General features: G+C 37.6%; 50 protein-coding genes (2 of these 50 running past the window's edge). 42 read left to right on the top strand and 8 right to left on the bottom strand.

Annotation, left to right across the window (positions count from 1 at the left end; genetic code table 11):
* Together pelG and AC4G3L_RS02095 are read left to right on the top strand one after the other, a co-directional pair.
* A protein-coding gene (gene pelG, locus AC4G3L_RS02100) for an exopolysaccharide Pel transporter PelG (RefSeq protein WP_491075320.1) crosses the window boundary here: on the top strand, positions 1-1,241 show its 3' portion. The gene continues 205 nt to the left of window position 1, outside the view; the window shows 1,241 of its 1,446 coding nt (coding positions 206-1,446); its start codon lies beyond the left edge, outside the window; it ends in the stop codon at positions 1,239-1,241.
* An 80-nt stretch (positions 1,242-1,321) separates the two neighbouring features.
* Entirely contained in the window at positions 1,322-2,698 is a 1,377-nt protein-coding gene (locus AC4G3L_RS02095; protein ID WP_491075319.1) for a DUF4832 domain-containing protein, read from the top strand.
* A 504-nt stretch (positions 2,699-3,202) separates the two neighbouring features.
* Here the strand turns inward: AC4G3L_RS02095 and AC4G3L_RS02090 are convergent.
* Complete coding sequence (locus tag AC4G3L_RS02090) at positions 3,203-4,354, bottom strand: YhgE/Pip domain-containing protein (protein ID WP_491075318.1); 1,152 nt, start codon at positions 4,352-4,354, stop codon at positions 3,203-3,205.
* A 128-nt stretch (positions 4,355-4,482) separates the two neighbouring features.
* Here AC4G3L_RS02090 and AC4G3L_RS02085 point away from each other — a divergent pair, with 128 nt between their 5' ends.
* Complete coding sequence (locus AC4G3L_RS02085) at positions 4,483-5,067, top strand: TetR/AcrR family transcriptional regulator (protein ID WP_491075317.1); 585 nt, start codon at positions 4,483-4,485, stop codon at positions 5,065-5,067.
* A gap of 224 nt (positions 5,068-5,291) precedes the next feature.
* Positions 5,292-5,771 (top strand): metal-binding protein, encoded by a 480-nt coding sequence (locus AC4G3L_RS02080; protein ID WP_491075316.1) that lies wholly within the window; start codon positions 5,292-5,294, stop codon positions 5,769-5,771.
* 232 nt (positions 5,772-6,003) lie between these two features.
* Here AC4G3L_RS02080 and AC4G3L_RS02075 read toward each other — a convergent pair whose 3' ends face one another.
* The 3 genes from AC4G3L_RS02075 to AC4G3L_RS02065 form a co-directional block, all read right to left on the bottom strand.
* Positions 6,004-6,453 carry a NanQ anomerase/TabA/YiaL family protein gene (locus AC4G3L_RS02075; protein ID WP_491075315.1) on the bottom strand — a complete coding sequence of 150 codons (450 nt, stop codon included), beginning with the start codon at positions 6,451-6,453 and terminating at the stop codon, positions 6,004-6,006.
* Positions 6,454-7,191: 738 nt separating this feature from the next.
* Positions 7,192-8,850, bottom strand: a complete 1,659-nt coding sequence (locus AC4G3L_RS02070; RefSeq protein WP_491075314.1) for an FAD-dependent oxidoreductase — start codon at positions 8,848-8,850, stop codon at positions 7,192-7,194.
* Positions 8,851-9,455: 605 nt separating this feature from the next.
* Positions 9,456-9,980: an STM3941 family protein gene (locus tag AC4G3L_RS02065; protein ID WP_491075313.1), complete on the bottom strand. Its 525-nt coding sequence runs from the start codon at positions 9,978-9,980 to the stop codon at positions 9,456-9,458.
* A gap of 409 nt (positions 9,981-10,389) precedes the next feature.
* Between AC4G3L_RS02065 and AC4G3L_RS02060 the strand changes: the two genes are divergently transcribed.
* Positions 10,390-10,911 carry an NUDIX hydrolase gene (locus AC4G3L_RS02060; protein WP_491075312.1) on the top strand — a complete coding sequence of 174 codons (522 nt, stop codon included), beginning with the start codon at positions 10,390-10,392 and terminating at the stop codon, positions 10,909-10,911.
* A 162-nt stretch (positions 10,912-11,073) separates the two neighbouring features.
* Here AC4G3L_RS02060 and AC4G3L_RS02055 read toward each other — a convergent pair whose 3' ends face one another.
* Both AC4G3L_RS02055 and AC4G3L_RS02050 read right to left on the bottom strand, forming a co-directional pair.
* On the bottom strand, positions 11,074-11,382 hold the full coding sequence (locus AC4G3L_RS02055; RefSeq protein ID WP_491075311.1) for a hypothetical protein: 309 nt from the start codon (positions 11,380-11,382) through the stop codon (positions 11,074-11,076).
* A 61-nt stretch (positions 11,383-11,443) separates the two neighbouring features.
* Positions 11,444-12,013, bottom strand: a complete 570-nt coding sequence (locus AC4G3L_RS02050; RefSeq protein ID WP_491075310.1) for a biotin transporter BioY — start codon at positions 12,011-12,013, stop codon at positions 11,444-11,446.
* Between the two features lie 197 nt (positions 12,014-12,210).
* Here AC4G3L_RS02050 and AC4G3L_RS02045 point away from each other — a divergent pair, with 197 nt between their 5' ends.
* Positions 12,211-13,743, top strand: a complete 1,533-nt coding sequence (locus AC4G3L_RS02045) for a hypothetical protein (RefSeq protein WP_491075309.1) — start codon at positions 12,211-12,213, stop codon at positions 13,741-13,743.
* A gap of 97 nt (positions 13,744-13,840) precedes the next feature.
* On the opposite strand, the gene AC4G3L_RS02040 is transcribed toward AC4G3L_RS02045, so the two are convergent.
* On the bottom strand, positions 13,841-14,125 hold the full coding sequence (locus AC4G3L_RS02040; protein ID WP_491075308.1) for a hypothetical protein: 285 nt from the start codon (positions 14,123-14,125) through the stop codon (positions 13,841-13,843).
* Here AC4G3L_RS02040 and helD point away from each other — a divergent pair.
* From helD to AC4G3L_RS02000, 8 genes are all read left to right on the top strand, one after another.
* Positions 14,111-16,453 (top strand): RNA polymerase recycling motor HelD, encoded by a 2,343-nt coding sequence (helD, locus tag AC4G3L_RS02035; protein WP_491075307.1) that lies wholly within the window; start codon positions 14,111-14,113, stop codon positions 16,451-16,453. The genes AC4G3L_RS02040 and helD overlap by 15 nt on opposite strands.
* A 130-nt stretch (positions 16,454-16,583) precedes the next feature.
* Entirely contained in the window at positions 16,584-17,492 is a 909-nt protein-coding gene (locus tag AC4G3L_RS02030) for an ABC transporter ATP-binding protein (RefSeq protein ID WP_491075306.1), read from the top strand.
* Entirely contained in the window at positions 17,489-18,244 is a 756-nt protein-coding gene (locus AC4G3L_RS02025) for an ABC transporter permease (protein WP_491075305.1), read from the top strand. The genes AC4G3L_RS02030 and AC4G3L_RS02025 overlap by 4 nt, the downstream gene beginning before the upstream one ends.
* A gap of 26 nt (positions 18,245-18,270) precedes the next feature.
* Positions 18,271-19,173 carry a DUF1848 domain-containing protein gene (locus AC4G3L_RS02020; protein ID WP_491075304.1) on the top strand — a complete coding sequence of 301 codons (903 nt, stop codon included), beginning with the start codon at positions 18,271-18,273 and terminating at the stop codon, positions 19,171-19,173.
* Between the two features lie 47 nt (positions 19,174-19,220).
* A complete protein-coding gene (locus AC4G3L_RS02015; protein ID WP_491075303.1) occupies positions 19,221-20,081 on the top strand; it encodes a CvfB family protein in 861 nt (286 codons plus the stop codon).
* Between the two features lie 10 nt (positions 20,082-20,091).
* The gene (locus AC4G3L_RS02010) at positions 20,092-20,652 is read left to right on the top strand and encodes an HAD-IA family hydrolase (RefSeq protein ID WP_491075302.1); all 561 of its coding nucleotides are present in this window, start codon (positions 20,092-20,094) and stop codon (positions 20,650-20,652) included.
* Positions 20,653-20,875: 223 nt separating this feature from the next.
* Positions 20,876-21,076 carry a hypothetical protein gene (locus AC4G3L_RS02005; protein ID WP_491075301.1) on the top strand — a complete coding sequence of 67 codons (201 nt, stop codon included), beginning with the start codon at positions 20,876-20,878 and terminating at the stop codon, positions 21,074-21,076.
* A gap of 40 nt (positions 21,077-21,116) precedes the next feature.
* A complete protein-coding gene (locus AC4G3L_RS02000; RefSeq protein WP_491075300.1) occupies positions 21,117-21,740 on the top strand; it encodes an ECF transporter S component in 624 nt (207 codons plus the stop codon).
* A gap of 626 nt (positions 21,741-22,366) precedes the next feature.
* Here the strand turns inward: AC4G3L_RS02000 and AC4G3L_RS01995 are convergent.
* Positions 22,367-23,959 carry an ABC-F family ATP-binding cassette domain-containing protein gene (locus tag AC4G3L_RS01995; RefSeq protein WP_491075299.1) on the bottom strand — a complete coding sequence of 531 codons (1,593 nt, stop codon included), beginning with the start codon at positions 23,957-23,959 and terminating at the stop codon, positions 22,367-22,369.
* Positions 23,960-24,315: 356 nt separating this feature from the next.
* On the opposite strand from AC4G3L_RS01995, the gene AC4G3L_RS01990 reads away from it, so the two are divergent.
* The 28 genes from AC4G3L_RS01990 to chvE form a co-directional block, all read left to right on the top strand.
* Positions 24,316-25,203, top strand: coding sequence for a 3D domain-containing protein (locus AC4G3L_RS01990; protein ID WP_491075298.1), 888 nt, complete (start codon positions 24,316-24,318; stop codon positions 25,201-25,203).
* Between the two features lie 246 nt (positions 25,204-25,449).
* Positions 25,450-26,544, top strand: coding sequence for an SEC-C metal-binding domain-containing protein (locus AC4G3L_RS01985; RefSeq protein WP_491075297.1), 1,095 nt, complete (start codon positions 25,450-25,452; stop codon positions 26,542-26,544).
* 168 nt (positions 26,545-26,712) lie between these two features.
* A complete protein-coding gene (locus AC4G3L_RS01980; protein WP_491075296.1) occupies positions 26,713-27,270 on the top strand; it encodes a mismatch-specific DNA-glycosylase in 558 nt (185 codons plus the stop codon).
* A gap of 237 nt (positions 27,271-27,507) precedes the next feature.
* Positions 27,508-27,708, top strand: coding sequence for a cold-shock protein (locus AC4G3L_RS01975; protein ID WP_066103471.1), 201 nt, complete (start codon positions 27,508-27,510; stop codon positions 27,706-27,708).
* A gap of 81 nt (positions 27,709-27,789) precedes the next feature.
* On the top strand, positions 27,790-27,987 hold the full coding sequence (locus AC4G3L_RS01970) for a cold-shock protein (protein WP_491075295.1): 198 nt from the start codon (positions 27,790-27,792) through the stop codon (positions 27,985-27,987).
* Between the two features lie 154 nt (positions 27,988-28,141).
* Complete coding sequence (locus AC4G3L_RS01965) at positions 28,142-28,780, top strand: GTP pyrophosphokinase (RefSeq protein ID WP_491076220.1); 639 nt, start codon at positions 28,142-28,144, stop codon at positions 28,778-28,780.
* Between the two features lie 93 nt (positions 28,781-28,873).
* Entirely contained in the window at positions 28,874-29,290 is a 417-nt protein-coding gene (locus AC4G3L_RS01960) for a CBS domain-containing protein (RefSeq protein ID WP_491075294.1), read from the top strand.
* A 266-nt stretch (positions 29,291-29,556) separates the two neighbouring features.
* Positions 29,557-31,875, top strand: coding sequence for a helicase C-terminal domain-containing protein (locus AC4G3L_RS01955; protein ID WP_491075293.1), 2,319 nt, complete (start codon positions 29,557-29,559; stop codon positions 31,873-31,875).
* 12 nt (positions 31,876-31,887) lie between these two features.
* Positions 31,888-32,364: a dCTP deaminase/dUTPase family protein gene (locus tag AC4G3L_RS01950; protein WP_491075292.1), complete on the top strand. Its 477-nt coding sequence runs from the start codon at positions 31,888-31,890 to the stop codon at positions 32,362-32,364.
* A 93-nt stretch (positions 32,365-32,457) separates the two neighbouring features.
* On the top strand, positions 32,458-32,610 hold the full coding sequence (locus tag AC4G3L_RS01945; protein ID WP_491075291.1) for a lmo0937 family membrane protein: 153 nt from the start codon (positions 32,458-32,460) through the stop codon (positions 32,608-32,610).
* Between the two features lie 262 nt (positions 32,611-32,872).
* On the top strand, positions 32,873-33,844 hold the full coding sequence (locus tag AC4G3L_RS01940) for an alpha/beta fold hydrolase (RefSeq protein WP_491075290.1): 972 nt from the start codon (positions 32,873-32,875) through the stop codon (positions 33,842-33,844).
* A gap of 234 nt (positions 33,845-34,078) precedes the next feature.
* Positions 34,079-35,224 (top strand): histidine kinase N-terminal domain-containing protein, encoded by a 1,146-nt coding sequence (locus AC4G3L_RS01935; RefSeq protein WP_491075289.1) that lies wholly within the window; start codon positions 34,079-34,081, stop codon positions 35,222-35,224.
* A gap of 481 nt (positions 35,225-35,705) precedes the next feature.
* Positions 35,706-37,259, top strand: a complete 1,554-nt coding sequence (locus tag AC4G3L_RS01930) for an acyl-CoA synthetase (RefSeq protein WP_491075288.1) — start codon at positions 35,706-35,708, stop codon at positions 37,257-37,259.
* A 598-nt stretch (positions 37,260-37,857) separates the two neighbouring features.
* Complete coding sequence (locus AC4G3L_RS01925; RefSeq protein WP_491076219.1) at positions 37,858-38,763, top strand: R2-like ligand-binding oxidase; 906 nt, start codon at positions 37,858-37,860, stop codon at positions 38,761-38,763.
* Between the two features lie 33 nt (positions 38,764-38,796).
* A complete protein-coding gene (locus AC4G3L_RS01920) occupies positions 38,797-40,314 on the top strand; it encodes an aldehyde dehydrogenase family protein (RefSeq protein WP_491075287.1) in 1,518 nt (505 codons plus the stop codon).
* Positions 40,315-40,349: 35 nt separating this feature from the next.
* Positions 40,350-41,552, top strand: coding sequence for an iron-containing alcohol dehydrogenase (locus tag AC4G3L_RS01915; protein WP_491075286.1), 1,203 nt, complete (start codon positions 40,350-40,352; stop codon positions 41,550-41,552).
* Positions 41,553-41,596: 44 nt separating this feature from the next.
* Positions 41,597-43,114 carry a class I adenylate-forming enzyme family protein gene (locus AC4G3L_RS01910; protein ID WP_491075285.1) on the top strand — a complete coding sequence of 506 codons (1,518 nt, stop codon included), beginning with the start codon at positions 41,597-41,599 and terminating at the stop codon, positions 43,112-43,114.
* 113 nt (positions 43,115-43,227) lie between these two features.
* The gene (locus tag AC4G3L_RS01905) at positions 43,228-45,375 is read left to right on the top strand and encodes a sigma 54-interacting transcriptional regulator (RefSeq protein WP_491075284.1); all 2,148 of its coding nucleotides are present in this window, start codon (positions 43,228-43,230) and stop codon (positions 45,373-45,375) included.
* 91 nt (positions 45,376-45,466) lie between these two features.
* On the top strand, positions 45,467-46,555 hold the full coding sequence (locus tag AC4G3L_RS01900; protein ID WP_491075283.1) for a CaiB/BaiF CoA transferase family protein: 1,089 nt from the start codon (positions 45,467-45,469) through the stop codon (positions 46,553-46,555).
* Between the two features lie 238 nt (positions 46,556-46,793).
* Positions 46,794-47,930, top strand: coding sequence for an acyl-CoA dehydrogenase family protein (locus tag AC4G3L_RS01895; protein ID WP_491075282.1), 1,137 nt, complete (start codon positions 46,794-46,796; stop codon positions 47,928-47,930).
* A 12-nt stretch (positions 47,931-47,942) separates the two neighbouring features.
* Positions 47,943-49,094, top strand: coding sequence for a thiolase family protein (locus tag AC4G3L_RS01890; protein WP_491075281.1), 1,152 nt, complete (start codon positions 47,943-47,945; stop codon positions 49,092-49,094).
* 50 nt (positions 49,095-49,144) lie between these two features.
* Complete coding sequence (locus AC4G3L_RS01885) at positions 49,145-49,915, top strand: 3-hydroxyacyl-CoA dehydrogenase (RefSeq protein WP_491075280.1); 771 nt, start codon at positions 49,145-49,147, stop codon at positions 49,913-49,915.
* A 22-nt stretch (positions 49,916-49,937) separates the two neighbouring features.
* The gene (locus AC4G3L_RS01880; RefSeq protein ID WP_491075279.1) at positions 49,938-50,720 is read left to right on the top strand and encodes an enoyl-CoA hydratase/isomerase family protein; all 783 of its coding nucleotides are present in this window, start codon (positions 49,938-49,940) and stop codon (positions 50,718-50,720) included.
* A 78-nt stretch (positions 50,721-50,798) separates the two neighbouring features.
* Positions 50,799-51,992 (top strand): thiolase family protein, encoded by a 1,194-nt coding sequence (locus AC4G3L_RS01875; protein ID WP_491075278.1) that lies wholly within the window; start codon positions 50,799-50,801, stop codon positions 51,990-51,992.
* 750 nt (positions 51,993-52,742) lie between these two features.
* Complete coding sequence (locus tag AC4G3L_RS01870) at positions 52,743-54,482, top strand: ABC transporter ATP-binding protein (protein ID WP_491075277.1); 1,740 nt, start codon at positions 52,743-52,745, stop codon at positions 54,480-54,482.
* On the top strand, positions 54,479-56,257 hold the full coding sequence (locus tag AC4G3L_RS01865) for an ABC transporter ATP-binding protein (RefSeq protein ID WP_491075276.1): 1,779 nt from the start codon (positions 54,479-54,481) through the stop codon (positions 56,255-56,257). Before AC4G3L_RS01870 ends, AC4G3L_RS01865 begins: the two co-directional genes overlap by 4 nt.
* A 120-nt stretch (positions 56,258-56,377) precedes the next feature.
* Positions 56,378-57,451 carry a GntR family transcriptional regulator gene (locus tag AC4G3L_RS01860; protein WP_491075275.1) on the top strand — a complete coding sequence of 358 codons (1,074 nt, stop codon included), beginning with the start codon at positions 56,378-56,380 and terminating at the stop codon, positions 57,449-57,451.
* Positions 57,452-57,658: 207 nt separating this feature from the next.
* Positions 57,659-57,671, top strand: the 5' end (the start) of a protein-coding gene (chvE, locus tag AC4G3L_RS01855; protein WP_491075274.1) for a multiple monosaccharide ABC transporter substrate-binding protein. The gene runs 1,067 nt beyond the window's last position; 13 of the gene's 1,080 nt are visible here — the first part of the coding sequence; the start codon lies at positions 57,659-57,661; the stop codon falls past the right edge of the window.

Below are 57,671 nucleotides of genomic sequence, written 5' to 3'. Positions count from 1 at the left end.
GCTTTGTATTTTCACAAGTAATAACCGGGGGTTTCTTAATGGTTGTTACAAGATATGTATCAGATCAAATCTATTTAGAGAAGGAAGGAAATATTCTGTCCTCCCTCTATGGTGTCATAGCGATTCTAGTTTTAATTGGAGGCTTGGCCTCGATTGCTTTTTATGCCTTATCCCCATTAAGTATGGTCTTTAAAATAGTTGCATATCTATTTTTTATGGAATTGCTGATAGTAAATATACTGGCGATTTATATATCGGCAGTTAAGAAATATATGCAAATAGTTAAGGCATATGGAATCGGTGCTCTCACGGCAGGTATTTCAATGTGGCTCTGCCTGCAGCTAATGGATTATCTTAAAGCTGAGCATTTGATGGCTTGTATGGCTGCAGGATTTATCGTAGCCATTGTTTTCCTCATAAAAAGTATTAAAGAACGCTTTCCTAAAGCCAATAATAACTCCTTTGATTTTCTGTCCTATATACAACATTACCCATCACTATTTTTTATTGGTTTGTTTTACTCCATATCATTGTTTAGCCATATTTTTATTGTCTGGGGCAGCGATATTCAAGCGGTAGTTAGTAATACGTTTGTAATGGCTCCATTCTATGATGTACCAGTCTTCTATGCTTATTTATCTATTATTCCTGCGATGGTTGTATTTGTTGTTTCAATGGAAACATCGTTTTATAAAGTTTATAAAAGGTACTATGAAAAAGTAAGCGGCGAATATTCTTTGGGCCAAATAAATGAAGCGAAAACTAAAATGTTCCAAGTGTTAACCCGTGAATTAGTCTATATCGTGGAAATCCAAATGGTCTTTACTATCCTGGCAATTGCTCTTGGTATAACCGTCATACCATTATCAACAGAACAAATTCACATTTATAATATATTGGTAATTGGAAATTACTTCTTCATCATCATGTTTATCTTAATGCAAATCTTGCTTTATTTCGATGATCGAAAAGGTGTGCTACTTGTCATAGCCAGTTATATGGTTATTAGTATGATGAGCATGATTACAGTAATTCTTATAGGAGGCAATTATGGATTGGCTGGTTTCTGCTCAGGATTAACTGGCCTGGTTATCGCCTTATGGAGAATTTTTCATTATGGTAAAAATATTGATTACTATACGTATTGTACTCAACCACTGTTTGCTAATAAAAAAATCAACTTTTTAACCAGGGTGGCAAATCGAATGAATGAGATAAATGGAGAGGGGAGGGGGAATTAATTTTCTCCCTGCCTCTTTATTCAGGGTATATATAAACTCTTTTAGGCTTTTATACATTAGAGAATGAAGGGGAACATGGAGTGAGTAAATATATGGTTTTCGTGCTTAGTGCTACAATTCTGATGCTGGTATTTATATATCATGACCAAAAGTTCAATGATGAAAAGAAAGGCGAACCCAATGAACCCATCATTAATCCGTTCATGGGGTTTGCGCCCCCTGCAGAGGGTGGACCATACAAGCAAGCCCATTCCCTCGTTTATGCTAATTTTACTTGGAAGGAGCTTGAGCCGGAAAAAGGAGTTTATGACTTCGATAAAATAGAAGAAAAATTTAATTTTGACTATTGGAAAACGAATAATAAGAGATTGATTTTCCGGGTAGTCTTAGATTATCCCGGAAAAGCGGGCCATATGGATATACCCGAATGGCTTTATGATGAATTGGATGCAGATGGTGATTGGTATGAGCATGAGTGGGGCAATGGTTTCAGCCCTAATTACAATAACTCAAAACTGATTAACTATCATGAGAAGTTAATAGAGGCATTGGCTGAACGATATAATCAGGATTCTTTCATTGCATTTATAGAATTAGGGAGTTTAGGCCATTGGGGAGAATGGCATACTTTGCAGGAGGAAGGGGTTTATATTCCTTTTCCAAAGCTGTCAATCGCTGAAACCTATGTTAGGCATTATATGGAGCGCTTTACAGACAAGATATTATTAATGAGAAGACCCCATCAGATAGCTTTGGATAATAATATGGGATTATACAATGATATGTTCGGAAGGAGGGATCACACCATTGATGAATTTAATAGCTGGGTCACCAATGGATATACGTTTTGGTTAACCGGTGAAAAAAACCCATCAATGATCGATTCCTGGAAGACTGCTCCAATAGGAGGTGAGTTTGCACCAACTAAGGAGTGGGGGGATTATTTCTCCTCCAGTTCAATTTCTGAAACCATGGAGCAGCTGAAAGCAACACATATTAGCTGGCTGGGCCCAAGTTCACCAGCTTATTATAACCCTAATGAAAGATATCAAAATGGAATCAATCGCTTCTTAAAGAAAATTGGGTACCACTTCCGGTTAACACAAGTTAGGTATAAGAAGTTTTCTGAGGTAGGGGCAGAGCTATCTCTTGAAATGGAGTGGGAAAATAGAGGAGTAGCTCCATTTTATTTTGAGTGGCCCTTGGAAATATCCTTTGCAAACACGGAAGGAGATATTATCTATAAAGAGAATGCGTCCGCAGATATTCGAGAGTGGCTTCCAGGTCGGCATTCAATTGGAGAATTCATTTCAATCCCTCATGATTTAAAGAAAGGTGTCTATCAGGTTAATGTAGCTATACTTGACCCAGAGCTAATGGAACCGGCAATTCATTTGGAAATGGAAGGAAAGAGGGATGATTTGAGGTATACGATAGGGGAGTTAACGATCAGATAGAAATATCAGGTAGAAATCATATTTTTTCCCTTGGAAGATAGAATATTTACCTGCATGAAGCATGAAATCCCTACTGATTATTTGTAAAACACACTCCTTTTGTGAAGTGCTTCCTTTTAAGAAGAAAGTGGAATATAAAAATAATTTATGCGGCTTGAGCCCTGAATTTCAGAGAGCTCAAGCCGCTCAATTTTTCTTGATAGTTATCTGAATTATAAAACGAAATATATCCTTTGCTTTTTTTATCTTCATATTTATCTATTAAGTAATTCTCAAAAAAGGTAATTAATTTTCCAATATTGGATTATTCTAGAACCCGCTTTATAGACCCTGGCTACCTCGTTAAGATTGAATTGGTTATTTTAATTGTAATTGGCTTCTTTGATCTTTATTCTTTTTAAATATTTGCTCATAAAAAACTCCCCAATTGATTGAGGAGCATATTAACTATAACCAACTAATTTTACCGTTATTACCTGTTTTATCTAAAAATGTTGTTAGCACTTATTTAGCATTTGTTTTTTGTACGCGTACAGGTTTGAATATAGACAGTACGTACATCACTAAACCTGCAATACCAATTCCTAAAATAGTGTTAAATGATTGGCCAGTGTAGAAGCCGCTACCGAAGTAGAAAATTTCACGTAAACCTTCAGAAGCAAAGCGGATCGGAACCCACGGGCGAATGAAGTTTACAAAGAAATCAGGCAGCATTTCTTTTGGTGTCATTAAAACGCCCATTCCCAATAACATGACAACCATGAATAATGTAATGGCCGGTTTACCAATCCATGCAGTTACTCCGGAGACTAATAAGAAGAAACAGAAGGCTGCAAACGATACGAATGAACCAACCAAGAAGTAGCTAGGCATATTAATACCAGCAATCGAACCAAGTGTTGCGATGGTAAAGCCTGAAAATAGGGCAATAATAATGCCGAATAATCCTTGCCCACCCATTAGGTGTAAGGCTTGTTTACGTGTTACTAATTCTTTTTTCAAAATATTTGATGATGCTAAAAATACAATGAAACCACCGATTAACGCACCTACCCAGGCAGGGACTGCCATTAAGGTTGGAGCACTACCGTTTGCAGTTGAGGCTGTAACAGCATTGAATATTTTTTCTTCAGAAACAATTGGGTTCACAAGAACTGCTGCTTTGTTCGCTTCGATTTGTTGACCGTCCATTTGTGCAACAAAATTTGAAGAGTATTGGTTGTTTAATTGGCTAATTAAAGCAGTTAAAGCAGTCTTCGCAAAGTTTGCACCTGTTATGTTATAACCTTGGTTAATATATACCTGTAAAGTTGCTGGAGAGTTGTTTGTTATTGTATTTTGCAATGTATCATTATAACCCTCAGGAATAACTAGGGCTGCGTAGTACTCTTTATCATCAAATAATTCTTCAATATCCTCTTCCTTTTCATTTGTAAAAGCTAGCGTAGGTTCCCCGCCGTTAGTGCCTTTACTCATTTGTTCCACTGCTGATTTCACGGCGTCTACATGTACGCCTTCATCATTTACAATTAGCGCTACCGGTAAATTTTTCACCTGTGGATTGCCTTGCGCAAATAAGTTTAAGGAGAAAAGAGAAATAATTAATATAACTGCAATAGGAGCAGCCCATGCTAATTTTTCTTTAAATAATCTCAATCAATGTCTTCCTTTCCTAGTAAACAACATATTGTTTAGTAATATTTTTCATTTTATAATCAGGGTGTAAACATAAGCAATGAACAAAAGTGAACAGATTGTTCATTTTATGGGATAGAGGGATTTTTGTGAGTATTTATGAAGAAAAAAACCGTAAAACTAAACAACTTATTCAAAGATCATTTTTGCGAATTTTAGAGAATAAGTCGTTTGAAGCGATTACGATCGGAGATATTGCAAAGGCAGCACATATAAATCGCGGAACATTTTATTTACACTATCTAGATAAATTCGATTTACTTGATCAAATCGAACAACAATTGTTTAGAGATTTAGGAAAGCATATTGACGAATTACATTCTAGCTACTCATCTACACTTACATTTGAAAAAGGGCAAGAGCAATTAGCTGCCACTCTATTCAGCTCCATAAAAATGCATGCTCCATTATTAAAAATATTTTTAAGCAATCATGGCAGAGCGGGTTTTCACATTCGATTTAGAGATGCCTTTTCAGAAAAGGTGCGTTCTAATTTAGAGAAAAACGAAAGGATTAACGCAAGGTTAAAAGTGCCTATAGAATATTTTTTATCGTTCATCACATCTGCTTTTTTAGGGTTAATCGAACAATGGGTTCAAAATGGTTTAGACAAAACGCCTGAAGAAATGACAGCCTTATATATTGATATTATTTCTTTTATTCAAAAGAAGTAATGAGGTTTTTAACGAATGGACGAAGAACAACTGATTCGTGCCTAGACAAAAACCCTGTGATAAAAGCCAAGATTCGTGGCTTTTTTTGGTTTTCCATCAACGAAAGAAAGAGCGAACGTTTGTTTTGAGCGAAAATGTGTTCCCTGCGCTGATTATCTCCTATAATGGAAATGAATGGCTGATTCAGGAAAGTCACCATAAGAAGAACATAACGGAGGATTAGGATGGCAAACGGGGAAGCACATAAGAAAATTAATCTGGTATTTTTAGCAATTGGAATCGGGGCCGTGTTAATCAGTTCTCAACACTATGTGCATGGAATATCCGTGATTATAGGGTATATCATCGGCACCTATTGGATGAACCCTGATTTGGATATCAAAAGCACCCCATATCGTAGATGGGGATTCTTGCGGTTCATGTGGATTCCCTACCAAGGATTTAAGCATCGCTCTATCTGGACACATGGGTATGTGATTGGGGATATCATCCGATATATATATGTGATGCTTTGGATCATGTTAGGAGCGGGTGCGATGAGTATCCTGACAGGTGTACCGTATGCAGCGTATATTGATTATTTAGGGGAAATCGTCAATCAACATAAATTGTCTTTCTTATCCTTTATTGTCGGAAATATGCTATCATCTACCGCACATATATTGACCGACCATGCTTCAACCACATTCAAAAAAATCTTTTAACCAAAATCCCTTTTCTCCCAGTAGAAAAGGGATTTTCGGCATTTTAAGATGGCCTGTCATTCGTTAAACCCCATAAGGTTCCCCCAAAGCGTTGAACATTCATTCTAGAGACGTTACCCATGGACCTTTATTATTTATCCAATTATTCCTTATGCTGAACAAAAAAGAATACGAAAACGAGCTAACTAAAAAAAAGAGAGGCAAAATCATTGAATTGATTTTGCCTCTTCCATTAATCACACAATACTTTTACTACTGCTTTTTTAACAGCTTGTGGTTGTTTCACACAAACACCTGGCATATGAGCATCTTGGGGCATAAATACAGCAAAACATCCTTCTTTCACGATAAGATGATTCCCCTCGCCATTCAAGAACATAACATCGTTTTCTTTTTGTTCCTCTACGACTTCTGTTTCTTTCTTATTTGTATAGACCATTCTTTCTTCGCCTTTAATGACATATTGGATGTCTGTATATGAATAATGAGCTTCCAAGCGGCAGTCTTCAATATGCTTTGTTTCATATTCTTGAATCATGACATAGACCTTGTCATTCTCAATTTCATACTTTCCTACTGGCAACGTTTGCAAATCATTTTCCAGTAAAAAAGCGAAGGCTTTCTTTAGTCTTGGATGCACTCCATCATATAATGGAGCATTTGATAACTGATCAATAATCATCGATGTTTCCTCCGATAAACGATTTAACTTATACAAGTATATAAAATAGTAACATATCCAGTAATAGCGATACAAGAACTTGTATACCAGTTTGATTATAGGAAACCAAATAACAGATTTATTAATAAGGTCATAAGGTTTGACACATATTAGGCTTCTTCAGTATCGGTAAAATTTTGATTAAAAAGATGAGTTTATCGTAAAAGGAAGGGTTAGTTTATGAGCGAAGATTTCTAGAAAACAGGATAAACTTCTAGATGAATATATAGTTAATATATCCGATATAGTTTAACTTTAAATGATGGGGCTGACTCAACAATAACCGTAAAATGGATTATTGTTGGCAGCCCTTTTCTCTTATATTTACTTTATTGCTGACAAGATGACTATTCTTTACGAAATTATACTTTTATTCAAAATCACGTGATTTTCTTTTCGAGAATTGTGATTGAAATTTAATTTTTATGAAGTATAAGTAAATAATTGAGCCGATGTCATCATTAATCCCGCCAAAGTTGAAGGGAATCCAGCCAAACTCCAAGATAATCCAGCCGATACAGCTAATTATTCAACCAAACTCCTATATTAATGGACTATCTAGTTCAATCTATAGAACAATTCCTGGATTCATGTAAATGATAGTCGAACATTTTACTGGAAAAATAAAAATAACAAAGCACTTAAACATATATGCGTTCAAGTGCTTTGCCGTAATGATCTTATTAATAATGCGTTTTATTATTTATCCTTACAGTGCATGGAAGCGACGTAACCGAAGGTCATACCTGGTCCGAGTGTTGCTCCTGGTCCAGGGTAAGAATGACCCATAATCGAGGATGAACAGTTACCGCAAGCGTATACATTTTCAAAGACAGTGCCGTCTTCTTTTACGACCCTTGCTAATTCGTCCGTCACAACCCCACCTTTAGTACCGATATCGCCTGGATACACTTTCATGGCGTAGTAAGGGGCCTCATTGATTTCAAGTAAATTTGGATTTGGTAAAGAAGGATCGCCGTAATATCGATCATGAGGCGTTTCACCTCTATGGAAATCTAAATCCTTACCATTTCGAGCAAATTCATTGAATCGATCCATAGTTTTGACTAAATTTCCTTTTGGGATATTTAATGTATTTTCTAGTTCTTCGACTGTGTTCCCTTTTAAAACAACACCATTATCATAATATGCTTGAGGGAAATCTTGCCCAGGGAAAAGACCAGTGAATATATATCTTTTCTTGGCTCTTGCATCTAAAATAATCCAGGAGGTGATGGCTTTACCGCCTGTTTTTTCATTATGTTCATACATTTTATCGACGAATTCATGGTAGGGAGTCGGTTCATTAATATAGCGATTTCCGTCTTGGTCAACGATAATCATATTCGGCAGGCCTCTATCTGCAACTAAGAAAAATGGCATTCCCAAATGATTAATGACAGTAGGTGCACCCCAAACTCTGTCCATTAACCCAAACTTTGCATTCAATTTTGCGAATGGTTCAATAATATCGCCAGTTTGACCTTTTGGTGAGCTTGTCCAGTTTACATCTTGTGGACTTGGAAGATATTTCTCTCGCTTTTCTTGATCTCTCGAAAATCCACCCGAACCAAAGATTATGCCTTTTTTAATTTTGATCGTTACTTGTTTACCGTTTTTGTTTACGGTAAGACCTGTAACTTTATCGTTTTCGTAAATAAAATCAACAAATGGTGAATCAAGCCAAATCTCACCGTTTAAATCTTTATAAGTTAAAGCCAATCGTGCGATTAAAGCTCTTCCTAAAGCCGCATAATCTTTTTTGAATAATTTATGCTTAATTAAGCGCCATCCCAGTGTTAAAGAAGCTCGTTTCCCTGCCCAAGATCTCGTGATCATATTCACTTTAACAAAATCTTGACCTGTCATAACAAAACCTTTTGTATCCATGGCAGGAGGAATAAGTTTGTTCTTCCAATCTTGTAATTTGTTTAAATCAATCACTTTTGGTTCGATTGACCGGCCGATTCCTTTGCCGCCTGGATGTGTAGGGTAATAGTCTGAATAATTAGTTGCATAGGAGAATCTCATATGTGGACTCAAATGGTGCATATAATCCAGCATTTCAATCCCCTTTTTCAAATACGTTTCTTTAATGGTATCGCTTACTAAATCACCAACAGTAGAATCTAAATATAATTTAGCTTCTTCAAAGCTATCGGCAACACCGGCTTCAACTAAATATCTGTTATTCGGAACCCATACACCACCGCCTGATAAAGCGGAAGCACCTCCAAAATGCTTTTCTTTTTCGATTAATAGTGTACGTAATCCCTCTTTTTTTGCAGTAATTGCTGCAGAAAACCCTGATGCGCCAGAGCCGACTACTACAACATCATACTCGTAATCCCATAACATGTATTTTCCCCCTATGATTCGTATCCATTTTCAAAATAACAAAACGGTAAAATACTAACTTCCCGAAAAAGAATATTCAGATAATTATATTTTACAATATTTAACACACATTATACAATGGAATGTACAATAATATTTGGGAATACTTATCATACTCATGAACAGAAGCAGATTTGGATTCAATCATACTTAATAAATAATGTAGAGAAAGAGAGTGAAACAATGATATATCTTAGAAAAATGTACAATTGTAATGCGAGTATTTACAAAAATATATCAGACCTTTAATAAAATCATTTTGCTGACCAGGTTTACATATGATAATAGGATTAGTAAGCAGGCGGATATCCAAAGAAAAGAAGGGGATTATCGAGTTTATTGCGTTCTGGATAGATGTAAGCTTTCTATTCGTTTTAACCTATGATTTCAGAACATCTTTATAATAAGGAATTTAAAAGTGTGGAATATTTAAAAAAGAATTTAAAAATTATATCATACCGGATGAAGGCTAAATTAAGATAGAGTCTGGTACAATACCAGACTCCTTTTGAGCAAGTTGTTTAATGAAATAACCGTGTCTTACTTTTGGAAACACTTCAACAGCGTTATGCTTCTTGTTCATAGAAACCAACTTTTTGTTTTTCTAATGCTTCCAACAAACCCTTTTTATCTTTTATTGTATTTAAACTAATGTTAATGGCCGGAAACCCCATTTTTTGATTAGCTACAAGCATTGTTTTGCTTATTCCGTTAAATTTATTTACGTACTCTTCTTCATTTGGAATAATAAATCCTATCATTGGTTGTCCTTGAACGGAATATAGTAAGCATCCCTCTATATCCTCCCAAGGAATAAATCCTATTTTCGGTGAATGGATATTGATTGAAATGCCTTTATCGTTAATAATAACTGCATCTTCTTTATTTATAGCTTTTTTAAACAAAAAATATGAGACTGGCAATAATATGATTGCTATTAAAGCAAATAAAATCCCTGTTATCCACTCTGTTTCAGTAGAACCAAAGAGCATCATCATGGGTATATACGTAAAAAAGATCCCAATCAAAAATGTTACAATTGAAAAAAACATAAATTTTGTTCTTGAAGGATAAAACACCATTTCGTTCATAATCAACACCTCTTCACAAGTTCTTGATAATATTATGTAGTTGTAAAAATCAGTTTATTATTTAAGTTTCGATTTTCTGATCATTTCCCCCTTTTTCATATATTCCATTTAATGGTAGAAGATAAGGCTGTATTTTGTCAATCGTATTTTAGTATTTTTCGTTATGTAATATAAGAAAAGGCGATGCTTAGCATGGGACGAAATAATAAATTCTATCGCTGAATGAGCTTTTCTAGTTTTTTGGCTTTGCCCTTTATTTTAAAAGAATATGACAGCTTTGAGACTATGAAATGATTGACAGTAAAGTAAGATGTGGACGTATATATAAATGGTTAATTTCTAATTAATATTTTAGGGATAAAATGGAATACATTAAAATGTTACTTATAACAGAAAAATGAGGTACTTTATGGAATTGTGGGATGTTTATGATTTAAATCGAAATAAGACAAATCGTACTTGGGTTCGCGGAGAAGAATTTCAAACTGGTGATTTTCATCTAGTTATTCATGTGTGCATTTTTAATTCCAAGGGGGACATGCTCATTCAACAAAGGCAATCATTTAAAGAGGGATGGCCAAATTTGTGGGATCTTACAGTAGGGGGAAGCGCAATAGCTGGGGATACAAGTCAAATGGCAGCACAAAGAGAATTGTATGAAGAGATTGGATTAAAATTAGATTTTCAGCACCTGCGTCCTCATTTAACAATTCACTTTGAGAAGGGCTTTGATGACATATATCTTATTGAAGAAAATGTGCAGTTACATACGCTTACTTTACAGTATGAAGAGGTACAAAATGTAAAATGGGCAAGCAAGGAAGAAATATTGACTCTGATTAGAGAGGGAAAATTTATTCCTTATTATGAAAGCCTTATTCAATTGCTATTTGATAGCCGAAAACAGCGTGGGACCAATAAAATAGGTTGACTAGAAATTGCTTATCCAATTAAAGAATCTACTTCAGCATATGTTGTAACAATCCAGTCCTAAGAGAAGAATCATGTTATCAACCTTAATAAAAAGAATAGCATTATTAAGATATTTTCATATGGAGAAGGAATCATGAGCATAAAGTAATGATTCCTTCTTTTATAGAGTTATATCAATATTTTTTAGTTGTTCTATCAGATGTTGTTTAGTCACTTTACCTTCTAGCTGAAATTGTTGGGGGTAACATTCAGGCTGAAAGATTTCTGCTCCGTTATCCATCCATTTCATTCTATAGGCTGTATGAGTATCATCTATCTGCATAAAAACTCCTTCACATATCTCTAAGTCATCATCATCTCCAAATTGAAATCGACAACATGGGCAAATTTCAAATGAAGGCAGATTATATTCATCATAAGCTGGATCATCTAGCTCATTAAACCCGCATACAGGGCACGTATAGCTCATCCGCTCACCTCATTTTTCAAATAATGATATTCAGGCAATATTAAAAGATACTCACACCCATTCAAAGGGAAGAGTATCTTTTTGTTTTGGTCGGCAATAGTTTGGCAGATTTCAGGCGCTGTCTTATAGTGATGCCAAACCATGCGGCCAGGAAAGCTTTGATGATGCCAACTGGTAAAAAAGGATAAATGCCTGTAACTAATGCTTCTTGCCATGAGAGTGATGCATATAGTTTTAGCCAGATGGATCCAATGGCTAGGGTGATAGACATCCCTATCAGGTTCGCAATAAAGGCTTGACGATATGTATAGGATGTTTTTTCTACCCATAACCCAATCAGAAAGGCGGTAGGAATGAAGCCGATTAAGTAGCCGCCTGTTGGGCCAAATAAAATGCCAAATCCGCTTGTAAATTGGGAGAATACCGGTAAGCCAATCAGACCAAGTGTTAAATAGACGAATACGGTAATCATGCTGAGTCTGGAACCTAGTATAGTTGTAACAATCCCAATGGCTAATGTCTGTCCTGTAATCGGAATCAGAGGCAAAGGGATGGTTACTTGGGCTAACAGACAGATTACAGACGCACACATTGCTACGAGAACGAGCTTTTTCGTTTTGTCTTGTGTCATTAATCCTCACCTCAACCAGTAAATAAGTAAACTAATATAGATGTAGGTTAACATATTCCATATGAAGTTTACAAGATTTGTATGATGGGGTGAATAGAGATTTAAATTGTATAAAATTTTTTGAAAATTATGGCAAATAAAACCAATATAGTGATATATTTATATGAGTATAAAGTTCTAGAATAAGGGGGATTCATTTGAATAAGAAAGCCATATTTATACCATTAATGACTGCTATTATTATGTTGCTGCTCTATTATGTGTACAATGTAAAACTCGAAATCACTTTGCCTGATGATGGTTGGGGTAGATCAACCAATTTGAAAGCTTCATCTAAATTTCCAGTGGATTATTACAGTTTTCAAAAAGAGGATCAGGTACACGTTTTTATGCCAGATGAGATGGATGTTTCTCATAAAGTATTCGATCAAAAATATAACATCATAAAAGAAGAATCCATTCAAGCCGAAGTGGTACCGGGGGATCCGATTTGGGCTTCTGAAAATCAATTTATTTATATGGATAATCATAAGTTAACCATCAACCAGGATGGAGCAGATAGGGTAATCGCTCAAGAAATCAGCTCTTTTTCACCAACCCATACTGGAGTCCTCTTTTGGAATCAGAATGAACTAAAAGAGTATAATGCAGACACAGGCGAAATTAATCATATACATACATACGAACAACCTATTTATACAGCCATCCAAGCGAAAAATAAAGATTCTATTTTTATAGGGCTACAAATTTCTGATATGGATATCCATTTTTATTCGTTGCAAAATGATAAATCTAAAAAAATCCTCGAGTATTCAGCAAGCGGGGGAGAAACGATTGAAAATATTGTTTATGATGCAAGTGGACAAAAAGCTACAGCCATTATCGAAAAATATGTCATGGCTCAGGGGCAAAGGGCTTATCAAGCATTGGAATTGAGTTTTGATTTGGCGACTTCAAAGATTGAAAAAAATGAGAAGTATACTTTTTATAATGAGCAGGATGGAACTGAGTTAGACAGCCCTCGCTATTTACAAATTTCTTATCAGGAAGAAAAACCGGGTATTTTATTTGTTGCTGAGGGTAATCGAGTGGGAAAACGATCCGGTTATAATGTTTACTACGCCACGCAGCAAAACGGTGCTTGGGTAGCCGAGAGGAGAAGTAATACGGAAGACACTCCAGCCAGGCCGCAATGGATTGATCAAAATTTTATCGCATGGCAAACGTTTGATGGTAAGGAATATGTGTTGAATGGGACAACAAATAATGAAAGCTACATCGATTCTTCGCAAAAAATAACAAGCAACGATTATATATCGGCTCTATATTATTTTATATCGGGCATATTCAGCGGCTTTTTTATGCTGGTGCTGGGGATGGTATGGCTTGTGCCTCCCCTGGTCTTTTACGGAATCCTGTCGTTTATCAAGAGTGATATTTTTGAAAGGAATGAGCGCAGTTGGGTGGAACCCGTGGGAATTCTCCTTTACGTAGTCACGATGATTTATATGCTGAATGAAGTTTTATCAGAAAGGTCATTCTTTGCGGCTCCGTCATATCTTAACTTCGATGGCAGTTTGATTATATGGCCATTACTCATCAGCATCGTTACGTATTTAATCTATCGATGGGTAATGAATCAGGATACTGGTTTATTTACTGGCTTATTTTACTATATTGGCTATAATTTATTAGTTATGACCTGTTTATTTGGGCCATACTTATTGTAAATACTGATTAGAAGAATACCAGGCAATCATGAAACGGTTGTCTGGTTATTTTTTCGTTTGAAACTCACAAAATAAAAACCCTCTAAATCAAAACAATTTAGAGGGAGAATTCATCACGCGGTTTGTATAAATCTATATAGAAAAAGGGTAAGTCCGGATTGTTTTGAAACATTCGTTTACATATGTTGTAATGACTTAAAAATTCATCGAATAAGAGAAGATCAGGAGAATGAAAATCATAGCAGGTTAGAAAGTCTTCCATCATCTTAAGAGTATCAGGATCATCCAATAGTCCATGAATATCAAGAGGCACTTCAAATTTTTCATAAAGAGAATTCAATCCGAAATCTGAAAAGAGTAAAGCTATTTGTCTTCTGTACATGATTCCACCTCCAGTAATAGTATGATGAATCGTTTTGCCTTTCAAACAGACAATCTAAAAGTTTTTAAAGAAAGGATAGGTGAGAGAGTGACAAACAGCAGGAACCAGGAGATTAAAGAGGAGAAACAACGGCTCGAATTTATAAAAAAATACATGCAGGTTGTAATTGATACAGCTGAGACCAACAAAGAACAATTTATGGAAAAGATGAAGGACATCTTTAAAGATGAAGACTGGGTAGAGAGTGCGGGATATTCACAACTTTTAACAAGTGCCAGTTTCTATCAGCTATCAAGGTCCGAACTGGAAAGTCTCATTAAAGCAATACCTAAACCATATTTTGCGCGGGTTGATTTCACTTCTCGTGAGGCTGGGGGTATGGAGAAGCTTTATTTTGGAAAGACATCCTTATTCCAGCGGGACAATCAGGAGCAATTGATTATCGATTGGCGTTCGCCTATTGCTAACTTATATTATGAAGGCCGCCTGGGAGATGTGAGTTACACGTCAGAAGGCGAAAGCTATGACGGTACTATCAGTTTGAAACGGCAATTCATGATTGAAGATGGTGAGTTGCTCGACTTACGGGATATCGATGTGACGACCGTGGACGAATTATTGCAGGAGTCTCTTGCCGGCAGTTCGGCAAATCGCTTAACAGAGATTGTCGCAACAATTCAGGAGGAACAGAATCAAATCATACGAGCGGATTTAAATAAACCTATTATAGTGCAAGGGGCAGCAGGCAGCGGGAAAACAACGATTGCTCTGCACCGGATTTCCTATTTTCTGTATCACTATAAAGATGTTTTTGAACCTGAGCAGTTATTAATTTTGGCTCCAAGTTTTTTATTTATTGATTATATATCAGAGGCCCTTCCGGAACTCGGTGTGGAGAAAGTAAGACAAAGAATTTTTCATGGATATGTGGAAGAGGTGTTGGGGAAGAAAATTAAATTAGCAGAGGATACCAAGCTGCACGATATCCTAAAGGATAAACAATTGGTGCATTTATCAAGCATGAAAGGTTCCTCTCTTTTTCAGGAGATATTGGACCATTATATAGAAGAAATCAAAACCGGCTTAATGGTGCATGAGGATTTTCGTGTTGATAAGTTTAAATTGTATACGGCCAAACAGTTTAATCATCTACTGTACAATGAATATACCTATCTGCCTCTTTATAAACGGATAGAAAAGTTAAAAAAGGTCTTACAAAACCAAGTTCGCCTGAATAAAGATGAAATGTTGAAAAAAGTGATCCAGCATTATGATGTGAGAATAGAAAGGGCCTTAAACTGGAAGGGCGATGAGAAAAAGCGGAAGCAATACATTTCGCTGGCCTTGGATAAAAAAGAGGCGAGAATGAATGAACTCAAAAAGGAAATCAAAAAAGCCGTCCAGGATTATATGCGCTATTTTGATAAGAGGGATATATGGACACTTTATAAAGCGTTGTACAGTGACCCGGATAAGCTTGTACAATACTCTGATGATAAGCTCAGTAAAAAAGAGGCGGAAGAGCTTTGCAAAAGCAGTCAGCACATCTTTTCTAAGAAAAAATTTGAGCTTGAAGACTTGGGTCCTATCCTTTATTTATACGCAAAAATTTATGGGGTCAAGCCGGAGAAAAAGGCGAAGAATATCGTTATTGATGAGGCGCAGGATTATAGTTTTATGCAGCTGCAAGGGCTTAAAACAGCTCTGGAGACAGATATGTTTACCCTGGTTGGTGATTTAGCGCAGGGCATTCATTCCTATAGAGGGATTACGGATTGGGGCGAAGTAAGACAGGCCATCTTTCCAAGAGCCATTTACCGCGAGTTGAAAAAAAGTTACCGGACAACTGTAGAAATCATGAACGAAGCCAATCGATTATTAAAACTGCTTTCTGCTTCATTTCCAGAGGTTGAGCCCATTATACGGCATGGCGAGCCACCCATATTTATGGAAATAACTTCTGATGAAGAATGGGCTGGCCAGATTTCTGAGAAATTAAAACAATTGAAGGAAGAAAAATTAAATACATTTGCCATTATTACAAAAACAGAGGAAGACGCGTCTATTGTGTATTCCATCCTTCAAAAGCACACCAACTTAGACCTTTATTTACTTGAAGAAACTACCTCAATACCAAAGGATAAACTAGTGATCGTGCCGTCGTATTTAGCGAAGGGTTTGGAGTTTGATGCCGTATTTGCGGTCACCTATAATGAAGTCTACTCTGCAAACCATGAGATCGATATTAAACTATTGTATGTAGTCATGACCAGAGCTCTTCACCGTCTGATTTTAATGGGAAAACAGAAACGGACATTTATTCTCTGACACTTGTTAGAGAGAATTGTCCGTTTTTCTGTGAATTAAGGAAAATGCCTTTTCTGCTTATAGGTAACCTCGTTATAAGTAGTGTAAAATGGATAAGTAGATTGACTAGAGAGGAGGTTACAATGGGGTTATGAACAGTACCGTACTAGAGATTAAATCAGTAAGCAAACAAATAGCTGGTTCTGATATTCTAAAAGATATCAGTTTTACTATAGAAGAAGGAGAAATTTTTGGCTTAATTGGACCAAATGGAGCTGGAAAAACAACGTTAATTCGTCTGATTTGCGGACTGATGAAGAAAAATGCCGGTGAGATTCGAATCATGAATCACGAGATCGGAACATCATTTGTGCAGGCCATTCAGCATGTAGGAGCAATCATTGAAAATCCATCCTTTTATCATGATTTGACCGGCTGGCAAAATTTGAAGTTGTTTGCCAATTTATATCCGAATGTATCTTCTGATAGAATAGGAGAGGTTGTTGAGTTAGTTCATCTTTCAGAACGAATTCATGATCAAGTACATACATACTCGTTAGGAATGAAGCAAAGGTTAGGAATTGCTCAGGCTATCCTGCATAAACCAACGATTTTGATTTTGGATGAACCGACAAACGGATTAGATCCGAAAGGCATGCATGATTTGCGCAACCACCTTCTCTATTTAGCTAAAGAAGAGAATATATCTATTCTCATTTCCACTCATCTTTTATCTGAGGTTGAAATGCTCTGTGACCGAATTGCGATCATTAAAGCCGGGGAATTGCTTGAGGTAACAAGCGTGAAGGCTGACAAGCGTCTGCTGGTGATCGAAGTCGATGATGTGCAACGTGCTTTTACAGTATTAAACACTGATTTTGATGTTATATCACATACGGAAAGCCAAATTCGGTTATCTATTGAAAAGAAGGACATTCCGTTGCTTAATGAAAGGCTTGTTATGAATAAAGTGAGTGTGTATCAACTTGCATATGATCAAAATCAACTGGAAAGCACCTTTCTAAAGACCATTTCTATGAGGGAGAAGGGAATATCATGATCTCATTGCTTTATAATGAACACTACAAACTCGCAGGCAAGAAAATAGTCAGATTCTCTTTTTTGGTTATGCCTTTGTTGATTTCCGTATTGCCGTTCTTTTTTACAAAATTAATCAAAGGAACAGACGGAAATGTAATGGACTTTATGTCTGTGCTTTCCAATTTCCTGATCATTACCGTATTTCTAGCCATCGGGTTGGCGGGCAGTATATTGGCGGATGAATTTCAATCAGGCACAGTAAAACTGTTATTAATCAGGCCAAGAACAAGGTCGATGGTTTTATTTGCTAAATGGCTTACGGTCCAATTGTATGGTATATATTTATTAATCAGTACATTTATCTTTTCCTGGATTATTGGGGGAATCGTATACGGTTTTGGAGCCGGTGATGGTCTCATGTTCCAAAAGGTATTATTGACTTATGGGATTACATTCTTGGAATTAATGCTGATTTCAACCTTTACATATGCAGCTTCTGCCGTATTTAAAAACAGCGCTTTTTCTATTGGAATTGGGATGGCTGCCTTATTTGGCGGGAAGCTTGTAACAGAGGTAGCAGAGTTGTTGGAGCTGTCCATCGGGAAAATTCTGCTCTTTGCCAATACGCAGTGGGACCAATACTTATTCGGTAATACACCGATCCTCCCTGGAATGTCGCCCGGCTTTTCTATTATCATTCTGATCATGCATTTCATTTTCTTTTATGGTGTTGCTTGGTTTTTCTTTGCAAAAAGGGATGTAACAGTATAAAGTAAAGGCCTGAAAGGGTGAGAGTGATGATTATAAGCGCCAGTAGGAGAACTGATATTCCTGCCTTTTACTCTGAGTGGTTTATGAACCGAATCAGGGAAGGTTATTATATGAAGGTAAATCCTTTTAATCGTCATCAAACAAAGAAGGTTTCTCTTTTGAAGGAGAATGTGGATGCAATTTGTTTTTGGACAAAGAATCCAAAACCGATGAATCCATATATTCCTGAACTGATGGAGATGGGACATCGTTTGATGTTTCAATATACTTTAAATGATTATCCAAAAGACATTGAACCGGGAATGCCGAGTTTATCTAACAGAATTAAAGAGTTCCAGTATATATCGGATTTAATCGGACCGGATAAAGTGATTTGGCGATACGACCCCATTGTGTTAAGCAATAAAACAAATGTTGAGTACCATATCGAACGATTTACTTATATAGCAGAACAATTGTCTGGTTTTACAAAGCGTGTAGTGATCAGTTTCCAGGATTTTTATACAAAGACAAAAGGAAGACTGGCTAATCTTGAAAAAGTGGAAGGCTATCAATTTCAAGACTGGCTAGAACCTGCCAGTCGTTCCGATTTAAATAAATTGGCCAGTATCATTGGTTCAGTTTCAAAGCAATATGGGATGATGCCGGAGACATGTTCAGAGATTATTGACTTAGAACTATACGGGATTAAACATGGAGCTTGTATTGATAAAAATTATATAGAAGATGTATTTAACCTGCAGTTATCCGGTACCAAGGATAAATACCAGCGGGCTGAATGTGGGTGTATGGTGGCAGAAGAAATGGGTTCTTATGATACTTGCCCATTCGGCTGTGTGTATTGCTATGCGGTAAGAAGCCCAAAACTGGTGCAGACAAATAGACAAAAACATGATCCGAAAAGTCCTTATTTACTCCTGAATGGGTAAAATAATGATAGACTAAAGGATCGAGTAAAGGAAGCGGTGAAGAGTTAATGAGTTATTTACAACCAGGTATTAAAGCAACATTAACAGTGGAAAGAGAGGTTCCGTTCGGGTTCTTTCTTTCAAATGGAGAAGAAGATGTTTTGCTCCACACGCATGAAATCGTTGGTGAAATTGAAATCGGGCAAGAAATAGAGGTTTTCCTATTTCATGATAAAGAAGGCCGCTTGACAGCCTCCATGAAACTTCCAACGATAACCGAAGGCGAATATGATTGGATTCCAGTCGTGGATGTACATCCAAGCCATGGGGTTTTTCTTGATATCGGTCTACAAAAAGACTTGTTAATATCCAGTGACGATTTACCAAAATTAAAAAGCTTGTGGCCAGAAGTCGGCGATCAGCTCTATGTTACATTAAAGGTTGATAATAGAGGCAGAATGTTTGGACGTCTGGCTACTGAAACAGTTGTTCAGGAATTAAGCGAACATGCTCCTGAATCATTGAAAAATAAAGATTTTGAGGGAAGAGCGTATCGTTTGTTAAAAGTAGGAACCTTTATTTTAACTACAGAAGGGTACCGCTGTTTCATTCATGAAAGTGAACGTGCGAATGAACCAAGGCTTGGTGAATTGGTAAAAGGCAGAATCACAGAGGTGAAGCCAGATGGCAGTACAAATGGCTCGCTCTTACCACGTACGCATGAACGCCTTGATGAAGATGCGGAAGCTATCTATACCTACCTTGAAAGCCGCGGAGGCAGTATGCCTTACTGGGATAAATCTGATCCAGAGTCTATCCAAAAACGCTTTGGTATGAGTAAAGCTTCTTTTAAACGTGCGCTCGGCCGATTAATGAAGGACCGCAGAATTACACAAGAGGATGGCTGGACAAAGATTACGAAACAATAAGGTGATTTGAATGAATATACTTTGGGATTTTGATGGCACTTTATTTGATACGTATCCAGGATATGCGAGAATGGTTAAAGGTGCAGTGGATACAACTCGATCGGAGGAAGAAATCTTTTCCTTATTAAAGGTGTCGTTTGGACATGCGTTTAAGGAACTGGGACTTACCGAGGAACAAATCAAACATATTCATAAGCTTGAAAGGCAATTAAAACCTTTGGATTTTAAACCCTTTCCCGGTTTGAAAAAGGTATTAGAGGCTGCGGATTTAAATGTCATTATGACACATAAATACCGTGAAGGTGCCGAGAGCATTTTAAAAGCAAACGGAATGGATCAATATTTCACAGAAATCGTAGCCATAGATGACGGCTATCCAAAGAAACCTCATCCGGCAAGTTATCAGTATCTGCATGATAAGTACAGTATTGATCTCGCGGTTGGGGATAGGGAGTTAGATATTTTACCTGCCAAAAGTATTGGGATCAAAACCTGCTTATTTCAGAATGATACGCCCGGTGCAGATTATTATGTAGACAGCTATGATACGTTTTTTGATATTATTAAATAGGTAAGATCAGCATCCGTAAGATTAGACAGGTGGAGAGAAGAACAAAATGTTCTTTCCTACCTGTCTTTTGTTTTTGTAGCGAAATGTTAACTAATTTATTACTGAGTATGTAATAAATTGTATTGGAAAGTATGTAAATAAGAGTTTCCGAACATCTTTTAGATTAAAATGAATAGTAAAGTCTGCATTATGAGATTAAAATAGCAATTATAGAGAGGATTGCATGAATAAAAGAGCCGATTGTGAGCATAATCCAGCCGAAGGGAGCGAGAATAGAGCCAGTTCTGATAAAAATCCAGCCGATGTCAATAATAATAGAGCGGATTTGTTTTTTTACCTGATACGGGTTTTATTTATCATTCTCAAAGGAAATATCTTTACTTTCGAAATCATTTATCCTTATAATTTAGAATACTACCCTTAATGTATTTAATGAAATTTGATTACTGAAGGAGCCTAGAAAGTTGAAAATAAAAGATTTTACTTTAACAGCCATTTTTTTATCTATTATTCTATTATTTGCTTTCACGCCATTTGGGTTTATCCATTTAGGTATCATTAAAGCGACGCTAATTCATATTCCAATTATTATAGCCTCTATTATACTAGGACCAAGAATTGGTGCTTTCCTGGGGCTAGTATTCGGATTCACCAGTATTGCGGTCAATACGATTTCACCGTCACTCTTATCATTTGCGTTTTCACCGGCGATTCCTGTATTGGGTACAGATCAAGGGAGTCTTTGGGCATTGTTTATTGCCCTTGTACCCAGAGTCGTAATTGGGTTTATACCTTACTACATTTTCAAAGCATTTCGTAAGGCTATAGAGAAGAAAAAGTCCATTCAAAAAACAGCAATATTTACAACGGCCGTACTATCAACTTTTATTCATACATTTTTGGTAATGGGTTTTATTTCTATACTATTTCAAGACGCATATGCTCAAGCTATAAATGCTGACAGCACAAGTGCCATCTATAAAGCTGTTTTAACTGTATTTTTCACAAATGGACTAGCTGAAGCACTCCTTGCTGGAGTGGTAACGATGGCGGTGGTCCCAGCTTTATTAAGAATATCGAAAAGGTAATTTTTTATTAGAATCTTTACGTAAGTACATTTGTTTAATATCCATCGTGAAAAAGCCAAAAATAAAGAAGGAATTCAGAAAATGGATACTATCGAACCATTCTGAATTCCTTTTTGTCTACAATCTGAGAGATAAGCTTTTGCTATCTCTACTTCCTCTATTTAATTGATACACGACACAATAGGAGTATTAACTAGCTCCATCTATTTTTTAGGCCCTATATAGTTAATTATATTTGTTAAAAACACCGGGAATTTCTTTCGTACACCGAGAAATCTTATATAAAACGCAGTGTCCTATTTTCTGCAGAATGGGTGAGACTCCTGCAGGAAGAACAAGCGTATCAAGACCCCACAGCGCTTAAGCGCTAGGAGGCTTGATACTTGCCCGCGGAAAGCGAGCCCATTCTGCAGAAAATAGTGTTAACGAAATGAAAAAAACGTAGACAATGTCTCCCTAATATAAGGGCTTTGTCTACAGTCTGAGAGAAAGCAAAAGCTGTCTCTCTTTTTTTAGAAAACAGTCAAATAAAAAAACCTGAGCCAGTGGAATACTGGGCTCAGGTCTTTGAATTAGCCTAACTATCATATATCTAACCTTCTTGGGTCAGGTCATTTCGAATCCAGTTATTTTTTAACTGCTTCTAAATACTCATCATACGACATTTGTTTGTCGATAATGCCATCTGGTGTGATTTCAATAATACGGTTTGCAATCGTTTGGATGAACTGGTGGTCATGAGATGTGAAAATCATGGCGCCTTTGAAATTGATCATACCATTATTGACTGCCGTGATGGACTCCAAGTCAAGGTGGTTAGTCGGTTCATCTAATAGAAGAACATTTGCACCGCTAAGCATCATTTTAGATAGCATACAGCGGACTTTTTCTCCACCGGACAGAACTGAAGCTTTTTTCATAACTTCTTCCCCGGAGAAGAGCATTCTTCCTAGGAAACCACGCAGGAATGATTCACTTTCATCCTGTGGAGAGAATTGACGAAGCCAGTCCACTAGCGTCATGTCATTACCTTCGAAGAATTCAGAGTTATCTTTAGGGAAATAGGATTGAGAAGTGGTTACTCCCCATTTAAATGATCCTTCATCTGCTTCCATTTCACCCATCAGGATTTTAAACAGAACTGTTTTAGCATTGTCATTTTGACCAATTAAAGCAATTTTGTCATCTTTATTCATAGTAAAACTTACATTGTTCAGGACCTTTTCTCCATCGATTGTTTTGGAAAGACCTTCAACACGTAATAGGTCATTACCGATTTCGCGTTCAGGAGTAAAGTGAACATATGGGTAACGGCGGGATGATGGTCGGATATCATCTAATGTGATTTTTTCCAATAGTTTTTTACGGGAAGTGGCTTGTTTGGATTTAGATGCATTAGCGCTGAAACGGGCGACGAATGCTTGTAATTCCTTAATCTTTTCTTCCTTTTTCTTATTGGATTCGGATGTTAATTTCTGTGCCAATTGGCTGGACTCGTACCAAAAATCATAGTTTCCGACATACAGTTGAATTTTTCCGAAATCAAGGTCCGCAATATGCGTACATACCTTATTCAAGAAGTGACGGTCATGGGATACAACGATGACCGTGTTTTCAAAGTTAATTAAAAACTCTTCTAGCCATTGAATGGCTTTAATGTCAAGGTGGTTGGTAGGCTCATCGAGTAATAATACATCCGGCTTACCAAATAGAGCTTGTGCAAGCAATACTTTCACTTTTTCTCCACCATCAAGATCAGCCATTTTTTTGTTGTGTAACTCTTCTGGTATACCTAATCCTTTAAGTAGGATTGCAGCATCAGGCTCTGCTTCCCAACCATTCAGCTCAGCAAATTCACCTTCGAGTTCTGCAGCTCTCATACCATCTTCGTCGGAGAAGTTTTCCTTCATATAAATAGCATCTTTTTCTTTCATGACTTCGTAAAGTCGGGCATGGCCCATGATGACTACTTGAATGACTTCAATGTCTTCAAATTCAAAGTGGTTTTGCTTTAAAACAGTGAGACGCTCACCAGGGCCTAGACTAACATTGCCTGATTGAGGCTCAAGTTCACCTGATAAGATTTTAAGAAAGGTAGATTTTCCGGCACCATTGGCACCAATTAATCCATAGCAATTTCCAGGTGTAAATTTAATATTTACATCTTCAAACAATTTTCGATCTCCAAAGCGAAGACCTACGTTATTTACAGTAATCATTTATTTCATTTCCTCCGTTTGCTGGTATCTAGCAAATTATATCATCACATGTACATATTTTGAAAGAGATGCAGTGCAATCAAGCGAATAAAACAAGAATAGGTGATTACTGTGTGGTAATTTATGTTAAATAAATAAGTGTTCATGAGAAAGGTGAACAATTTTGGAATCAGTACTATCAATGTGATAAGCGTTTACATATTTAAAATTCTGTAAACTTGTTACATTTCTGTAATATTGTTGACATAGTTGTAACGGGTTTTACATCTGTTTGTCCTTAACAATTAGTTTTTCTATTTGGTAGGATGATTTCTGTTATTCATCACGAAAAATTTAAAGGAGGTTAGGTTTAACCGATGAATCAACTACTTATTGCATTATTAGTTTCAACGTCACTTGCAGGAGTTGTACAAAGTGGCTTTGTTTCCTCAAATAATGCAAATGAAAATCAAGTTATGAATCAGCAACCTTCAACCAAGATAAGTCAGGTAGAGATGACAGCTTTATCTGATTATAAATATATAAATAGGGCGGCAGAAGAAACAAGCTCAACTTATATTCCGTTTAATAAGGAGGAAACAATCCCATCATATACGGCATTTTATTCTGAATTGAAGGATAATCCAGATAGCAAACGGAATGTCCAACAACATGGTTTTGATGAATCAGCCAACGTGGCTAATAAACCAAAACCAGAACAAATAAATAAAGATAACAAAACGGAAGAGATAGATGAAATCTCTCCAAGCAAAGAAAAAACTGAAAAAGGTAAGGAAAACAAGACTGGTGAAACTCTTGTAGCTGATGAAACTATTAAGTTGAACACCCCTAATGATAAAGAGGATAAAACAATTAATGAGACTACCGAAAAGCCTAATACAGAACAGGAAACTGTAAACAAGGAAGCGGAAGAAGAGGTACAGGCATCCTCGGGTCATTCTGAACAGGAGGAAAAAGTACTTACCGTTAAAGCAACAGCCTATACGGCTGATTGCGAAGGCGGCACCGGTGTAACATACACTGGCATAGACCTTAAAGCGAATCCGAATCAGAAAGTAATCGCGGTTGATCCAAATGTAATTCCACTTGGTACTAAAGTTTATGTAGAAGGATATGGACATGCGATTGCCGCGGATATAGGAGGAGCAATCAAAGGGAATAAAATTGATGTCTTTATTCCTTCTCAAGCAGAGGCGGAAGACTGGGGTATTAAAACGGTTGAAGTGACAATATTTGAAGATTAATAGTGATTATAAGTAAGTCCAAAAAGCAATCCAGCAGTGTCTGGGTTGCTTTTTACTATCTATTCTATTAAAAGAATAGTAGTATCAATAGCATATGTTTTTTTCCATACATAAATGAAAAAATATCAGGTATTAATTGTGGGAATAGAGTGACAGTTTATTTTTTTCGAGATTTGTAGTAAAATCAAAGTCTTTGACAGGGAATTATTATATAATTAGTTTTTGAATCAATATGGAGGAATTCTGATGACAACCGCAACTGTAGATGAATATAATTTAGAGAATTTGCTAGATTCTTTAAAGATGGATGCTTTAAAGAATATCCGCAGAAATCTAAATTTGAAAAACATGAGTTCATTAAGAAAAAAAGAATTGGTAGCAGCATTGGCTGAAAAAATACCGGCGTCTGTCCCTGAAAAGGTCCAAATGATGGATCTTCATCAATACACAGCTATTGTAGCGATGATGACGAAGAGCGGGATAATGCCAATTGAACAAATCGGTCTTGAAAATGTATTTTACTTATCCAGCATTGGATATATACATCCATCCAAGGTGGAAGATCAACCAGTGGTTGTAATGCCAACTGAAGTCATGAAACAATTTTACAACTTAAATCCAAAAGAAATTATGACTATTGTTAACCGTAATCAAAAAGTTTCAAACATCTTGTTTGGCTTGGTTCGTTATTATGGATTTATGGAGATTGAAAAAGCCCATAAATTGATTGAAGGGTATCTCCAGGAAGAAGTGGATATCGAATGGTTACACAATTATATCAGTTATTTAGAAGAATATTATGGGGATTTCCGCCTAAATGAACCGTATATCATTCATGAGACAATCAAAGAATTAGATGGATTTAAGCAGGCGCAAGCAAGCAGAGTTGGCTTGAAATATTACCCAATTCCTGCTGAAACCATGTTAAATGTGAACCGATTTGAACCATTTGAAAGAACGGAACAATTGGTGAATCTTGTACACTATTTAAGTGATACGTATTCTTTAAAACAAGAAGAAGCAGTAGAATTGGCAGATCGCTTTATCTATAAAGTTCAATTTGGTGAATCCTTACCCGATGTGGTGAAATGGTTTGGAGAACAAGTTGAATTAAAGTCGGAAAAAGATATTAATGTATTGGTTGAAAAAATGGTCACAGTCGTAAATAACACAAGACTATGGATTTTAAAAGGTCATACACCTTCTGAATTATCCTCTCCATCTGCTAATAAACCTGCACCTACTACTCCAGTAGAAATAACTCAACCTAAAGTAGGCAGAAATGAACCTTGTCCATGTGGATCAGGGAAGAAATACAAAAAATGCTGCGGAAAAGCTTGATTTTATAAAAAGGTAAATACAAACACGGTGTACACTTAGTGGCTTTGGCTATCAATCGTACATCGTGTTTTGTTTTTTTCTGAAAGGTTATAATGGCATTGAGTACAGTGCTTTATCATCATACTGGTAATGAAATTAATTCATAGAAAAAAACAAGGAGGGGATTGCATGGAGGATTTTGAATCTTTAACATTGCCTACTTATATTAAACCAGGGCTGGATATTGTATTTTGTGGAATCAACCCCGGCAGAATCTCAGCACTTAAGGGGTATCATTTTGCGAATCCAGCAAATTTGTTTTGGAAGGGGCTGTATTTGGGCGGTATTACGCCATATCAATTTAAACCGGAAGAGACAGTAAAGTTGCTCGACTATGGGTATGGCATAACTGATATTGTTGGCAGAGCAACCCGTTCTTCATCTGATTTAAAAAAAGAGGAATATCTTGAGGGTGCCGCCGAATTAAGAGATTTAATCATCCAATACAAACCTAAATGTTTATGTTTCATTGGGATTACAGCCTTTCGATATGCGATAAACCGCCATAAAGGAAAAATAGTGCCCGGTCTTCAGGATGGTCTGTTTTATTCCACCCCTGAGTGGGAAGGCTGCCATATTTTTGTTGTGCCGTCAACAAGCGGAGCAAATGCTCATTATACACGTGAAGAAAGAATAGGTTATTTCCGACAATTAAATGAGTGGAACAAACTCAAACAATCCAAATAAATAGGTATAATACCTGCAAAAAAAGCCATGCTATAAGTAGAAAGTTCATCACATTAATGCCATTTCTAAATTATTGACATTTCTGAAAATGTAGTGTATCATGATAAATAATGTTTATCTATATAAAATTACCCGTAAATAGACATTCACTTCTTATAAAGTGTTCTCCTTTTTACAGAGCGGTACTTTTTATAATAGGTGAATCTATATTTATCATACATTTTTGGAGGTAACAAAATGAAAAACGGTAAAGTAAAATGGTTTAATGCAGAAAAAGGTTTCGGATTCATCGAAGTTGAAGGCGAAAACGATGTATTCGTACACTTCTCCGCTATCCAGGGCGAAGGTTTCAAATCTCTAGAAGAAGGCCAAAGCGTACAGTTCGACGTAACAGAAGGCGCTCGTGGACCTCAAGCTGAAAACGTAATTAAACTTTAAGAAGTATGCTAATAAAGGCTATCCAATGTAAGGGTAGTCTTTTAATACATAATTAACTTCTAAAAGAAAGGTGTGCCGGTTATGTATAATCGAAAAAATGTTGAGGAAATAATCCCTGAAGAAACGAAGGTGTGGGAATGTACTTCTGATGATTGTAAAGGTTGGGTACGTGACAATTTCAAAGCTACTGAAACACCTAAGTGTCCATTATGTGGTAGTGAGATGACAGAAGGCGTTAAAATGCTTCAAGCGATTAATAATCCTAGGCGGAACGATTAAGCCGTCCAGCTTTCTCGCAGAAACAGACCAATGAATTTGGTCTGTTTTTTTTATTTGTAGGAAATATGAGTGGTCCTAAATGAAACCTCTAGCTAGTTTTATTCGTATGTTGAGTTATTGAACACTACAGAAAAGAGGAATCACCTACGTGAATATGCCTGATTTACAAGAGTTGAATGAATGGAAGGAATTTTTAATTGGCTACAAATTTGCTTTGAGTGAAATGAATACGAAACTGGATATCTTAAACCAAGAATTTGAATTTATTCATCATTATAATCCGATTGAACATATCAAATCGAGAATGAAAAGTCCGCAAAGTATTATGAAAAAATTACAACGGAAAAATCTTGATATTACGATTGAGAATGCAGAACAACATGTCCGTGATATCGCAGGAGTTCGTATTTCCTGTTCATTTACAACTGATATTTACGCAGTTGTTGATGCTCTGGGGAAACAGGATGATATACATATTTTAGAGATTAAAGATTATATTAAACACCCAAAACCAAATGGATATAGAAGTCTTCATTTAATAACTGAAATACCGGTATTTTATACAGACTGTAAAAAATGGATGACGGTGGAAATACAAATACGAACGATCGCCATGGATTTTTGGGCAAGCCTAGAGCATAAAATTTATTATAAATTTGGTAAAGAGGTACCAGAACATCTCCTTATGGAGTTAAAGGAATCTGCGTCTATGATTGCTGAACTGGATGATAAGATGCTAAGAATTAATGAAGAAGTCCAAGTATTTAAAGATAAACTGAAGAGTGAAACCTAATTGTATATTTGTTATTCCTTCTTAAAAAAATGTGTCAAATGTATTAAAAAAGGGGAAGATAAAAATAAAAGGAAAGAAGGAAGGGACAAATTCATGACAATCTTAAGAGATATTATGACAACAAATGTAGACTTTGTATCACCGGGTAGTAATGTATATGAGGTAGCTTTGAAAATGAAGAATGATAATGTGGGGATTATTCCTGTCTGTGAGGACGGATCTCTCATTGGCGTTATTACGGACCGCGATCTTGTAGTGGACGGGATTGCTGAGAAAAGACCCGGTTCGACTAAAGTACTGGATGTTATGCATCAAAATGTTGTTACGGCCAACCCTGACACAACAGAGGAAGAGGCTGCGGCCATGATGGCACAGCATCAAATCAGACGTCTTCCAGTCATTGAAAACGGTAAACTGGTCGGGATTGTATCATTGGGTGATCTGTCAGTCAGCAACACTGGTACTGATGAAGCAGGGGAAGCTTTGCAGGATATTTCTGAACAAGAGTAGGATGGAACTCAGTACGGCATACTGCATCTCGAAAAACTAGTGGATAATTCTGCAATTAGTAGCTTACATTTTAGGACCTAATATTTCTTCTTGAAACAGGGGATTCTCATTTTGGGAATGCCCTTTTTATACGCTGATTTTAATTACAATAAAAATTAAAATCAGCGGAGTCTGTTTGGTGAAAGGTTCTTTCACACATGTTAGTAAGAACGTTTGTGCCCTATATGGTATGATAATCGTACTAAGATCAGGATGGGTGAGTATATATGTTGGGGGAGTATCATATATCCATTAGACAGTTAGTTGAATATGTTTATCGGAGCGGTGATCTGGATGGTCGTTTTCGCACGTCCAGTTCAATGATTGAAGGGACAAGAATACATCAGGCCATTCAGGCAGACTATCAGGATAAAGATGAAAAAGAGGTACCACTGAATATGGTAAAGGAATTCGGGGGTATTTATTATGAGATTGAAGGAAGATGTGATGGGATTCTACATCGGCCGGAAGGACCAGTTATTGAGGAAATCAAATCAACGTCCGGGACACTTGATGCAATTAATGAAAATACATATCCGGTTCACTGGGCTCAGGCGATGTGTTATGGGTATATCTATTGTCTGAATGAGAATCTTAAACAGATAGAGATTCAGTTAACCTATGTACAAGTACTGACAAATCAAATACTTACATTTCGAAAAAGTGTAACGATTGGTCAATTAGATCAATTTATGGAGAAGGTACTGACAGAATTCACGCCCTTTGCAGCTTTACAACTAAAAATAAAGGAAGAAAAACTAATTTCAGCGGCACAAATCGAATTTCCGTTTACGGATTTTAGAAAAGGTCAGAGAAAGCTGATTGGAGCGGCCTGGAAAACGATGTCGGAAAAGAAAAGTCTTTTTGCTTTAGCACCAACCGGCATTGGTAAAACGATTTCTTTTATTTTCCCATCCGTTAAAATGATGGCTGAAAATGACCATAATATCGAACGGATTTTTTACTTGACGGCTAAAACCATTACTAGACAAGTGGCTGAGGATACGGTAAAAATCCTGAATGGTCAAGGATTAAAAGTGAAAACCGTAACGCTTACAGCAAAAGATAAAATATGTATGAATCCAGAAGGAATTTGTAACACGGATCAATGTATGTATGCTGAAGGTCATTTCGATCGAATCAATGATGCTGTTTTGGATATTTTAGAAAATGAGTCACTTATGGACAGAGAGACAATTCTGAAGTATGCTCACCGTCACCGTGTATGTCCGTTTGAATATTCGATAGAATTGGCGTATCTCGCGGACATTGTAATTTGCGATTATAATTATATTTTTGATCCAAGAGTATTCTTGAAACGATTTTCGGATGAGCAAAGGAAACGGACTGTTCTTTTAGTGGATGAAGCTCATAATCTGGTGGAACGCGGAAGAGAAATGTTTTCTGCGGAGTTGGAAAAGAAAGTGTTTCTCGATATAAAGAGGGCATACAGCGGGTCTAATCCAGAGCTATCAAATGCAGCTAAAGTAATAAACGCTTTATTAATTCAACAGAAGAAAGAATTAGGGGATAAAAAATCAGCTGTATATTTGGACAAACCAGAAGAATTGCTGGAAGCACTCGAACTATTTGTCCTTTATGCGGGTGCTGAATTAACCCGGAGTGGAGTCAGTGAGTCTTCCAATCATGGCGATTTAATGGAAATCTACTTTACATCTCAAAATTTTCTCCGGATTGCCAAGTATTATAATAAGAATTATATTACTCATGTGATAAAAGGAAGTAATAATCTGTCTATCAAAATGTTTTGTTTGGATCCTGCCTTAAATATGCAAAAGATGACGAAAGGATTTGCTGCCAAACTATTCTTTTCAGCTACTCTAACACCAATTGGCTATTACATGGATGCTCTGGGCAGTGAGGACGGGGATTACCGGATTAACATAGGTTCTCCATTTTCTCCTGAACAATTGGCTATCACGATTCAGCCACTCTCCACTCGATTTCATGATCGAGCAGCCTCAAGTGTTCTAATTGCCAAAACCATTAAAGCAGTAATCCGAAATAAAGGGAATTTTTTAGTGTTTTTCCCATCCTACCAATTTTTAACGATGGTAATGGAAGAACTGGAGGAATTCGAGGGTCCATCTAAAGTCTTGATACAAAATCAGGGGATGACTGAGCAGGAAAGAGAGGCTTTTTTGTCAGCTTTTGAAGAGGATTCAAACGTTCCTGTCATCGGTTTTACGGTATTGGGCGGAATATTTTCTGAAGGAATCGATTTGGTAGGGAATCGATTGAGCGGGGTAATCATTATTGGTGTAGGATTACCGCAAATAAATGAGGAGAGAAATTTAATTCGCGACTATTATAAGGCAGCCGGAAAAAACGGATTTGATTATGCTTATATTTATCCCGGAATGAATAAGGTGTTGCAGGCGGCGGGCCGCTTAATACGAAGTGAGCATGACACTGGCACACTTACACTAATAGATGATCGTTTTTTAACCGAAAAATATCAATCTTTATTCCCGGAAATGTGGAAATCATTTAAAATTATTAAAAGCTACAAAGAAATGACATAAGAGGAGATTCATATGAGAGAGCAAAGAGTAAGAGGATTTGAAATCGTGAGTCCAGAGTATTTTAAGATTCAAATGAATAAGGATAAAATCAAGCTGCCACTGCGCGGTGATGCAGGATCGGCAGGCTATGATTTTTTTTCAAATGAAACAATCACACTGAATGTTGGTGAGAAGCATTTATTTTGGACTAATATCAAAACCTATATGAAACAAAACGAATTGTTGGAAATTCATATACGAAGCAGCCTTGGAGTCAAATATGGACTTGTTCTATCGAATGGTACTGGCATCATTGATTCATCTTATTATGGGAATCCTGAGAATGATGGAAATATTGGCATTTCTATTACCAATCGAGGAGAAGCGCCTGTGCTGATTAAACAAGGGGAACGGATTGCACAGGGTATATTTAAACAGTATTTATTAGCTGATGATGATCAAGTCTTGCATGCAAATAGATCTGGTGGATTCGGTTCCACAAAACGCTAAGCTGCGAATAGTGAATCATTTTGTTTCAAATATTAATCTTTCGGGTAAAAATAGGTAAATACATATCTATATTAGAAAGAGAGATGATACAAAATGCTTTGGACATTAATCGGAGTTTTAGTGGTCTTATGGTTGTTAGGTTTCCTATTTGAAATTGGCGGAGATATTATCCACGTATTATTAATAATAGCTGCACTTGTGTTCGTGTTTAATATTATTAAAAACAGAGGATCTGGAAGAAGATAATTAATCTCTAATTATATTCATTCTGTGTACCTTAGTAGATGTAGAAAAATTTAGGACTATATAGGAGGATTTTTTCTCCCATATAGTCCTTTTTTGTTGTTTAAAGACACTTTCTGCAGGTACAAAGAGACGTATAATCTACTGGATTAATTTCTCCATAGCTATATCTTTGGTAGGAGGATGGAATAAACTTACGATGGATCTTTGATTTATGGTAAAATTTACAAATTAGATTAGGGATATATGAAAAGGAGTGGGAATTTTGAAGGTAAAAAAGAAAGCTAGATTTTGGATGATGACAAGAATGCTATTTTCTTTTATTGCAGCAATCATTTTGTTATGGGTCGCTTTCCATTACATTAAAACAACGTATGAACAAAAAAGTTATCAAGCTCCAGGAAAATTAGTTGAAGTAAACGAGAATAATATGCATGTTTACACGAAAGGCGACGGAGAAAATACGATCGTCTTATTAAGTGGTTTAGGTACTGCAGCACCTGTGTTAGATTTTGAACCCTTAATAAATGAATTAGCACTTACTAATAAAGTGGTTGTAGTGGAACCTTTTGGCTATGGATGGAGTGATTTAACAACTAAAGAAAGAACGGTAAAAAATATAGTAGATGAGTTGAGAACAGCTCTAAAGAAATCGAATAATGAAGGCCCGTATATTTTAATGCCACATTCTCTTTCTGGAATATATAGTATGTATTTTGCGAATAAATATCCAAGTGAAGTGAAAGCGGTTATAGGAATTGATCCTACATTGCCGCAAGCTTTAGAATATTTTGGTGAGTCAGCTCCTGCTATATCGAATCTGTTTCGATTTGCTGCACCAAGCGGATTAGCCCGACTAATGGTATCCTTGAAGTCGGAAAATTTTCTTCCCATAGCCGAGAAAGGTATCTATACCGAAAATAATTTGAAAATGACAGAAGCGATTTCTGCCTGGAAAGGATATAACAAGAATATAGTGGATGAAGCCAATGAAATACAAAATAATATGGATAAAACAAAGGATATGACTTTTCCAAATAATATGCCTGTCCTGCTCTTTACTAAGGAAGATAATCAAGTAAGTAAAGAGGGTAAGTCCTATGTGACATTCTATCGAACTCACTTAAATGATAACTCTCCATCTCAAATAGTCACTTTAAAGGGACATCATTATCTTCATTGGGCACGTTATAAAGAAATGAGTGAGCACGTAAATCATTTTACGAATACATTTTAGGTAATTAAATCAGTGAACGGTCTTTCTATAAATCGATAGTACGAAAATATAAAAATATGAAAAAGATTTATGTTCGAAAAAAATCAGATGATTCAAAAAGAGAGTTTTACTTTTTACGAGAACGTAACAATTATGACAATCTGTAAATGTTTTACTTACAGTAAAGGATATTAGGTATATCTGTCGAATATAAATCATACATGTAAAGCTAAATTGAAATGGTGGTCTAAATAGATGGAGCCAATTTTATTAAAGCAAAGTGATTATCAAAAATTGATTAAGGAATCACTGATGAAAGAAGAGGGGAGGTTATATCAGGAGTATTTAGATTCTATCAAGATCCAGCATCATGAGGAAAATACAGCATCTATGGAGAAACCACGTAAAACGATGTTCAGTCAATTGATTAACACGGTAAATGGTGATATATCTGAAAGTCAGATCAAGGAAGTGGCGAGAAGGACAGCCATTGAACGCATGGATGCTATTAATATAGGAAATGTTTTATACAATATCAATCAGGGACGCAGTATCTTTGTTAATTTTGTGCTGAAGATGGATATCCCGTCTTATATACTCCAAAGTACAATTAATAATATCAATAGACAATATGATATTTTTAGCTATGAAATGGTTTCGACCTATACACAAATGAAAAATAAAGTCATTGATGAGAAGACCACCTTCATCAATGAAAACCATAAGGATAAATTAGCCCTGCTCGGTCAAATATCATCGAGCTTTGTGCATGAATTCCGTAATCCGCTGACGGCTGTAATGGGCTTTAATAAAATTTTGAGAAAAGAATATCCGGATATGAAATACTTGGATATCATGGAATATGAGCTCAATCAATTAAATTTTCGGATTACCCAATTTTTGCACACATCAAAAGCTGAATTCAATGAAGAGATTATCATGGATATATCGATCAGAGAGCTGATTGAAGAGATTAAACAATTAAGCTATGCGAACATTATAGATACCAATGTTAAGGTAGAAATCGATGTTCCGGAAGATTTAATCATAAAGGCAAGCAGAAATGGATTGAAGCAGGTTGCTCTTAATCTTTTTATTAACTCAATTGATGCCTTGAAAAATCAGCCTTCCGAGCGTGTCATTAAAGTAAAATCCATGATGAAGGACGATCAATTAGTGATAAGCTTATCCAATAATGGGCCAATGATTGCAAAGGAAAATATTGAGTCAATCTTTGAACCATTTTTCACTACAAAGGAATTAGGTACGGGAATTGGCCTTTATGTCTGCAAAAAAATTATTGATAGTTATGATGGCGACTTATTATGTTCTTCCAATCCCGAATGGACGAAATTTAGTATTTATCTTCCTGATTCTATTATTATCAAACCCGCACAGTGAGTTACACGGATGAATTCTTAATCATTTATTTATTTTCTAAACTATTGATTTTGTCGTTATACAATTATTCTGTTAGGATGCTTGAATAGTAAATGAGATTACCTCCTGAGAAATAATCCAGAGAGACTAAAAATGGGTGCGTGAATGACGCAGTATAATTAGGTGGCAGAATATTCGTAAATTTTTTTCGATGTATATTATTAAAGCAGCACTTTCCTCATCGGGAAGGTGCTGTTTTTTTATGATCAGTAATGTTCTAAAAGGAATAGTAGAATTAACATGAAAATGAAGGTGTTGAACTATCATACACCTGTAGTCATTGTGGTGTGCGGTATGGGGACATTAATGATGGGATTCTTGCATATAATCGCCAATTTTAGATTGGCATTATACTTGCATTAATGTAAGTGATGGCTAAATATAGTTGATATTTATGAACTTTTGTTCTTTTTGGCCTAGGATAAACTATGGAGGGATATTTGTGACAACATCTAATTTGGAATTATCCAGATCACTGGTAATCGGAGAGTATTTGCGCAGGGCAGCACACACGGCACCTGAGAGAGAGGCATACATATATGGCAGTGAGAGACGAACGTATCGTGAATCTGAGAAGAAAGCACTTCATTTAGCTGGTTGGTTGCAGAAAAACAGAATAGGGTATCAGGACAAGGTTGGTTTTATGCTCTTGAATGGACTTCCTTTTATTGATGTATTCTATGCTACATCTTTAGCTGGAGCGATAGGAGTCCCAATAAATTTTCGTCTGACAAAAGATGAGCTGGCGTATATCATTGGGCAATCTGAATGCAAAATTTTATTTGTCGAGCACGTCTTTTTGCCTGTGATTGAATCGATTCGATCACAAATCGAGCTTGTTGACTGTATCGTTGTCGTGAATGGAGATTCAACTTCTTCCCATATACCTTATGAGACCATATACGATCGCTCCTCAACGTATCAGCCTTGCAATTCATTATCGGGTGATGATGGAGCGCTTATTATGTATACTTCAGGTACAACCGGACGGCCAAAAGGTGCAGTTTTATCGCATCAAAACATGTGTATAAATGGTATGAACCAAGTCGTAACAGCAGGACTTGACGCAACTTTTAAACAACTTTTAGTTGCTCCTTTATTTCACATTGCTGCTCTATCAACTCTTTTATACCCCATTAATGGAACTACAGTGATTCATTCACAATTCAACCCCGAAGAAGTGCTTCAAACCATCGAGAAAGAGCGAATTAATTTTATCTTTTTAGCACCGACGATGTGGCATATGCTTGTTGAATGTCCTTCGATTGAACAATATGATTTAACATCATTAGAAAGATGTGCCGCTGGGAGTGCTCCATGTTCCCTATTACTGAAAGAGAGGATTGCAAAATATTTTCCAAATGGGAAACTGAGTGATCCTTTTGGACAAACAGAAATGAGTCCGGTTACTACCTGTCTTCAACCTGAAGATTCTATTCGGAAAAATTCTTCCGTGGGTAAGCCGGTGGTCAATGTAGAAGTGAGGGTCGTTGACGACCATATGAATGATGTTCCGCTTGGAGATGTCGGGGAAATTGTCTACCGTGGACCAACCGTTATGAAAGAATATTATAAAAATCCAGAAGCAACTAGAGAGGCATTCCGTGGGGGATGGTTTCATAGTGGAGATTTAGTTCGGATGGATGATGAAGGGTTTATTTATATCGTTGATCGGAAAAAGGATATGATTATTAGTGGCGGGGAGAATATCTATCCAGCCGAAATTGAACAAGTTTTAAATAGACATTCCAAAGTTGTCGAAAGTGCTGTGGTCGGTGCTGTTGATGAAAAATGGGGAGAAGTGGTTCAAGCTTATATCGTTCTGAGAAAAGGTGAAACGATGACAGAGGAAGAAGTGATTATCTATTGCCAGGAACAATTGGCATCGTATAAAAAGCCTAAGATAGTCAATTTCGTGGATACTTTGCCAAGAAATGCAGCCGGAAAAATTGTTAAAACAGTTCTTAGAAAGGGATATCTAGAGACAGAAAAGTAGATAAGGTCCGCTAGTTTTAGTCTGAGGCAGTGCGAAGTTGGTATTTAGCAGCTTATCACTGCCTCTTTTTAGGGACTTAGGCAGTTGAGTTTTCTAAAGGAGAAAGGTACATCTATGTTTGTCTAACGGGAAGAACTCTATGATAAAAGGCAAGGTAGAAAAATAGTGCCTATATTAGCTCATTGTTCTTTATAATAATCTTAAAAAAAGAGGTACTTATTCTTGGTTCGATAATTGAATTCTATGAATATAAGTCTAGATCTAAAATTTTGAAGATAGATTTAGACTATCTTTTTTTTGTGAGCCTACAAATTACAACATATTATGTATAGGTTATAAGTTACAGTTAAGGAAAGCAAGTCCGTCTGAGCATTCAAAAGTCCTATGCGTGGTATTCAAACAGCAAGGAAAAAAGGTTGTTTAGAAATCAATCATTATTAAATAGAAACCATATTATTTTCCTAAGTTGGACAGGGGTTTTATGTTGGCACGGAACTTGCAATTAGTTCAGTGAAGGCTGAGCAAAGTGGATGCAATCTAATGTAAGCGCTTTATTGTAAGAGGGGGGAGGAATACATACGAAAAGCATCCATGAAAAATAAAATTTATTACTTTCAAAGGAGGGATACGAGTGCGTGAATATGTGACTACAAAACAAATGATCAAAAAGGATTCACTCCCGTATAAACTTTATCAAAAAGCTAAAAGACATGGGATATGGAATCCAGTTGATATTGACTTTAGCCAGGATAAAGAGGATTGGAAAAAGCTTAGCCCTGATCAACAGCAAGAGGTTTTGATTCAATTTGCGCAGTTTATTGGGGGTGAGGAAGCTGTATCGGAGGATATTCTTCCTATGATCATGGCCGTTTCCAAGAAAGGGTGGTTTGAAGAAGAGTCCTATCTATCTACCTTTTTATTTGAAGAAGCAAAGCATGCGGAGTTCTTTAGTTTATTTTTAGAAGAAATCGGTGTAACTGAGGACCTCAGTCACCTACTGACACCTGGGCATAGGAAATTATTTGATGATATCCTTCCTCGGACAATGAATAGATTACTTGTGGACCAATCACCTGAAGCAATGTTGGATGCTGCCGTCACATACAATATCTTTGCCGAAGGGGTATTAGCGGAAACGGGATATTGGTTCTTCTATGAAGCTCTGTCTAAAGCAAATTTATTCCCTGGATTTATTGAAGGGATACGGAATGTAAAAAGGGACGAAGGACGCCATATCGGATTTGGTACATTCCTTATTCAGCGCTTAATTCATGAACATCCTGAGTTATTTGATCGTGTCCAAATAAGGCTTCAGGAGTTGCTTCCAATTGCCTACGAACTGACAGCGAGGGAAGATGGGAAAAAAGTGACAAGTCTTGGTATTGAAGAAGGAAAAGCAATGGAATATGCACTTAAACAATTAAGTGCGCGGATTGAGGTACTATCACGTGCCCAAGATAAAACGCTGGAAGAAATTCATGATACCGAAGTTATTTTTGAGTAAGAAAAATAGTAGTGGGAAAAGGGAGGATATGGAATGAGTACAGACGTGAAGGTACAGGAATTTGCACAATTTATTAGTGGGGAATGGACACCAGGATCTACGGGAGAAATGTTTGATGTCATAAATCCGGCTACATCCGAAGTAGTTGCTAAAGTCCCTAAAGGTACAAAAGAAGACGTGAATAAAGCTGTTCTAAATGCAAAAGAAGTATTTGAATCAGGTGTATGGTCAAGGAAAACGCAGGCAGAAAGGGCGCAAATCATGTTGCGTTTTGCCGATGAAATTAAGGAACATGCACAGGAGTTAATCTATTTGGAGGGAATCAGTACCGGAGCAACATTGCGAAAAATTGGAGGAGCGGATATTATGCAGCTCATCCTCTCTCTCCAGCAAACAGCTAACATGTCCCTTGAATATGAGTTTGTGGAGGCATTGCCTGTAAAGCAAATGTTCGGAGCAAACAGAGCCCAGTTGGTTCGGGAACCATTAGGTGTCGTAGCCGCGATTACACCGTTCAATTTTCCGCTTGTATTAGCAATGTGGAAGATTGCACCTGCAATTGCCATGGGTAATTCCATTATTGTCAAGCCAGCATCTGATACCCCGCTTGGTACATTGAAATTAGCGGAGATTGCAGTTGAAGCCGGGCTGCCTAAAGGGGTTTTCAGTGTCATTACCGGATCAGGCGCAGAGGTAGGAGAGGCGCTTGTGACACATCCGGAAGTGGAAAAGATTGCATTTACCGGTTCAACTGAAACAGGAAAGAAAATAATGGAGTTAGCCTCTTCAAGTGTGAAAAAGGTTACGCTTGAGCTTGGCGGGAAGGCACCTGCAATTGTACTTCCAGATGCTGATTTGGAAGTGGCCATACCAGGGATTTTGCTTGGCGTATTTTTCCACGCTGGTCAAGTGTGTGAAGCAAGCACGCGTGTCCTTGTTCATGAATCGATGTACGATATTGTGGTTGAACAATTAGTGGCCATGAGTGCAAAGATAAAATTAGGTCAACCGCTTGATCCGAATACCGGAATGGGCCCAGTCATTTCAGAGAAACAAATGAATAAAGTCTTGGGCTATATAGAATCCGGATTGGAACAGGGTGCCCGTCTTGTGTGCGGTGGCAAAAAAGCAGAAGGACCGGGACTTGATCAAGGCTATTTCGTTGAGCCAACCATTTTTGCAGATGTCACAAATGATATGAAAATAGCACAGGAAGAAATTTTTGGACCAGTTCTCTGCGTGATGAAGTATTCAACGATAGAGGAAGCAATAGAGATTGCCAATGATACAATTTATGGTTTGACGGCTGGTGTATGGTCCCGTGATGTTGTCAAAGCTAATGAAATAGCAACACAGCTTAAGGCAGGCACGATTTGGATTAATGAATGGCATGCGTTCAGAAACGATGCACCATTCGGCGGTTATAAACAAAGCGGGCTTGGACGAGAATTGGGGAGTCAAGTTTTCAATGAATATACAGAGCAGAAGAGTATCATAACAGCACTTACAACTGAAAATGAACAACGTGCAGCTTTAGGGCTGATATTCTAGAATTCTTTTAAAACTAATTGGAATGGGGAGATAAGATGAAGGTTACTTCGTATTATGAATTTATCCATCGATCAATCATTAAGAATGGGGCAGGGTCACATATACTTGTTCCGGACTTAATTCAGTCATTGGGTGGTAAACGTCCGGTTCTATTTTCCGATAAAGGGTTAACCCATGCTGGGCTGACGAAAAAAATACAGCGCTTATTTGAAATGGTGCCTGGTATACAGCTGGCGGGAGTATTTGATGATGTTACTCAGGATGCCAAGTCTTCTAATATTAATAATGGTCTGCAATATTTCAAACAATGTAATGGAGACTCTATTATTGCCATCGGTGGTGGTTCGGTCATGGATACGGCAAAAACAATAAAATGGTGTCTCCATAAAAAAGTGGACAAAATTGAACATGCCTTGAATGGAAATGTAATAGAAGTTTGGCCTGAGGCTGTGCATATGGGGGTACCTCATATATCGATTGCGACAACAGCTGGTACGGGTGCAGAAATATCGGGCATTTCGGTTGTTTATAATGAACATTTAGGAGTGAAGTGTAATTTGCTCCATCCATTTATCAATTCAGATATCGCAATTCTTGATCCAGAATTAACTGTTGGCCTACCGGCTAAAGTTACTGCTTTTACTGGATTGGATGCCTTGACCCATGCTGTGGAAGGTTATTTTTCCAATAACTCAAATACTATGGGAGATGCATTTGCACTCCATTCTGCTAAACTGATTCGAGCCAATTTGGAAACAGCTGTACATGAAGGGAACAACATTGCAGCACGTGCGAATATGCTGCAGGCGAGTGCTATGGCTATAACAAGTTTTGTCTTAGCTTTTGCCGAAATGCCTATCCATAACATGGCCCATGCCCTGGGTGCAAAGTATGGAATTCCACATGGGCTGGCTAATGCAGTTTTAATGCCGAGTGTTATGAAAAACTTAGCTCCGCTTTATATTCCTAAGATAAAAGAATTTGCTCAGGCACTTGGTATTAAGGATATTGCTGATACTGAGGAAGAGTGTTTGCAGCAATGTATTGATGAAATTGTCGCTCTTCGTAAAGCTGTGAATTTACCGGATGACTTTTCGGAATTTGATATCAACTCTGCAGAGATACCGGAGCTTATATCAGTTGTTCAAAATGATCCATCCGGTCAGACATATCGTATACCGAATGAAGTCATTGAGCAGGTTTGCCGAGAGGTTTTAGTGGCTAAGGTGACTATTTAATAGGCTGATATATAGAATCCAGTATTTAAGGAGGTAGTTATTTTTTGAATATTGTTGAACTGCTTACGTCCACTGTGTCGCGTTTGCCCAATCAGCCTGCTATTCATTACCGGGAACAGGTGCTGACGTATCAAGAGCTGAGAGATCAAATTTTCAGTATTGCAGCCGGGTTGGAAAATATAGGCATTACTCATGAGACTAAAGTTGCGTTGATGATGACCAATCGGCCGGAATATATCATTACGTATTTTGCTATATTAGCAAATGGTGCAACTGTCGTGCCCATTAACCCTACCTTTAAAGAAAAAGAAACAACCTATATTATCAATGACTCAGAATCAGAATATTTAATTACTGAGGCTGCTGCATCCGCCGTCATTCAAAACTCTATGAATGACTTTAAACAGATGAAAGAAATCTATTATTTTGGAGATGAGGAAAACCATCCATTTACTGACTGGCAGGAATTGCAGTCTGTATCTCCAATCAGCAAGGTGGTCCCTGTTCATGCGGAGGATGTCGCGCAAATCATTTATACATCTGGGACAACCGGTAATCCGAAGGGAGCCATGATTACACATGCCAACTTGAATTGGATGACGATTACAGCAGCCGTCATTAATCAATTAACGCCAAAAGACAGGGTCCTTTGTGTATTGCCTCTTTTTCATGCTTATGCCAAATTACAAGGATTCCTGGCGCCGATTGCCCACGGAAGTACGATTTATTTAGAAGAACGTTTTCACCCTGTTGATACACTTGAAAAGATATCAAAATATCAAATCTCGATTTTCTTAGGTGTTCCAACTATGTATGCCTTCTTTCTTCAAAATCCAGCCATTTCAAATTTAGATTTTTCGCATCTTCGGACAGCTGGTTGTGGTGGGGCAAGTTTACCTGCCGAGATACTCCATAAGACCAATCAATCACTGGGTGTCGAAATAGCAGAAGGATATGGACTGACAGAAAGTACAGTTATGCTGATGACTACACCTCGAGATATGGCTAAAAAATTGAATTCTGTTGGAGTGTCTATTCCTGGCGTCGAATTGAAAATTGTCGATCCGGAAGGTAAGGAAGTAGAACCGCACGCGGTAGGAGAGATTGTTTTCAGAGGTCCCAACATGATGAAGGGCTACTATAAAAAGGAAGATGATACGATTAACACGATTAAAGATGGATGGTTATATACTGGTGATCTGGCCTATTATGATGAAGACGGATACCATTTTATTGTGGACCGGAAGAAGGACATGATCATCAGAGGCGGCTTTAATATTTATCCACGTGAGTTAGAGGAAGTATTGTACACGCACCCTGATATTTTGGAATGCTCCGTTATTGGCAGGCCTGACCCGGTCTTTGGCGAAAAAACGGTGGCCTATGTAGCAAAGAAAAATCTACAGTTACAGGAAGAAGAAGTGGTTTCCTATTGTAAAGAGAGATTGGCAGAGTATAAGGTTCCTGATTATATTTGTTTTATTGATCAAATACCAAAATCAGGAACAGGGAAGATGCTAAAAACTGTTTTAAAAGATTACGACAAAAAAACTATTAAATAATAAATAATAAATAATAATAAATGATTTCAGTGGGCAAAATCCTGATTCTTTAAACGAGAAGGATTTTGCCGATTTTTATTCCCTCCCTATAATTAGAGGAGTTTTACACGTATTTGTGGAAAAAAATATATAGAATCTTAAAGGGGGAGAACACTATAAAGCCCGTTAAAGAAATCATGAGTCCGCTCGAACATTGTTTATCACCAACGAACACATTGATGGAAGCTCTATCTATCATGTGCAAGCAAAAGTGGAATACGATCCCGGTGACAAACAGTTCAGGAAAACTGATTGGCGTATTTACAAGAAGTTCATTGTACCAAATGATTCTCACTGATGTATCTAAAGATACTACAATCAGTGATTATATCAAAAAAGATGTAGGAACTGTTTTGGAGGATGTGAACTCTGAACTGTTGGAAAAATTAATATCAAAGAGCAGGGTGGGCACGGGGATTGTCGTGAATAAACAGGGTGCTCCTGTAGGCATTTTTACAAAAACAAATGCCGTTATGAATTACGTGAGAGAAACGAAATTATTAAAAGAACAGCTTGAAAAAGTATTACAGACATCCAATTTGGGAGCAATTATGACAGATGAAAAAAATCAAATCATCTATGTGAATGAAAAAATCACTGACATGATTGGAATCCCTTATTCATCACTCATCAATGAAAACCTCGAGATTTATATCCCTCAATTAAATCAATTTTCTGAGAAAATGGAAGCTCATTTTCCAATGGTTTTTCAATCTGAACATTATATAGTACGTTTGTCAAAGTATGCTTTAGAAAATGGTAAACATGGGTATATCACGCTATTTCAAAATGTATCTGAATTAGAGAATTTAACGAGAGAATTAAAATTTCAAAAGAAATGGAAAACCCTTTTGCAATCTGTTATCCATAATGCCTATGATGGCCTCGTCATGATAAATGAAAAAGAGGAAGTCACTTTTATCAGCCCCAGTTTGATCGAGTTGTTTGACCTGTATAATCAGCAAATGGAAATGAAGGAAATTAAATCAGTTTTACCTCATCTTCATTTGCCGCATGTGATGAAAACGGGTGTAGCGGAAGTTAGTGAGTTTATGCAGGTTAAAGGAATAGACTATATCGTTCACCGTATACCCGTTTATCAGGATGAGCAAATCATCGGTGCCATTGGTAAAATCGTTTATCGCCAGCTGCACGAGGTTCGTGAGTTATTCAAAAGTGCAGAGGTAAATGATAGGAAGAATCTGAATCCTACCAAGCTTGAGAAATCAAGATTTACATTTGATCAGATCCTATCAAACGATAAGCAAATGGATAAGCTGATGCGGAGTGGGATGAAAGCAGCCAAGGTAAAGACCACAGTATTAATATTTGGGGAAAGCGGAACGGGTAAAGAGTTATTTGCCCATGCCGTTCATAGCGCCAGTCCATTTGGAAAGGGTCCATTTATTACGGTGAACTGTGCCGCTATACCTGAGCACTTGTTGGAATCAGAGTTTTTTGGATATGAGGAAGGCGCTTTTACAGGAGCAAAAAATAAAGGGAAAATCGGCAAGTTTGATATGGCCAATGGCGGCACACTTTTCCTTGATGAGATTGGGGATATGTCTTTATCCATACAGGCCAAGCTGCTTCGTGTCCTGCAAGAAAGAGAGTTTTACAGAGTAGGCGGAACAGAACGAATCAGTGTAAATGTTCGTATCATTGCCGCTACCAATCGTCCTTTGGAAAAAATGGTTGCTGACGGGGAATTTAGGGAGGATCTATTTTACCGGTTGAATGTCATATCCTTTGAGATTCCTCCTTTAAGGCGGAGAAAAAAGGACATTCTCCTTTTAAGCGAAGCATTTATTAAAGAATTTAATAAACAAAACGGGACAAGCATTACAGGATGGAATTCATTGTTTGAGAAAGCAATATTGGAATATGACTGGCCCGGAAATATCCGGGAATTGCGGAATGTTTGGGAGAGGGCCATGATTTTTGCTGAGGATGGCAAAGTCGGTCTAGAGGACATCCCAGAATATATTCTGCAGAAAGTTGGCTACGATCTTTTTTTGAATGAAGAGGAGGAAGATGAAGAAACACAGCCTTTATTAGAGAAAGCGGAGCAACTGGCCATACATAAAGCGTTAGAAATGTCAGGAGGGAACAAAAGTAAGGCCTGCCTCCTGCTTGGTATCAGCCGATCTGTATTGTATGACAAGCTAAAGAAGTATGATTGGTTACTGCCTGAATCTCCACTATTAAAACAGCAGAAATGATGGTGTTTGAAAATCAGACATTCCTTATGGTTTGGAAAAGTTCCGTATTTTAACAGGATAGAAATTTAGTAAATTTAAGGAGGAAGTATTTATGCTAAAGGGAATTAAAGTAGTTGATTTCACCCAAAACTTGCCTGGACCCTATGCAACTCTGCGCCTAGCAGATTTAGGGGCAGAAGTAATTAAAATAGAGCCTCCCACTGGAGATCATGCGCGGCTTCCTTTGGAGGAAGATCAAAAAGAAAATTATCTTTTCCGGTGTATGAACCGTAATAAAAAAAGCTTGTCCCTGGATTTGAAAAAAGAAGCGGACAAAGAATTGGCGATTGAAGTCATCCGTAATTCAGACATTTTGATTGAAAGTTACCGGCCCGGTGTAATGAAACGATTAGGGCTTGGATATGAAGATATTCAGACTTTTCATCCAAAGATTATTTATTGCTCCTTATCCGGCTATGGCCAAGAAGGTACCATGCAACAGCTTGGCAGCCATGATTTGAATTACATGGCCATGAGCGGTGTATTGGCTCAGTTAAAGGATGGGGATGGCAGGCCTGTTCAACCATCACTTACATTTGCAGATTTAATCGGTGGGTCTTCAGCAACCGAATCGATACTTGGTGCCCTCTTTCAAAGGGAACGCACAGGTAGAGGAACCTATTTAGATATTGCATTATTGGACACAACTGCTGCTTTAATGAATTATCATGTGTTTATGGAATCAGCAACAGGCAAAAAAACCGGAATTCCAACATTAAATGGTAATGTAATATGTTATGGAATTTATGAAACAAAGGATCACAGGTATATGACGTTATGTGCGCTGGAAACAAAATTTTGGCGTAATTTTTGCACGGCAACAGGACAGGATACATGGATAGATGCCCAGTTCTCTCAGCCAGTTGAGCAGAATGAAGTTTATCAGGAGATAAGACGATTGTTTGCAAGTAAAACATTTGAGGAGTGGATGGATTTCTCTTTGAATGTAGACTGCTGCATGGCGCCTGTACTTGAAGCCAACGAGCTAAGCAAACATGTCTATATGAAGGAAAGAAATTTAATTCAAGAGAAAGATTCATTTCGCTATATGGTGACCGGAAATCATGCAGATTCCTACTCGAATGAAATGATAATTACCTATCCGAAGCTCGGCCAGCATAATCGAACTTATCAAAAATAAAAAGAAGTAAACTGTTGTGTGTAAATACCGGCAGTTTTTACTTTATAGTTTGCCAAAATCATTGTCCTCTTACAGCGAACGGCCATGAACGAACGATACACTAGTGAAAGGAAAGGTGTACAGATTTCATACAACCAATCTCTCAAACTGGCGAAATACCCATTTAATAATTTGGCATGATACTTGCATGTATATAGATGTACAGATATAAGACTATGAATGGAAAGGGAGTACACAGATGACCAGTTATTTAAAGGAAGAGCATCGTATTTTTCGTGAATCAGTTCGGAAATTTTTAGATAAGGAAGTGATTCCTTACTATCTTGAATGGGAGAAGGAGAAAAGCACACCTGGAGATTTGTGGAAAAAGCTTGGTGACCAAGGGTTTCTTGTACCGTGGGCAGATGAGAAATATGGCGGATTTAATGCGGATTTTGCTTATTCAGTGATACTTGCTGAGGAATTTGAAAGAGTCGGGAGTGGAATCGGAGGATGTGTTTTACATAATGATATCGTTGTTCCTTATTTGTATGAATTTGGTACAGAAGACCAAAAACAAAGATGGATTCCAAAGTGTATTACAGGTGAGTATTCAACAGCTATTGCAATGACCGAGCCGGGAACGGGATCAGATTTAGGGAATTTGCAGACGAGAGCTGTTAAAGATGGTGACGACTATATTATTAACGGACAAAAAACGTTTATATCAAATGGGCTCAGGTCCGATTTAACAATCGTGGCCTGTAAAACAAATCCAGATGCAGGACATAAAGGAATCAGTCTGATTGTAGTTGAAAAAGGAACACCCGGATTTATCCGTGGCAAAAAGCTGAACAAAATTGGCCAGCTTGCGGGTGAAACGACGGAGTTAATTTTCGAAGATGCGAGAGTACCGGTCAGCAATTTATTGGGAGAGGAAAATAAAGGTTTTTATTATTTGATGGCCAAACTTCAGCAGGAACGGTTAATGTGTGCGATTCAGGCATTAGCGGCAGCAGAGGAATCGTTGAAAATCACGATTGACTATGTCAAACAGCGAACAGCCTTTGGAAAATCAATCAGTGATTTTCAAAATACACAATTTAAAATCGCCGAAATGGCCACTGAGGTGAAGATAGGCCGTACATTTATTGATGATTTAATTGTGAGACATATGGAAGGTCAGAATATTGTCACAGAAGTAAGCATGGCCAAATGGTGGGTAACTGATATGGCAAAGAGAATGGTCAGTCAATGTATGCAGTTGCACGGCGGGTACGGTTTTATGGAAGAATATGCGATTGCGAGAAGATACCGTGATATAGCGGTTACCTCGATTTATGCAGGTACCAATGAAATTATGAAGCAAATAATCGCTAAAAAAATCGGTTTATAAGGAGAGATTTAAATGAGAGAGGCCGTAATTGTTGAAGCAGTCAGAACACCGGTAGGAAAGCGAAATGGAGTATTTAGCTCCGTCCGTCCGGATGATTTGCTCGCAAACGTTTTAAAAGACATAGTAAACCGAGCAGGTATTTCTTCTGAATTAATTGAGGATGTCATTATTGGGTGTGTATCACAAGTTGAAGAACAAGGTTTAAATATTGCACGTTCAGCTGCCTTGATGGCTGATTTCCCCATTAAAGTGCCTGGTACGACGATTGACCGACAATGTGGCTCGAGCCAACAGGCCGTTCATTTTGCTGCACAAGCCATTTTGAGCGGAGATATGGATATCGTTATAGCGGGTGGAGTGGAGAGCATGACAAGAGTCCCAATGGGTTCAACAAGGAAAAAATCAGGTCCAAGTGAACAGTTGTCTTCTCGCTATGAATTAATCAATCAAGGTTTATCAGCAGAAAGAATTGCTGAGAAATGGGGTTTTAGCCGCAGTCAACTTGATGGATTTTCGTTATTAAGCCATCAAAGGGCTATTCAAGCCCAAAATGAGGGACGCTTTGACCGTGAAATCATACCTGTAGAAGTTATGGATGATTTCGGGGTTAAGACATTAGTTACACAGGATGAAGGACCGCGGCGGGGAACGTCTCTTGAAAAACTGGCGAAACTGCCAACGGTATTTAAAGAAAATGGTGTGATTCATGCTGGGAATGCCAGTCAAATGAGTGATGGAGCCGCAGCCCTGTTAATTATGTCTAAGGAAAAAGCATTGGAATTAGGCTTAAAACCAAGATTTTCGATTATCGCCCGAACGGTTATAGGCTCCGACCCAACCCTGATGCTAACAGGACCGATAGAGGCAACGAGAATGGCACTTGATAGAGCGGGATTGACGATACAGGAAATAGATTTATATGAAGTCAATGAAGCTTTTGCACCTGTTCCGCTCTGTTGGAAGGAAGAAGTTGAAGCAGACATGAATAAGTTAAATGTGAATGGAGGAGCGATTGCTCTTGGTCATCCTCTTGGTGCAAGCGGGGCAAGGGTTATGGTTACTTTAATGCATGAACTGGAAAGAACAGGAGGCAGATATGGATTACAGGCCATTTGCGAGGGTGGCGGTATGGCTAATGCAACTATTATCGAACGAATTGAATAGATTAATCAAACAGGTACCGAATGAAAACTAAAATAATGGAGGTTGGTAATATGAAAATGCAAAAAATATCTGCTGTTGTGACAGGAGGAGCTTCCGGTCTGGGAGAGGCTACAGTCAGGAATATCGTGGAGAATGGCGGGAAAGTAGCAATTATCGATCGCTCGGAGGATAAAGGGTTGGCATTGGCTGAATCCTTGGGTCATGAAAATGTAATCTTTTTAAAAGCGGATGTAACCAGTGAAGAAGAGATTCGGGCTGCCATTAAAAAAGGTGTTGAGATGTTTGGAAATATCAATACGGTCGTCAATTGTGCGGGGATTGGAGTAGGTGAAAAAGTCGTCTCTAAAGATAAAGTGCATGATCTTGGCAGATTTAAAAAAGTGGTTGAGGTCAATTTGATCGGGACATTTAACGTGATTCGTTTAGCTGCAGAACAAATGATTAAGAATGAACCTAATGAAGATGGAGAAAGAGGGGTTGTCATTAATACAGCTTCAGTAGCGGCTTTTGATGGGCAAATTGGCCAGGCGGCCTATAGTGCATCAAAGGGTGGAATTGTCGGCATGACCTTGCCATTGGCAAGAGATTTAGCGAGAAGTGGAGTCCGTGTCATGACGATTGCTCCAGGGTTGATTGACACACCTTTATTTGGAGGGCTACCAGAGCAGGCCAGGGCGGCTCTCGGTGCGATGGTACCCTTCCCGCCAAGACTCGGATATCCATCAGAATATGCCATGCTCGTCAAAAGTATTATCGAAAATCCATTGCTGAATGGAGAGACAATTCGCCTGGATGGGGCGATTCGTATGCAGCCAAAATAATAGACTAAGAGGAGGCAGTGTTATGTACTCATTTCTGCGTGTTGAAAAAGAGAATAATGTTGCAACGGTCGTGATTAATAATCCGCCGATGAATGTTTTGAGTGAACAAGTGGCAAGTGATCTTTGTGACGCCTTTACCGAACTGAGAGATGATCATTCAGTGGTTACAATTATATTAACGGGGGAAGGTGACCGGGCATTTATGGCTGGAGCAGATATTAAGGAGTTCCCCAACATGATCAGCCAAAGTACGGATGTCGGAAAACAGCCCAGTAAGAAAAATGAGGTTTTTCGATTGATTTCCGAATTTCCGAAGCCTACTATTGCCTATTTAAATGGAGTAACTCTTGGCGGTGGATTTGAACTTGCACTTGCATGTGATCTCCGTATTGCTAAGGAGACGGTACAACTCGGCTTGCCTGAAGTAAAGCTCGGCTTATTTCCTGGTGGAGGGGGAACGCAAAGGCTTCCCCGTTTAATTGGTTCCGCTAAAGCAAAAGAGCTGATGTTTACCGGTGATTCCATATCGGCTGAAGAGGCGCTTCAGCTCGGGATGATTAATCAAATAGCTACAGATGAAGAAGGGATTGAAGCTGCCTGCAAACTGGCCCGAAAAATCAGCAGGCATTCCCTTCAGGCATTACGAAGAATCAAGCAGGCAGTCAATGAGGGGACAGACGGTCCATTGCAGGTTGGACTCGAATTAGAATCAAATCTATTCCAGGAAATCTTTACTACAGAGGATATGAAAGAGGGAGTAACTGCTTTCCTTGAAAAACGCCGTCCAGTATTTACTCATCAATAAACATATAAGTGATTGCTTTTACGAAGAAGTCTGGGGGGGAGTCTTCTGTGATACTCAAGGTTGATGGGAGGATGTAATTTGAGAAATGCAGTGATTGTAGATGCGGTTCGGACTGCAGTAGGCAGGATAGGCGGATCTTTAAAAAATGAGGAAGTGGATTATCTTACTGCTGCAACCATGAATGGATTGATTGAACGCACAGGAGTTTTGAAAAATGAGATTGATGAAGTCATAATAGGCCAGGCAAAACAAAGTACGGATCAGCCTAACCTGGCAAGGTTGGCTTTATTGCGTGCTGGACTTCCAATAGAAACCCCTGGTTATACGGTCCATCGCCAGTGCGGTTCAGGTGTGCAGGCCGTTCATAATGGCGTTCAGCAAATTATGTGCGGCTTGTCCGATATCGTTATTGCCGGAGGTGCTGAAAGTATGAGTCAGGCACCGTTTTATTTACGGAATGCTCGTTATGGATTAGGCATAGGTAATGCTGAAATTTTTGATTCCAATACGGAAAGCCAACCGCGTGCTCAGCCGATTGAGACATATGGCCACTTAACTATGGGAATGACAGCTGAAAATTTAGCAGAAAAATATGAAATCAGCAGGGAAGAACAGGATGAATTTTCGCTTTTAAGTCAGGAAAAGGCAGAATATGCTATTTCCTCTGGATTGTTTGATAATCAAATCATTCCTTATCAGATAAAGACGAAAAAAGAAACGGTTTTGTTCAAGGTGGATGAACATCCAAGAAAGACAAGTATGGAGCAATTGGGAAGGCTTAAACCAGTTTTTAAAGAAAACGGAACCGTTACGGCCGGGAATTCAAGCGGAAGGAATGATGGTGCAGGATTGGTTTTGTTAATGGCAGAAGAAACAGCTATTCAAAAGGGCTATAGATGTAAAGCAAAAATCATTGCTCAAGCAGTTGCCGGTGTTTCTCCGGAAATTATGGGAATTGGTCCTGCACCTGCTACGAGAAAAGCACTGAAGTTAGCCGGGTTGAAATTGGAGGATATAGGACTGATAGAATTAAACGAAGCATTCGCGGCTCAGTCTTTAGCCGTAATTAAAGAATTGGGTATGGATGTGAAACGAGTAAATGTAAACGGTGGTGCAATTGCGCTCGGACATCCGATTGGAGGGACCGGCGGTATAGTGATGACCAAACTCCTTCATGAAATGGAGCGCAGGGGAGAGAAATATGGGCTGGTCACCTTTTGCATTGGCGGAGGTTTAGGAATATCCTCAATTGTTGAGAATTTGCAGGTTTAAATCATGGAACAAATGAATGGTTTTGAACTATATCCGTACATGGTGATGTTCTTATTCGGTAACAGGAGTGTTTAATCTGTTTATATATAGCTGTATTGTTGCGATCCCAAGTATCATTGTTATACATGAATTCTCCTGAAATTAAAGATGAAGAAAAGAGCAATACGTGGAGTAATCGTAGTCTATTTTTATAAATAATTACCAGAATCGCTTTTCTTAGCGACTCTTTTTTTTGCCTGCAACGACCAGGGGTGTTTGGAAATTTTATTCCTTGTACTAAATGGTCACTAATGTGTTGAACGACTTACTTTCATTTAGAAGTGTGTAAGCTGTATATTTCGTAAATATATAATTAATAGTTGTTCTCAATTACAAGTAAACCTAAATAGATGACCAAACTTCTCGGATGTAAGAAAATCGGCTTACGATAAATGAACTGATTAAGAAGATGAATCGCTTTTTAAAATAGGATACCTGTAAAGAGAGAGTATGATCAGTTTAATAAAATGTATAGATTAGTCTCTTTAAAGATGTTCTTTTAAAACAATGTGCTAAATCTTCATAGTGATAAAAATCCCCTGTCACCAAGGAAATTGTACACAATCAAAATAAAAACAGAAACTGATTTCAAAGTAGTTCATAAATGAATCAAATTCTATTCTGACAAAAAGAATGTAAAATTCTTCAAATAAATAGTGATTATATTCAGAATATATAATAAAATATCAATTTATGGGGGTGTTTGAAGATATGCGTTTAACGAGTGAGATACTTGGCCATTTTAAGCCTTATTGGGTCAGTATCACAATAGCTGTTGTTTTCTCCTTGATTGGTGGGGCTTTTACCATTCTTCCGCCTATTCTGACGGGTAAATTGGTTGATGATGTACTCTTACATAATGTAACTGACCTTCTACCATGGATCATCGGAGGTATTATTGTATCTTATATTGGAAAAGTAGTGTTTGAGAGTATGCAGGAATACGTGCAGATTAAAGTTGGACTGGATGTCATAACGGATATGCAATTACGAGTTTTTAAGAAATTGCATAAAGCTCCAATGTCTTTCTTTCAAAAGACACCAAGGGGAGATATGTTATTTAGATTGACGCACGATGTTGAGTCTATCCAAAATTTAAATAATACCGTAGTTCCACGATTTCTACAGCAAATAATAAGCGCAGTTGCTGCCTTTTCAACCGTCATTTTTATGTATTGGCCAACTGCATTTATCATGTTTATTGTATTTGTCATTTATTTATATCCTTCTTTTAAACTTGGAAAAACGGTTAGAGAAATGGGCGCTGTTCAAAGGGATATGAGTGCCGATATGTATCATCATCTGCAAGAAAGTATTGAATCTGTAAGGTTGGTCCGCACCTTCCATCAACAGACCGCTGAAATAGATAAGCAGAAATCAAAGCTTGAGAAATGGATGTCTTTTTCTATAAAAGCGGCTTTGATTGGTAAAGTCAATTGGCGCCTTGGGAATATGTTCAATATTGCTACTCCGGGAGTTGTCATGCTAGTAGGAGGATTCTCGGTATGGAGAGGTGAAATCACAGTTGGGGTACTTGTGACCTGTTTAGGATTTATTCCGACTATGTTTCAACCTGTGCGCTCACTTGCTGAAAACGCATTGATCATCCAGCAAGCCATTCCTGCTTTGCAAAGAATCTATGAATATTTCAATTTGCCAGAAGAACATGATGCACAACTACCGGAAATGGGTCCGATATCCGGAAAAGTAGAGTTAAAAAACATCACTTTTCACTATCCCGAATCAACAGAAAATGTATTAAATGATATTTCAATCACGGTTGAACAGGGCCGCCATATTGGAATTGTGGGGACCAGTGGAGGCGGAAAAAGCACATTGGTTCAGATTTTATTAGGATTGTATGATCCTGATGAAGGTGAGGTCCTGATTGATGGAAAGAATCTTCATACATATAATCGTAATTCGTTCAGAAGCCAGGTTGGAATTGTAAGTCAGGAAACCTTCCTTTTGAACGCTACTCTGAGAGAAAATCTTGTATATGGAAAAAGGGACGCTGCTGATAATGATATACAGCATGCTGTTGAAGCAGCAGGATTGACAGAATTAATTGAGTCTTTACCAGAAGGCTACGAAACAATCGTAGGTGAAAGGGGTCTGAAGCTATCTGGCGGGCAACGTCAACGGATTGCTTTAGCCAGAGCGATTTTAAGGCATCCGCACCTTTTGATATTTGATGAGGCAACATCTTCTTTAGATGGAGAAACGGAGGAGAAGGTACAGGAAGCACTGGAAAAACTTATACCAGGCAGAACGACGATTACAATTGCCCACCGTTTAATAACTGTTCGTCATACGGATGAAATCTTGCTTTTACATAAAGGTGAAATTGCTGAAAGAGGAACACATCAAGAATTACTCGCCTTGAAAGGAAAATATTTTGAGTTATATAGGTCGCAATATAGTGAATTAGAGAAGGGGCGAGTAGGATGAGTGCTGATCAAAAGATTCAAAAAAACCGGGACGGCAGGCGTGTACTCGCCTTTTTAAAGCCTTTTTGGAAATGGGTGCTGGGAGATTCCTTTGTTATTGCCATTGCGCAGATTTGTGCATCTGTTATCCCGGCATTTGCCTTAAGCTGGCTGGTTGATGATGTCATTCCTAAGCAATCCTCATCATTGCTATGGGGTTTAATGTGGTTGCTGTTGTTTGTAGCTATCTTTGATTTACTGATGATGGTAATAGATGAATATTTTTGCCATTATATTGCGAAATCCGTCACGAATAGGCAGAAAATAAAATTGTTTACTCATATTCATTATCTACCTTTTTCCTACTTCCAGAATGCAAAATCTGGAGAATTACTGGCTCGTGTTTCAGATGATCCTGATACATTGCACAATTTCCTGGCATGGGAAGGCTCTACCTTAATGGCTGCTGTTCAGGGAGTTTTCATTTATAATTTTGTCTTATTTTTTATTCATCCTTACTTGATGATGGCAAGTGTGATTTTGGGGATTGTTTTCTATATAGCTTCTAACCATGTCGGTAAAAGAACAAGGTCTGCTTCACAAAAAGCGAGAGAAGAGGCGTCTCGATATTTAGAGAGGTTACGTGAATCTGTGACGGGAATTCATCTGTCCAGAGTATTGGGCGTATCCGATCGTGAGGTGGAGAGCATTATTTCCATTCGGGAGTCTTTCGTTAAACATTCCGTAAGAGAATTAAAAGCTCGTATGCAATCGATTGTTGTAATTGGTGGATATAATGGAATTGCACTCGCAGGCGTCTATTATTTCAGTGTCCTTTTGATCTGGGACAGTCAATTAACTACCGGACAAATGCTGACTGCAGGGAGCCTAGTAACCATTGCGGCAAATGAAATGCAAAAGATGTTAAGAATGTGGCTGTCTGTAAGAAGAACAGGTCCTGCACTGGATCGATCAGATCTTCTTCTTTCCATCCCAAAATCTGAAATCGAAACTAATCCCGGGAAAAAGCCCGAATATACAGGCGGCAATATAGAGGTAGCTAATCTAGTATTCTCCTATCCGAATAAAGGAGAGAAGGTCTTAAAGGGTGTCTCATTTAAGATTAAGCAAGGAGAAATCGCCGCAATTGTTGGACCTAGCGGATCAGGAAAATCCACGATTGTTGACCTGCTTTTACGTTTATATGATCCTGTGGAGGGCTCCATTAAGATCGATCATCAAGATATTCGTATGTTTGATGTTGAGTGGCTCCGCCAACAACTTGCGTTTGTTTCTCAGGATGTTCAAATGAGGAATGGAACATTGGCTGATAACTTAAGAATGGGTAATCCGGAAGCGACAGACGAAGAACTTTATATAGCTATTAGAGACAGCGGGCTAATGGAATATGTAGAAGGATTGCCGAATGGGCTGGAAACGAATGTTGGAGAAAGAGGTAGCATGCTATCCGGTGGGCAAAAGCAACGTTTATCCTTAGCGCGGGCATTAGTAAAAAAGGCTGAAATTCTTATCCTGGACGAAGCAAGCTCAGCGTTGGACCCAATCACCGAACTCAAAATAAATGAGGCAATTAGAAAAAGGAAAGAATCGCAAACCATCATTATCATTTCACATCGACTATCCACTGTCCTATCAGCCGACCGAATTATAGTTATGGAAAATGGAAAAGTAATTGAGACAGGTACACATGCGGACCTGCTTGAGAATAAAGATGGGGTATATACAAGGTTATTTAGCCGTGAAGCTGAAATGGGCAATCAAACTGTAATGATATAATTTATCCGAATACCATGTAATCACTAAAATGTAAGATTTCTGTAAATCACACCTATAACATGTACATATAAGTTATGGTAAACTGTTTATGATTTGTATGTTCATATGGGGGTGATTTATATGTTGAAAAAATACGAACAAGTTAAGATAGAGATTAGGAAGCTCATAGAAAGTGGAAAATATATACCTTATCAGCGCATAAGCTCTGAATCTGAGTTAACTCAGAAATTTGGAGTTAGCAGACATACGGTTCGCAAAGCAATTAATGATCTTGTCAATGAAGGCTGGTTATATACAGAGCAAGGTTCAGGTACCTTTTGTGCTGACCGAAACGCAAAGCAACCAGCTGAAAAAACAATTGCTCTCCTGACAACATATATATCAAATTATATATTCCCCTCCATAATTAATGGAGTTGAATCCTATTTAAGCAGTAAAGGATATACTCTGCTCCTTTATAGTACGAATAATGATTTAAATAAAGAGAAGATTTGCCTGGAGAATCTATTTAACAGAAATATTGCTGGTTTGATTGTCGAACCGACTAAAAGTAATTTCTATAACCCCAATTTGAAATACTATTTAAATTTAGAAAGAAAAAAAATACCGTATCTTATGATTAATGCCTATTATCCTGAACTCAATCCCTATAGCTTAACGGTAGACGATGAGTTAGGTGCTTATATTGCTACTGAACACTTGATTAAATTGGGGCATACAAGCATCGCAGGACTCTTTAAAACGGATGATCAACAAGGCGTTAAGAGGATGCAGGGATTTATTAAAGCACATCGGGAGCATGGCATCCCGATCTTACCAAATATGATTCTACCGTATACAACAATAGAAAAAGAAAAGGTTTTGAATGAAGATTTTAGGAAACTATTAAATTCTGAACAAAGACCTACAGGGCTCTTTTGTTATAATGATGAAATAGCATTGACTGCTCTTGATGTTATTAGGGAGTACGGAATAAGTGTACCTGATGATTTATCAATTGTAGGTTTCGATGACTCAAATTTAGCGACTGCATCTGAAGTTAAATTAACTACTGTCAGTCATCCTAAAAGTGAAATGGGAAGGAAAGCAGCCGAAACAATTATCCAGCTGATTGAAAATAAAGATGAGGTTCTTCCTTCGATGATTTATAAACCAGAGTTAATTGTGCGAAATTCAACGAAAAGTATCATTTAAAAACCCACCAAAATGGGTTTTTTATTTTGTTCACAAATGATTGTAAAAATTTTTCAAAAAAGCATAATTTAGTAGCGTACTTGTACTAACAAGTAGTATGATATTGTTGTAAGCGTATCCATTAATTTGAAAGGTTTCTATATTCTGATTTTTTAAGAGGTTTATTGAATAAGAAACTATATTTTAACAAAAGGAGAGGTTAATCAGATGAAAAAGTTTG

It is taken from the genome of Bacillus sp. z33 (assembly GCF_058313615.1).
This window is presented reverse-complemented; position numbering and strand designations above follow the sequence as displayed.

What these genes read in the sequence shown, in the direction of transcription:
- AC4G3L_RS02080 (WP_491075316.1), top strand. Translation starts at nt 5,292, where the DNA reads ATGGCAAACGGGGAAGCACATAAGAAAATTAATCTGGTATTTTTAGCA.
- AC4G3L_RS02075 (WP_491075315.1), bottom strand. Translation starts at nt 6,453, where the DNA reads ATGATTATTGATCAGTTATCAAATGCTCCATTATATGATGGAGTGCAT.
- AC4G3L_RS02070 (WP_491075314.1), bottom strand. Translation starts at nt 8,850, where the DNA reads ATGTTATGGGATTACGAGTATGATGTTGTAGTAGTCGGCTCTGGCGCA.
- AC4G3L_RS02065 (WP_491075313.1), bottom strand. Translation starts at nt 9,980, where the DNA reads ATGAACGAAATGGTGTTTTATCCTTCAAGAACAAAATTTATGTTTTTT.
- AC4G3L_RS02060 (WP_491075312.1), top strand. Translation starts at nt 10,390, where the DNA reads ATGGAATTGTGGGATGTTTATGATTTAAATCGAAATAAGACAAATCGT.
- AC4G3L_RS02055 (WP_491075311.1), bottom strand. Translation starts at nt 11,382, where the DNA reads ATGAGCTATACGTGCCCTGTATGCGGGTTTAATGAGCTAGATGATCCA.
- AC4G3L_RS02050 (WP_491075310.1), bottom strand. Translation starts at nt 12,013, where the DNA reads ATGACACAAGACAAAACGAAAAAGCTCGTTCTCGTAGCAATGTGTGCG.
- AC4G3L_RS02040 (WP_491075308.1), bottom strand. Translation starts at nt 14,125, where the DNA reads ATGTACAGAAGACAAATAGCTTTACTCTTTTCAGATTTCGGATTGAAT.
- AC4G3L_RS02030 (WP_491075306.1), top strand. Translation starts at nt 16,584, where the DNA reads ATGAACAGTACCGTACTAGAGATTAAATCAGTAAGCAAACAAATAGCT.
- AC4G3L_RS02025 (WP_491075305.1), top strand. Translation starts at nt 17,489, where the DNA reads ATGATCTCATTGCTTTATAATGAACACTACAAACTCGCAGGCAAGAAA.
- AC4G3L_RS02020 (WP_491075304.1), top strand. Translation starts at nt 18,271, where the DNA reads ATGATTATAAGCGCCAGTAGGAGAACTGATATTCCTGCCTTTTACTCT.
- AC4G3L_RS02015 (WP_491075303.1), top strand. Translation starts at nt 19,221, where the DNA reads ATGAGTTATTTACAACCAGGTATTAAAGCAACATTAACAGTGGAAAGA.
- AC4G3L_RS02010 (WP_491075302.1), top strand. Translation starts at nt 20,092, where the DNA reads ATGAATATACTTTGGGATTTTGATGGCACTTTATTTGATACGTATCCA.
- AC4G3L_RS02005 (WP_491075301.1), top strand. Translation starts at nt 20,876, where the DNA reads ATGAATAAAAGAGCCGATTGTGAGCATAATCCAGCCGAAGGGAGCGAG.
- AC4G3L_RS01995 (WP_491075299.1), bottom strand. Translation starts at nt 23,959, where the DNA reads ATGATTACTGTAAATAACGTAGGTCTTCGCTTTGGAGATCGAAAATTG.
- AC4G3L_RS01990 (WP_491075298.1), top strand. Translation starts at nt 24,316, where the DNA reads ATGAATCAACTACTTATTGCATTATTAGTTTCAACGTCACTTGCAGGA.
- AC4G3L_RS01985 (WP_491075297.1), top strand. Translation starts at nt 25,450, where the DNA reads ATGACAACCGCAACTGTAGATGAATATAATTTAGAGAATTTGCTAGAT.
- AC4G3L_RS01980 (WP_491075296.1), top strand. Translation starts at nt 26,713, where the DNA reads ATGGAGGATTTTGAATCTTTAACATTGCCTACTTATATTAAACCAGGG.
- AC4G3L_RS01975 (WP_066103471.1), top strand. Translation starts at nt 27,508, where the DNA reads ATGAAAAACGGTAAAGTAAAATGGTTTAATGCAGAAAAAGGTTTCGGA.
- AC4G3L_RS01970 (WP_491075295.1), top strand. Translation starts at nt 27,790, where the DNA reads ATGTATAATCGAAAAAATGTTGAGGAAATAATCCCTGAAGAAACGAAG.
- AC4G3L_RS01965 (WP_491076220.1), top strand. Translation starts at nt 28,142, where the DNA reads ATGCCTGATTTACAAGAGTTGAATGAATGGAAGGAATTTTTAATTGGC.
- AC4G3L_RS01960 (WP_491075294.1), top strand. Translation starts at nt 28,874, where the DNA reads ATGACAATCTTAAGAGATATTATGACAACAAATGTAGACTTTGTATCA.
- AC4G3L_RS01955 (WP_491075293.1), top strand. Translation starts at nt 29,557, where the DNA reads ATGTTGGGGGAGTATCATATATCCATTAGACAGTTAGTTGAATATGTT.
- AC4G3L_RS01950 (WP_491075292.1), top strand. Translation starts at nt 31,888, where the DNA reads ATGAGAGAGCAAAGAGTAAGAGGATTTGAAATCGTGAGTCCAGAGTAT.
- AC4G3L_RS01945 (WP_491075291.1), top strand. Translation starts at nt 32,458, where the DNA reads ATGCTTTGGACATTAATCGGAGTTTTAGTGGTCTTATGGTTGTTAGGT.
- AC4G3L_RS01935 (WP_491075289.1), top strand. Translation starts at nt 34,079, where the DNA reads ATGGAGCCAATTTTATTAAAGCAAAGTGATTATCAAAAATTGATTAAG.
- AC4G3L_RS01920 (WP_491075287.1), top strand. Translation starts at nt 38,797, where the DNA reads ATGAGTACAGACGTGAAGGTACAGGAATTTGCACAATTTATTAGTGGG.
- AC4G3L_RS01915 (WP_491075286.1), top strand. Translation starts at nt 40,350, where the DNA reads ATGAAGGTTACTTCGTATTATGAATTTATCCATCGATCAATCATTAAG.
- AC4G3L_RS01900 (WP_491075283.1), top strand. Translation starts at nt 45,467, where the DNA reads ATGCTAAAGGGAATTAAAGTAGTTGATTTCACCCAAAACTTGCCTGGA.
- AC4G3L_RS01895 (WP_491075282.1), top strand. Translation starts at nt 46,794, where the DNA reads ATGACCAGTTATTTAAAGGAAGAGCATCGTATTTTTCGTGAATCAGTT.
- AC4G3L_RS01890 (WP_491075281.1), top strand. Translation starts at nt 47,943, where the DNA reads ATGAGAGAGGCCGTAATTGTTGAAGCAGTCAGAACACCGGTAGGAAAG.
- AC4G3L_RS01885 (WP_491075280.1), top strand. Translation starts at nt 49,145, where the DNA reads ATGAAAATGCAAAAAATATCTGCTGTTGTGACAGGAGGAGCTTCCGGT.
- AC4G3L_RS01880 (WP_491075279.1), top strand. Translation starts at nt 49,938, where the DNA reads ATGTACTCATTTCTGCGTGTTGAAAAAGAGAATAATGTTGCAACGGTC.
- AC4G3L_RS01870 (WP_491075277.1), top strand. Translation starts at nt 52,743, where the DNA reads ATGCGTTTAACGAGTGAGATACTTGGCCATTTTAAGCCTTATTGGGTC.
- AC4G3L_RS01865 (WP_491075276.1), top strand. Translation starts at nt 54,479, where the DNA reads ATGAGTGCTGATCAAAAGATTCAAAAAAACCGGGACGGCAGGCGTGTA.
- AC4G3L_RS01860 (WP_491075275.1), top strand. Translation starts at nt 56,378, where the DNA reads ATGTTGAAAAAATACGAACAAGTTAAGATAGAGATTAGGAAGCTCATA.